The organism is Gilliamella sp. ESL0441 (assembly GCF_019469185.1).
Classification (GTDB): Bacteria; Pseudomonadota; Gammaproteobacteria; order Enterobacterales; family Orbaceae; genus Gilliamella.
Genome location: NZ_CP048264.1, coordinates 1 through 57,671 on the forward strand (window position 1 = coordinate 1; position 57,671 = coordinate 57,671).

The window sequence follows — 57,671 nt, forward strand, 5'->3', positions numbered from 1 at the left end:
GATAATTACCTTAGTTATCCACAATTAGTTTTATCTTTTAGGTTATTAATAGCCTTATCACAGCTTATTACTTTCTTTGAACACAGAGTTATCCACAAAAATATATTTTGATTGCTTATTTTTTGGTCTTTTTATTGACCGTTTTTTAATAGTTTACTGATAAAATATGCTGAGGGATTTTTGGATAACATTTTTTTATTTTTTAAAATTGTTCCTTTTTTATAAAATTCTTTTATTTTTACAAAAGCAAATTTATACTTAACTAGATTAATTTTTTAGTGTGAGGTTACTTTATTACTCTTTCACAATTACCGTTGCCTTTTTCATTACCAAACAGTGAAACTTTTGAAAGTTTTTATATAGGTGATAATCAATTACTACTTGATTCTTTGCAAACTTTATTGGTTAAGCAAGGTTTCAATGTATTTTATATGTGGTCGGCAAGCGCTGCTGGTCGTACTCACCTATTGCATGCATCAAGTCAAAACAAACTGGCTAGTTATATTCCTTTAAAACAGTATTTTCACCTTGTTCCCGAAATCTTACAAGGATTGGATAATTATGATTTAGTTTGTTTAGATGATATTGATGCTATTGCAGGCAATCGGAATTGGGAAGAAGCTATTTTTGATTTATTTAACCGTCTGACTGAAAAAAATATTAGTAAATTATTGATTACTGCCAGTGCTCCACCTAAACAGGTTTCTTTTATATTACCTGATCTGGTTTCACGACTCAGTTGGGGGCAAGTTTATCAATTAAAAGAACTGAGTGATGATGATAAGCTAAAGGCGTTACAACTACGAGCACAATTAAGTGGTTTTGAATTATCGACTGAAGTTGGATTATTTTTATTAAAGCGTGTCCATCGTGATATGCGTACCCTGTTTTCTTTGTTAGAAAAGTTTGAAGTAGCAACATTAGCGGAACAACGTAAGTTAACGATTCCTTTTATTAAAAATATTTTGGATTTGTAATATGAGTAACAAGCCTGAAGCTATCGTTTTTTTTGATTTAGATGGGACTTTATTTAATAGTCAAATAGAGGTTTTAGCAAGTTCAGTTGAGGCAATAAGAAAGCTAAAGCAAAATAATATTATTCCAATGCTTGCAACAGGTCGTACACCTTGTGAAGTGACCGATTTAATGAAAAAATTGTCGATTGATTCTATTATCGGTATGAATGGGCAAATTGTTCTATATAAAGGCGAGAAAGTTTTTACGAATAATATCGATAAAGATTTAATCGCCAGAATGTATCAGTTTTCAAAACAGCAAATGAATATTCCTTTAGCTTTTTATAATGATGAAACAATGCGTATTTCTGAGTGTACTCAAGCAGCAAAAACGTTTTATCACTATCTTAAACAACCTATTCCCCCTGTTGATGATCTGCTTTATCTAAAAGAACCGATTCAAATGATGTTATTGTTGTGCGAAGAAGGTGAATCTGTTTATCGTGATGTTTTTCCTGAATTAACATTTATACGTAACACACCTTATTGTGTTGATGTTTTTAATCATGGTGGTTCCAAAGGCAATGGTATTAATCAGTTATTGCAAAAAAAAGGATTTACTGATGTGCCTACTTACGCATTTGGTGACGGGATGAATGATTTTGAGATGTTTACGACCGTTAATCACCCGATAGCAATGGCTAATGCTGTAGACAAATTAAAAGAACAAGCTGAATTTGTCACTGATTCCAATGATAATGATGGGATTGCAAAAGCCTTAAAAAAATTTGGTTTGATTTAAATGTTATTATTGATAAATCACCCCTAAAGATACAGCTTGGTTTGCACCGGTCACTTCTGGAATATTCGACGGAATATTATTAAGTCGACAATAAGCAAGCCAAGCGAATGCTATTGCTTCCATATCATCACTGTTTATTCCTTTTTCGCTGGTAGTTAACACATCCCAATTGGGCAATAACACAGATAGCCTTTGCATAATAAGAGGGTTTTTTGCGCCTCCACCACACACTAAAAGTTCACATGGTAATTCTGTGTTGATGGATAATTTTGTTATTTCTTGCGCGATAGATAATGCAGTCAATTCAACCAGTGTTGCTTGAATATCCTCAGATTTTAATGTGATACCTGTCAATTTTTGACGTAACCAAGATAGGTTAAACAGTTCTCGTCCTGTGCTTTTAGGGGCGGGTAATTGAAAATAATCTTCATTTAATAACTTATTGAGAAGTTTGGTATCATTCTTTCCTGTTTTTGCCCATTTAGCATCGTTATCATAATTTTTACCAAGACAAGCATTTATCCAACCGTCAAGCAATACATTACCCGGTCCGGTATCGTAACCGATAACGGGTTGATGAGGAATAAGTACCGTGATATTACTTATTCCACCAATATTTAATATCACACGATTAATTGACGGATTTTCAAGTTGTGATTTATGAAAAGCAGGCACTAAAGGTGCGCCTTGTCCTCCATAAGCAATATCTTTTCGTCTAAAGTCAGCGACGGTAGTAATGCCTGTTAGGGCGGCAATGATATTGGCATCGCCAATTTGCATCGTAAAAGGGTTTGCACCAAATGGTGAATGGTAAATAGTTTGTCCATGACAACCAATTGCATTAATTTTATTACGCTCTATTTTATGGTGTGTTAAAAATTGATTCACATGATGGGCATAAAGTAAGCCTAACTGGTGATCCAGTTCACCTAAATCTTGTAATGAAGTCTGTTTGGTTTCACAAAGGGTTAGTAATTGTTGTTTAATGTCATCTGGCATAGAATAACATTCGCTGGCTATTGATTTAACTTTTCCTGCAGTAATATCAACTAATGCAATATCTACCCCATCCATGCTGGTACCTGACATAATTCCAATATATAAATTGTGCATAATACTAACCTTGTCGTATGATTTGACCCGTTTTTATATCCCTAATTTCAGAAGGTGAAGCCCTGTGTCCGGTTTCACCTTGTAATATGGGAAACTGTTCACCAAATTGTAATGCAACTTCGTTTGCGGTAAAACAAGGCGGATAATTTGAAAGATTAGCGCTTGTTGAAACTAAGGGCTTACCAAATAGGTCGCATAATGTACATACCAATGGATGATCAGTAACACGTACTGCAATTGAATCAAATTGACCGGTTAAAAACTGTGGGGTATTTTTATTTTTAGGAAAAATCCAAGTAACCGCACCTGGCCAACTTGCTAAAGCTAACTGTTTTTGTTGATAGGTCAATGCTGACTCATCGATGTAAGGGATAAGTTGATCATAATGACTGGCAATGAGAATTAAACCTTTTTCAATAGGACGGCGCTTTAAATCAAGCAGTTTCATTACTGCAGTTTGACAATCAGGATCGCAACCCAATCCAAAAACAGATTCAGTTGGATAAGCTACAACTTCGCCTTTTTCTAGTAAGTCATCGATTTCTTTTATTGATAATAAATTTACCATTTCTAGTTGGATACAGAATTATATGATATGAAAATCATATTAAACTGAGGTGTATTGAATTGCAAATTGGCTCTGTCAATTTTGAAATATTGTTGATACGGGAAGTAAAAAATCAAATTTAACAGAGTTATTAATTTATTACCAATTCATTTGAGGAAAATGTTTAGCGGTCAATTCAACCATCTGTTGCAGATTAATGATATGCAATCTTTTATCAATAAACGGATCAAGTCCACGCGCTGTAATATCATTATCTAAGATATAACAATGTTGAGTTTTTTCTAAAATAGCATTAAGAATAGGGGTATTTTGTAACGCAATAAATACGCCATTTTGCCAAAATAAGACCGCATCTTGGGCAGAGATAATCTGAGGATCGATTATTGATTGGTTATCTGTTGAAATTGTGTGTAGCATGTTTTTTCACTTATTATGTCAAGACATAATATTAAAGTTAAAATTTACTCAAAAATTGAGTTAATTTTGGTTAGTACCTCTTTAGTTGTTATTAGTATATAATAACAACTATTTATTAAGCAAAATATCCGTTATGAAACCTATTATTTTAGCCGACGAACAACAAACTATCTTCTTTGGTAAGCAATTAGCAAAGCAGTGTTTAAGTTATTTATTGAACAATAATAGTACAATAGTTATTTATTTAATTGGTGAGCTAGGGGCTGGAAAAACAACATTTAGTCGAGGTTTTTTACAACAATTAGGGCATGTTGGTAATGTAAAAAGCCCAACCTATACCTTAGTGGAATCTTATCAATTTGATGATTTTTCAGTTTATCATTTCGACTTATATAGGCTTTATGATCCAGAAGAACTTGAGTTTATGGGGATTCGTGAATATTTTGCTTCGCGATCCATTTCTTTAATAGAGTGGCCACAACAAGCCCAAGGTATTTTGCCAATTGCGGATATTGAAGTTCATTTAAGCTATTTGAAACTTGAACGTACAGCGACTTTGTTGGCAAAAACAGCAAAAGGTCAAGCTATTATTAATCAAATACACTTAGCGGATACATGATGAAAAAACTTCTTACTTTTATGATGTTATTGTTGCTTTGCAGTTCTGCTTATGCTGCTAAAGTGGTGATTGCCGTTGATGCAGGACATGGTGGCAAAGATTCAGGTGCGATAGGTAAAAATAAATTATATGAAAAGACAGTAACCCTTTCTATTGCTAAAAAACTCACTGCTTTACTCAATAACGATCCAAAATTTAAAGGTGTATTAACTCGAACCAGTGATAATTTTATTTCGGTATCCAAACGTTCAGAGATTGCGCGTAATAGTAAAGCCAATTTACTTATATCCATTCATGCCGATGCAGCTCCTAACCGTAGTGCAACTGGTGCTTCTATTTGGGTTTTATCAACTAAGCGAGCTGATACTGAACTTGGTCGTTGGATTGAGCAAGAGGAAAAACAGTCACAGTTATTAGGTGGTGCAGGCGATGCATTAAGTGATGGTCATGATGCTCATTTAAGTCAAGCGGTACTTGATTTGCAATTTTCTTATTCACAGCGTGTAGGCTATGAGCTAGCAACTCAAGTCTTAAAAGCAATGAAGGGTACGATCAAATTGCATAAAAATAAACCTGAACATGCAAGTTTAGGTGTATTGCGATCCCCAGATATTCCATCTATTTTAGTTGAAGTTGGTTTTATCTCAAATATAGGGGAAGAAAAATTAATTGGTAGTAGTGCGCATCAAGATAAAATTGCCAAAGCAATCTATCAAGGCATAAAAAATTATGTAAAACAAAATCCTAAGTTTGGAGAAAGACATTAATGGCTATTCATATTCTATCACCTCAGTTAGCAAATCAAATTGCAGCTGGTGAAGTGGTAGAGCGTCCGGCATCAGTTATTAAAGAATTAATTGAAAATAGTTTAGATGCTGGTAGTACGCAAATTGATATTGATTTAGAGCAGGGCGGATGTAAATTAATTCGTATTCGAGATAATGGCTGTGGAATTAATAAGGAAGAATTAGCTTTAGCATTAGCTCGTCATGCAACCAGCAAAATTAATACATTAGACGACTTGGAGGCGATAATAAGTCTGGGATTTAGAGGAGAAGCACTTGCTAGTATCAGCTCAGTTTCCCGATTAACGCTAACTTCTCGAACTGCGGAACAATCTGAAGCCTGGCAAGTTTATGCTGAAGGTCGAGATATGTCTCCAACTATTAAACCTGCTGCACATCCAGTAGGTTCAACGGTTGAAGTGTTAGATCTATTTTATAATACCCCCGCTAGACGTCGTTTTTTGAAAACCGAAAAAACGGAATTTATGCATATTGAAGAGTTTATCAGACGTATTGCGTTGGCGCGTCCTGATGTGACATTTAACTTGCAACATAATGGTAAATTAGTTAAACAATATCGTGCATCTGAGTTAGAAAAACGTGTTGAACTCGTATGCGGTCGTGCTTTTATGCAAAAAGCAGTAAAGTTAGATTGGCAACATGATGATTTATTGATTCAAGGATGGGTTGCAAGTAATGAAGTTAGCGATCTACAATATTTTTATGTTAACGGGCGTGTAATTAAAGATAAATTACTCAATCATGCTCTACGGCAAGCTTATATTAGCCGAACAAACGAACAACAAAGTTATGTTGTATTTTTAAAACTTGATCCAAAGCAAGTTGATGTGAATGTTCATCCAGCTAAACATGAAGTTCGTTTTCATGAGGCTAGACTTGTTCATGATTTTGTTTATCAAGCTATTGTTATGGCACTGGAGTCGTCAGTTGAATCAACATTACCTTTAGAGGATAATCAAACTAAAATATCAATTACACCGAATAGACAAGCGGCGGGTGATAATATTTTCAATCGACAAAACAACCAGACATCTTATTCTACGAATAAGCCATTTCCTCAAAAGATAATCAATAATGTAAAAGAAAATAATGCACTGTACGGACAACTAGTTAATGTTGATGCCCAGCAAAACAAACAAAATATAAATCAAAAACAACAGATTGATTTACCACAGGAACATCACATTACTGAACCACAAAAAGCGGTGATTGAAACTTTATTTCCGAAACGAACAACGCCATTACAGTCATCACTACATCATCAGTTTGATAGTTCATCGTTAGTGCAATTTGGTCGAGTTTTAACTGTTATTCAACCCGATATTGCATTACTTGAAAAATATGAAGACAGCGAGCAAAAATTAATGTTAATGAAGCTGCCAGTTGCAAAGCAAAAAGTGAATGCGATTAAATTGTTATCGCAAGAATCTGAAAAACTACTGATTCCATTAACAATTTTAATTAATCGCAAAGAAGAGCAAGTTCTTACTCACTATAAGGCACAATTAACCTTTTTAGGTTTTGAGTTTAGTTTTGAAAAAGCTAAATTACATTTGCAAAATGTTCCTAAAATGTTACGTACGACAAATTGGCAACAGTTACTACCTGCTTTAATTACTTTTTTATCTGCAGATGAAAATACAACTATCGATCCTACTCAAATTGCCAGTTGGTTAGCTATTAAATGTGAAGATAATAGTTTGGTCAGTTGGAGTGTTGCTAACGTAATTCAATTGCTAGCTCAATTAGAACAGGTAGATATTAAATTATTAGAACAAGAAACATTTTTATACCCTATTGATATTCAAACTTTTATGCAATCAATTTTATCATGAGTAAACCAAAAATTATTTCATTAATGGGGCCGACTGCATCAGGTAAGACAGCTTTTGCTATGGCGCTTTATGATCGTTATCCTATCGATATAATTAGCGTGGATTCAGCATTGATTTATCGTGGTATGGATATTGGTACGGCAAAACCTACTTTATCTGAACAACAAAAATATCCTCATAAATTGATTGATATTTGTGACCCCTCTGAAAGTTATTCTGCTGCGAACTTTCGGCATGATGCTATTTTGGAAATTGAAAAATCATTAAAAAATGGTCGAATTCCACTATTAGTAGGTGGAACAATGCTCTATTTTAAAGCTTTAATTGAGGGACTTTCACCTCTGCCAGCAGCGAATAGTGAAATACGTCAGCAAATTGAGGAAAAAGCCAATAAATATGGTTGGCAATCGATTCATGAAGAGTTAAAAAAAGTTGATCCCGTTTCGGCTAATAGAATTCATCCTAATGATCCACAGCGTCTTAATCGTGCTTTAGAAGTTTATTTAATTTCTGGAAAAAGTTTAACTGAATTGACACAACATAGTGGTGAACTATTACCTTACGATATTATGCAATTTGCTATCATGCCAAAAGATAGAGCTGAGTTGCATCAACGTATTGAACAACGTTTTTTACAGATGCTGGAGTTAGGATTTGAAGACGAAGTTAAACGATTAATGGTACGAGCAGATTTACATACTAATTTACCCTCTATACGTTGTGTCGGTTATCGTCAAATGTGGGAATATTTAAGTGGTGAAATAAGTTATGATGAAATGGTATTTAAAGGGATTTGCGCCACACGGCAATTAGCGAAAAGACAGATTACTTGGCTTAGAGGATGGAAACAACCAATCACATGGTTAAACGGTGATAATATGGATTCAATTTTTCTAAAAATATAATGATGTAAATTGTTTTAATTTTCTTTTTTTAAGCTTTTAAGTTAGAATAGAAAATTGCATTTTCTTAAAAATTTTTGGATAATTGTCAAGATTCGGTATAATTTTTGTATTTTTTAGTTTAAATACATTAAAATTTTAGTTATTTGTGCATTAATCGCTTTTCGTTAGTTTTATAGCGATGCTTTTTATGTTATTTTGATAATACAGAAGTATCTTATGTCGCATTAAATACTATTATTTTTTGCGTTTACAATTATTTTATCTTCATTATTATTTCATCTATAAAGGATAAACTCATGTCAAAAGGGCAGTCATTACAAGATCCTTATTTAAATTTGCTTCGTCGCGAGCATATTCCTGTCTCAATTTATTTAGTTAACGGGATCAAATTACAAGGTCAAATTGAATCATTCGATCAATTTGTTATTTTATTAAAGAATACGGTAAGCCAAATGGTTTACAAACATGCTATTTCAACAGTCGTACCATCAAGACCTATTTCAGGATTGGTATCTCAGCCTGAAGAGGAAACTGAAAGCTGATAATTTCAGTGGAGAGTTCGATTGTTTGAACGATATAAAGGTGGTGAATCCGCCTTATTAGTGCATGTGTTCTTTCCTAAAGAAAGCGATATTGAGGATCTTAAAGAGTTTGAAATATTAGTTTCTTCAGCTCAGATAGATATTCTCGATATCGTGACAACTTCAAGAAAAGCGCCTCAAGCCAAATATTTTATTGGTGAAGGTAAAGCTATTGAAATTGCTGAAAAAGTGAAAGAATTAGATGCCTCTGTTATTTTAGTCAATCATACCCTAACGCCTACCCAAGAACGAAATCTCGAAAAATTGTGTGAATGTCGTGTTATCGATAGAACAGGACTAATTCTTGATATATTTGCACAACGCGCAAGAACCCATGAAGGAAAATTACAAGTTGAATTAGCTCAATTACAGTATTTATCGACGCGTTTAGTTCGTGGCTGGACTCATCTTGAGCGACAAAAAGGGGGAATTGGGTTAAGAGGCCCAGGCGAAACGCAATTGGAAACCGATAGACGATTAATTCGTCATCGTATTCAATTAATCTTATCTAAACTTGCTAAAGTTGAAAAACAACGCAACCAAAATAGACAATCCCGAAATAAAGCTGATATTCCAACTGTATCTTTAGTGGGTTATACTAATGCAGGTAAATCAACGCTATTTAATGCATTAACTCATGCTGATGTTTATGCTGCAGATCAGTTATTTGCAACACTTGATCCAACTTTACGCCGAATAGTTGTTGATGATGTAGGCGAAGTCGTGCTGGCTGACACGGTTGGTTTTATACGCCATTTACCGCATGATCTTATTGCTGCATTTAAAGCAACCTTGCTTGAAACTCAAGAAGCAGCCTTATTATTACACATTGTTGATGCCGCTGATCCCAACTTTTTAGATAACATGCAAGCGGTTGATGAGGTTTTGTTGGAAATAGACGCTGATGAAATTCCAACATTAATCGTCATGAACAAAATTGATTTAATCGAAGGCAAACAACCATGTATTGATCGTGATGAAGATGGTTTGCCAATTCGTGTTTGGATTTCTGCTGAAAATGGTTTAGGATTAGATCTCTTATTTAAGGCATTAACAGAAAGACTTGCTAGGCAAATTCAAGTTTGCCAATTAAACTTACCAATTCATTTAGCAAAACTAAGAAGCCGTTTATATCAGCTAAATGCAGTTGAACATGAAGTAATTAATGGAGATGGTAGTTTCCATTTAGATGTAAGGATGCCATCAATCGAATGGAATCGCCTATGTAAACAAGAGCCAGATCTGTTATACTTAATTAATACGCAAAATAACAACTAATTGTTAAATGGAGCATATAAAATATGGCGTGGAATCAGCCCGGCAATAACGGACAAGATAACGATCCATGGGGAAATAACAACCGAAAACCTTCTGGTTCATCGGCTAGTTTATTAAATAAAATCAAAGATATCCTCAAAAATGGTCATTCGAGTAACAACAATGGTAATTCTTCAGGAAAGAAATTACCGATGAATACTTCTAAAATTATAGGTATCGTAATTGTTGTATTAATTTTTATTTGGGCGCTCAATGGTTTTTATACTATAAATCAAAGTCAACGAGGTGTGATTACACGTTTTGGTCAAGTTCAACCTGAAATTATTCAGCCAGGATTAAATTGGAGAATACCATTAGTAGACAAAGTTTATGCTGTTGATACTCAAGGTACTAAAAATTTCAATGTAAAAGGATTTATCGTCACGACAGGTGAAAACTTAGTGTTCGTTGAAATGAACGTACAATATCGTATTAGTAATCCTTTAAAATATTTATTCAATGTCACAAATGTTGAAGATAGTCTGCGACAAGCGGCTGACAGTGCACTTAGAACCGCTGTGGGTAGTTCAAATATAGACGCAATCATTTCTGATGGGCGTTCTGTGCTTGAAAGTAGTACTAAAGATGAATTAGTTAATGTGATTACGCATTATGATATGGGTATCAATATTGTAGACTTGAACTTCCAAGTAGCGCGTCCACCTGATGAAGTGCAAGATGCTTATGATGATGCTATTCGAGCTCAAGGTGACAGTGAGCGTGAAATTAAAAAGGCTGAAGCTGATAAAGTTCAGATAGTGCAGCAAGCAGAAGGTCGTTCAGCGAGAATTCTAGCCGATGCTAATGCTTACAAAGTACGTATTGAACTTGAAGCTGCGGGTGATGTTGCGCGTTTCGAAAAAATTCTACCGCAATATAAAGCAGCACCTGAAATCACCAAAGAACGTTTGTATATTGAAACTATGGAAAGGGTATTAACCAAAACCAACAAAGTTATTGTTAATGATAAAAGCGGTAACATTATGGTTTTACCATTGGAAAAGTTATTTCAAAATAAAAGAATAACAAATTCTAATCCACCAACATTATCAAATACTAACAGTGATTATAACTTTAATACGTCTTCTTCAGATGCCGTAAAAAATCAGTCTCAAGCAGCATCTGAATTACCAAAAGACCATAACAGTAGCAATAACTCAAATAGCGTAAGAAATACTACGCGGACTATGGGACGTTAAGGAGAAAAATATGCGAAAATTATTAATTCCTATAGTTTTAATATTAATCGGTGTGTATATTTCAAGCGTTTATGTTATTGAAGAAGGTACACGTGGTGTTGTTTTAAGATTCAATAAAATCATTGGATTATCTGAGCCTGGGTTACATTTTAAAATCCCTGGTATGGATACGGTCAAAGTAATTGATGCTAAAATTCAAACAACTAATAGCTCTAATAACAATAAAGAACAACGATTTTTCAATGTGCAAAAGAAAGAGTTAATTGTTGACTATTTTGTGCAATGGAAAATTATTGATTTTAATCGTTATTATGAAACAGTCGCCGGTGGTAATAATGTCGAAGACTTATTATTAGCAAGACTGAATGGTCGTTTACGTGCTGAAATTGGTAAATTAAGTAATAAAGATATTATCAATGATTCTAATGCGGATACACAATCTCGTAATTCTTTGATGAATCGCGTAAAAGATGCACTAAATGGTGGTGCTCAAGAAATAGCTGAAAATACTTCAACAGATGTACATAAAGATATCGAAGGTAATAAAACGAGTTTACGAGCGTTTGGTGTCGAAGTCATTGATGTGCGAATCAAGCAAATTAATTTTCCTGCTGAGGTTTCAGGTTCAATCTATGCCAGAATGCGAGCAGAACGTGAAGTTATTGCACGAGATAAACGTTTTGAAGGTGTAAAAAAAGCTGAAGAAACAAGAGCAAAAGCTACATTGCAAGAAACAGAAATACTTTCAGAAGCAGAACGCCAATCACGAGTAATTCGTGGTGAAGGCGATGCAATTGCTGCTAAGCTTTATGCGGATGCTTTTGGCAAAGACAAAGAATTTTTTAGTTTTATTCGAAGTTTAAAAGCTTATGAACAAAGTTTCACTGGTAGTGATATTATGGTCATTAGTCCAGATAGTGAATTTTTTCAATATATGAAATTAAAATCTAATAATTAACTGAATGAGTAAAAATCTATGAGTAATAATGTTGTTGTGTTAGGAACACAATGGGGTGATGAAGGCAAAGGTAAAGTTGTTGATTTACTCACAGAAAAAGCAAAATATGTTGTCCGTTATCAAGGTGGGCACAATGCAGGACATACATTAGTCATTAATGGTGAAAAAACGGTATTGCATCTTATTCCTTCAGGAATATTACGTAACGATGTCATTAGTATTATTGGTAATGGTGTTGTACTTTGTCCAGATGCTTTAATGAAAGAGATGAAAGAGTTAGAGGATAAAGGCATACCCGTCAAAGAAAGATTACTCATTTCTGAATCATGTCCTTTGATTTTGCCTTACCATATTGCTCTTGATCAAGCTCGTGAAAAAGCCCGCGGTAGTAAAGCGATTGGGACAACAGGTCGTGGGATTGGTCCGGCATATGAAGATAAAGTAGCTCGTCGAGGTCTTCGTGTAGGCGATTTACGTGATCGTCAAGCGTTTGCAGAAAAATTGAAAGAAGTGATGGAATATCACAACTTCCAATTAGTCAACTATTACAAAGTAGAAGCGGTTGACTATCAAAAAGTGCTAGATGACACATTAGCGATTGCTGATATTTTAATTGCGATGATAGCTGATATTCCTGCACTGTTAGAAGAAGCTCGCAAAAAAGGCGAAAGAATTATGTTTGAAGGTGCGCAAGGAACATTACTTGATATTGATCATGGTACTTACCCTTTTGTGACTTCATCAAATACTACTGCAGGTGGGGTAGCAACGGGTTCAGGCTTTGGGCCTCGTTATGTTGGTTATGTACTGGGAATTGTAAAAGCTTACTCTACTCGTGTTGGCGCAGGTCCTTTTCCAACAGAACTTTTCGATGATGTTGGCGAGTATCTTTGTAAACAAGGGAATGAATTTGGCGCAACAACCGGACGCCGTCGCCGTACAGGATGGCTTGATGCTGTCGCTGTTAGAAAAGCAGTACAACTAAACTCGGTTTCAGGATTTTGTTTAACTAAACTTGATGTTTTAGATGGATTAAAAGAAGTTAAAATCTGTGTAGGATATCAATTACCAAATGGTGATGTGATCAAAAACGCACCGGCTTCTGCTGAAGAGTGGAGCTTAGTTAAACCCGTCTATGAATCAATGCCTGGGTGGAGTGAATCAACCTTTGGTATAAAAAGCTATGATGCTTTACCACAAGCAGCAAAAACTTATATTAAAAGGATAGAGGAATTAACCGAGACGCCAATTGATATTATTTCAACGGGGCCTGATCGAAGTGAAACCATGATTTTACGTGATCCTTACCAAGCATAATAATAAATTGATTAAAATCGGGAATTATCCCGATTTTTTATTTCAGCAAATAAATAATTGTGGTTGAGGAAAGAATGTCTAGAATAGGAACACCATTATCAACAACGGCGACGAAAGTCTTAATTTGTGGTGCAGGTGAGCTGGCTAAAGAAGTTGCCATTGAGCTACAACGATTTGGTTGCGAGGTGATTGCCATTGATCGTTATGCCAACGCACCTGCAATGCAAGTTGCACATCGCTATCATATTATCGACATGTTAAACGGTCGTGAGTTAAAAAGCGTAATTGAAAGTGAACAACCAGATTATATCGTGCCTGAAATTGAAGCCATTGCAACAGATACATTAGTTGAGTTAGAAGAACAAGGTTTTACGGTTATCCCTACAGCAAAAGCGACGCAATTAACGATGAATCGCGAAGGAATTCGTCGTTTAGCCGCTGAAAAATTAAAATTACCGACTTCTCCTTATCGTTTTGCGACAAATTTTTTAGAGTTTGAAAAAGCTGTTAATGAAATTGGTTTTCCTTGTTTGGTTAAACCCGTTATGAGCTCTTCAGGTAAAGGACAATTTTTAATACATAACAATAATGATCTTGAATCAGCTTGGCGATATGCTCAAGAAGGCGGACGAGCGGGCGGTGGAAAAGTTATCATTGAAGGTTTTATCGATTTTGATTATGAAATTACCTTATTAACAGTAAGACATATTGATGGCGTATCGTATTGTGAACCGATTGGACATCGACAAGAAAATGGTGATTACCGTGAATCTTGGCAACCACAACACATGTCACCCCAAGCACTTAACTTAGCAAAAGAGATTGCATCAAAAATAACGGAAGCCTTAGGTGGTAGAGGATTATTTGGGGTTGAGTTATTTGTAAAAGGTGATCAAGTATGGTTTAGTGAAATTTCACCTCGTCCTCATGACACAGGAATGGTGACTTTGATTTCACAAAATCTATCCGAATTTTCGTTACACGTAAGAGCTATTTTAGGGTTGCCTATTCCAACGATTGAACAATATGGGGCAAGTGCATCTGCTGTATTAATGGTAGAAGGTGACTCAAATCAAGTTTCTTATATTCATTTAGCCCAAGCACTAAGCGTTGAACAAACCGATCTACGCCTATTTGGTAAACCTGAGGTTAAAGGGGCAAGAAGAATGGGGGTTGCATTAGCAAGGGCAAATAATATTAGCGAAGCGATAGAAAAAGCTAAACAGGTGGCAAATCAGATAAAATTTATACTATAACGCCTTGTTTTGAATAAAAAGCGACCACTCAACCCAAAAATAATAAAAAAACCAAAATAAGGGTTGACGACATCAAGTGAAATGAGTAACATACGCAACCCTTGAGACAGCAAACTAAATCAACAAAACTTGATAAGGTAAAAAAGCTGTCAGCTCTTTAAAAAGAAGAAACAGACAATCTGTGTGGGCACTTGCGAGACGAAAGATAAAAAGTCTACGGACTCAAAAAATTAAGTCTTGATAAGTGACACTGAAGATTCATTTGAATATGTCAGAAACAGTTATTGAGCATCAAACTTTAAATTGAAGAGTTTGATCATGGCTCAGATTGAACGCTGGCGGCAGGCTTAACACATGCAAGTCGAACGGTAACATGAGTGCTTGCACTTGATGACGAGTGGCGGACGGGTGAGTAAAGTATGGGGATCTGCCAAATGGAGGGGGACAACAGTTGGAAACGACTGCTAATACCGCATAAAGTTGAGAGACCAAAGTACGGTTCCGAAAGGACGTGCGCCATTTGATGAGCCCATATGGGATTAGCTAGTTGGTGGGGTAAAGGCTCACCAAGGCGACGATCTCTAGCTGGTCTGAGAGGATGACCAGCCACACTGGAACTGAGACACGGTCCAGACTCCTACGGGAGGCAGCAGTGGGGAATATTGCACAATGGGGGAAACCCTGATGCAGCCATGCCGCGTGTATGAAGAAGGCCTTCGGGTTGTAAAGTACTTTCGGTAGTGAGGAAGTTGTGTGTATGAAAAGTGCATGCAGTTGACGTTAGCTACAGAAGAAGCACCGGCTAACTCCGTGCCAGCAGCCGCGGTAATACGGAGGGTGCGAGCGTTAATCGGAATGACTGGGCGTAAAGGGCATGTAGGCGGATAATTAAGTTAGGTGTGAAAGCCCCGGGCTCAACCTGGGAATTGCACTTAAAACTGGTTATCTGGAGTATTGTAGAGGAAGGTAGAATTCCACGTGTAGCGGTGAAATGCGTAGAGATGTGGAGGAATACCGGTGGCGAAGGCGGCCTTCTGGACAGATACTGACGCTGAGATGCGAAAGCGTGGGGAGCAAACAGGATTAGATACCCTGGTAGTCCACGCTGTAAACGATGTCGATTTGGAGTTTGTTGCCCTGAGTGATGGGCTCCGAAGCTAACGCGATAAATCGACCGCCTGGGGAGTACGGCCGCAAGGTTAAAACTCAAATGAATTGACGGGGGCCCGCACAAGCGGTGGAGCATGTGGTTTAATTCGATGCAACGCGAAGAACCTTACCTGGTCTTGACATCCACAGAATCTGGCAGAGATGCTGGAGTGCCTTCGGGAACTGTGAGACAGGTGCTGCATGGCTGTCGTCAGCTCGTGTTGTGAAATGTTGGGTTAAGTCCCGCAACGAGCGCAACCCTTATCCTTTGTTGCCATCGATTAGGTCGGGAACTCAAAGGAGACTGCCGTTGATAAAGCGGAGGAAGGTGGGGACGACGTCAAGTCATCATGGCCCTTACGACCAGGGCTACACACGTGCTACAATGGCGTATACAAAGGGAGGCGACCTCGCGAGAGCAAGCGGACCTCAGAAAGTACGTCTAAGTCCGGATTGGAGTCTGCAACTCGACTCCATGAAGTCGGAATCGCTAGTAATCGTGAATCAGAATGTCACGGTGAATACGTTCCCGGGCCTTGTACACACCGCCCGTCACACCATGGGAGTGGGTTGCACCAGAAGTAGATAGCTTAACCTTCGGGAGGGCGTTTACCACGGTGTGATTCATGACTGGGGTGAAGTCGTAACAAGGTAACCGTAGGGGAACCTGCGGTTGGATCACCTCCTTACGAAGTGCTCGTAAGTGTTCACACAGATTGTTTGTTTAGAAAGAGTCACTTTATTGGGTCTGTAGCTCAGGTGGTTAGAGCGCACCCCTGATAAGGGTGAGGTCGGTGGTTCAAGTCCACTCAGACCCACCAATTCAACGGCATTGAGCGGAAGTTTGAGGCGTTGAAGAAGTGAAAACAATGGGGCTATAGCTCAGCTGGGAGAGCGCCTGCCTTGCACGCAGGAGGCCAGCGGTTCGATCCCGCTTAGCTCCACCATTAAAGCCGTCTCTTTTGAATTAAATTATGTTTGTATTTACTTATATGAGTAAATAGAAAGATAAAGCTCTTTAACAATTAGGAACAAGCTGAAAGAAACGAGTTCTCGTTTTTACGGAAGGCATTGATACGAAAGTATGGATGTTTGAAGTAGAAAAGAGAAAAAAGCGTAATAGAAACCAAGACAACTGTGAGTTGTAAGGTTAAGAAATTAAGCGTACACGGTGGATGCCTAGGCAATCAGAGGCGAAGAAGGACGTGTTAATCTGCGAAAAGCGACGGTGAGCTGATAAAAGGCGTTATAGCCGTCGATGTCCGAATGGGGAAACCCAGTGCAGGTGACTGCACTATCATCTGATGAATACATAGTCAGATGAGGCGAACCGGGAGAACTGAAACATCTAAGTACCCCGAGGAAAAGAAATCAACCGAGATTCCCCTAGTAGCGGCGAGCGAAAGGGGAGTAGCCCAAAGCGGGTAGCATAATGTATCAGTGGAAGCGTCTGGAAAGTCGCACGATAGAGGGTGAAAGTCCCGTACACGAAGATGGATTATGTGGAAGCTTGAAGAGTAGGGCGGGACACGTGATATCCTGTCTGAATATGGGGGGACCATCCTCCAAGGCTAAATACTCCTGATTGACCGATAGTGAACCAGTACCGTGAGGGAAAGGCGAAAAGAACCCCGGGAGGGGAGTGAAATAGACCCTGAAACCGTGTACGTACAATCAGTGGGAGCATGTACCGTTGGGTATGTGTGACTGCGTACCTTTTGTATAATGGGTCAGCGACTTATATTCTGTAGCAAGGTTAACCGAATAGGGGAGCCGAAGGGAAACCGAGTATTAACTGTGCGTTAAGTTGCAGGGTATAGACCCGAAACCCGGTGATCTAGCCATGGGCAGGTTGAAGGTTGGTTAACACTAACTGGAGGACCGAACCGACTAATGTTGAAAAATTAGCGGATGACCTGTGGCTGGGGGTGAAAGGCCAATCAAACCGGGAGATAGCTGGTTCTCCCCGAAAGCTATTTAGGTAGCGCCTCATGAGTAACTGTTGGGGGTAGAGCACTGTTTCGGCTAGGGGGCCATCCCGGCTTACCAACCCGATGCAAACTCCGAATACTGACAAGTTTAATCATGGGAGACACACGGCGGGTGCTAACGTTCGTCGTGAAGAGGGAAACAACCCAGACCGCCAGCTAAGGTCCCCAAGTCATAGTTAAGTGGGAAACGAAGTGGGAAGGCTTAGACAGCTAGGATGTTGGCTTAGAAGCAGCCATCATTTAAAGAAAGCGTAATAGCTCACTAGTCGAGTCGGCCTGCGCGGAAGATGTAACGGGGCTAAAACTATGCACCGAAGCTGCGGCAGTGCACGTAAGTGTATTGGGTAGGGGAGCGTTCTGTAAGCCGTAGAAGGTGTGTTGTGAGGCATGCTGGAGGTATCAGAAGTGCGAATGCTGACATAAGTAACGATAAAGCGGGTGAAAAGCCCGCTCGCCGGAAGACCAAGGGTTCCTGTCCAACGTTAATCGGGGCAGGGTGAGTCGACCCCTAAGGAGAGGCCGAAGGGCGTATCTGATGGGAAACGGGTTAATATTCCCGTACTGGCTATAACTGCGATGGGGGGACGAAGAAGGCTAGGTTTACCACCTATTGGATGGTGGGTTAAGCGTGTAGGGGTGTGATTAGGCAAATCCGGTCACTGAGACCCTGAGGCGTGATGACGAGCTACTAAGGTAGTGAAGTAATTGATGCCCTGCTTCCAGGAAAATCCTCTAAGCTTCAGGTTATAGTTAATCGTACCCGAAACCGACACAGGTGGTCAGGTAGAGAATACTCAGGCGCTTGAGAGAACTCGGGTGAAGGAACTAGGCAAAATGGTGCCGTAACTTCGGGAGAAGGCACGCTGATGGTAATTGAAGTCCCATGCGGATGGAGGTGAAGTCAGTCGAAGATACCAGCTGGCTGCAACTGTTTAATAAAAACACAGCACTGTGCAAACACGAAAGTGGACGTATACGGTGTGACGCCTGCCCGGTGCTGGAAGGTTAATTGATGGGGTTATGCGTAAGCAGAAGCTCTTGATCGAAGCCCCAGTAAACGGCGGCCGTAACTATAACGGTCCTAAGGTAGCGAAATTCCTTGTCGGGTAAGTTCCGACCTGCACGAATGGCGTAATGATGGCCAGGCTGTCTCCACCCGAGACTCAGTGAAATTGAAATCGCCGTGAAGATGCGGTGTACCCGTGGCAAGACGGAAAGACCCCGTGAACCTTTACTATAGCTTGACAGTGAACATTGAGCCTTAATGTGTAGGATAGGTGGGAGACTTTGAAGCATGCACGCCAGTGTGTGTGGAGTCATCCTTGAAATACCACCCTTTAATGTTTGATGTTCTAACCTATACTTCTGAATCGAGGTAAGGGACACTGTCTGGTGGGTAGTTTGACTGGGGCGGTCTCCTCCCAAAGAGTAACGGAGGAGCACGAAGGTTAGCTAATCCTGGTCGGACATCAGGAGGTTAGTGCAATGGCAAAAGCTAGCTTGACTGCGAGAGTGACGGCTCGAGCAGGTACGAAAGTAGGTCATAGTGATCCGGTGGTTCTGAATGGAAGGGCCATCGCTCAACGGATAAAAGGTACTCCGGGGATAACAGGCTGATACCGCCCAAGAGTTCATATCGACGGCGGTGTTTGGCACCTCGATGTCGGCTCATCACATCCTGGGGCTGAAGTAGGTCCCAAGGGTACGGCTGTTCGCCGTTTAAAGTGGTACGCGAGCTGGGTTTAGAACGTCGTGAGACAGTTCGGTCCCTATCTGCCATGGGCGTAGGAAAATTGAGAGGGTTTGCTTCTAGTACGAGAGGACCGAAGTGAACGCACCGCTGGTGTACGGGTTGTGATGCCAATTGCATTGCCCGGTAGCTACGTGCGGAATAGATAAGTGCTGAAAGCATCTAAGTACGAAACTAGCCTCGAGATGAGTTTTCCCTGATGAGAATCAGTAAGGTCCGTTTGAGACTAAGACGTAGATAGGTCAGGTGTGTAAGTGTAGTGATACATTGAGCTAACTGATACTAATGAACCGAGAGTCTTAACCTTACAACTCGGAGTTGTTTTGGGATTACGCGAATAGAGAGAAGAGAAAATCATCGAAAGGTGGTTGAATATTGTAGAAACAGTTTGTTCCGGATTGAGGAATTGATGTAAAGATGAGATAATGTACATCAATAGAGAAAGAGAAGACAGGATATGTCTGGCGGTAATAGCGCGGTGGTCCCACCTGACCCCATGCCGAACTCAGAAGTGAAACGCCGTAGTGCCGATGGTAGTGTGGGTATTACCCATGTGAGAGTAGGGTGCCGCCAGACTTTTAAATAAGCGTGAGAGCCCAGCAGAGATGCTGGGCTTTTTTGCTATCTATGATTTAAGAAATTAAAATCAACGTAATTGAAGAGCAGAGAGGGATATAGTCTGGAAATGAGCTCATTAATCGCTTTTAATAAACCATTCAATGTGGTTACTCAATTTTCAGCACATGAAAAATATCAAACATTAAAAGATTTTATCTCATTACCTAGATTTTATCCGGCTGGTAGATTAGATACTGATAGCGAAGGGTTACTTTTATTGACAAATGATGGTAAGTTACAGGCTAAAATAAGTTCTCCTAAATTCAAACTACCAAAGACGTATTGGGTTCAAGTTGAAGGAACCATTACTCATCAAGCAATAGACAAGTTAAAGCGTGGTATTCAATTAAAAGACTTTCACACTGCCCCAGCAATAGCCAGTATAATAGAAGAGCCAACATGCTTATGGCAAAGAGTACCGCCGATTAGAGAACGTAAAACTATTCCTACTTCATGGTTGAGCATGACAATAACCGAAGGAAAAAATCGTCAAGTACGTAGAATGTGTGCAGCCGTTGGTTTTCCATGCTTACGATTAATCAGGGTTCAAATAGGACATTATAATTTATTTGACCATAATCTACCGTTAGGAAAGTGGACAACGTTATCTTTAAATGAACTTTATCGATAATAAATGCATTTTTTTATTTAGAATTAAAGTTAAGTGTTATATCCTTTCTCCTATATTTACAAATCAAAATTTAGATCAAACTTATTTGTTCCGAATAAATTGGGCTTTATACTAAAATAAGATAAAATGATCTCTATCATGATCATGGGATAAATTATTTATGGTAGAACAGAAAAAAGAGGGCTTTTTCTCTCGGTTAAAAAAAAGTTTATTTAAGACAAAACAAAATATAGGATCGGGCTTTCTCAATTTATTTAGAGGAAAAAAGATCGACGATGCTTTATTTGAAGAACTTGAAGAACAGCTACTCATAGCGGATGTTGGTTTTGAGACTACACAAAAGATTATATCAAGTTTAACTCAACAAGCTTCAAGAAAAGAACTAAAAGATGCTGATGCTCTGCATGAACTTTTAAAACAAGAGATGAAATCTATCCTAAATAATGTTGATAAACCTTTAGATATAGAAAATCATAAACCTTTTGTGATATTAATGGTAGGCGTTAATGGTGTTGGTAAAACAACAACAATAGGTAAATTAGCAAAACAATTTCAACAGCAAGGTAAATCAGTTATGCTCGCTGCGGGTGATACTTTCCGTGCAGCAGCAGTTGAACAATTACAAGTATGGGGGGAGCGTAATCATATTCCTGTTATTGCTCAACACACAAATGCTGATTCTGCTTCAGTGATCTTTGATGCTTTACAAGCAGCCAAATCCAAAAAAATTGATGTTTTAATTGCTGATACAGCTGGACGTTTACAAAATAAATCACATTTAATGGATGAACTGAAAAAAATTGTTCGTGTGATCAAAAAACAAGACGAAACAGCACCACATGAAATCATGTTAACGATTGATGCCAGCACAGGGCAAAATGCAATAAGTCAAACAAAATTGTTTAACGAAGCGGTTGGAGTTACTGGAATGACGTTAACTAAGTTAGATGGTACGGCTAAAGGTGGTATTATCTTTAGCGTTGCTGATCAGTTTAATATACCTATCCGTTATATAGGGGTTGGTGAAAAAATTGATGATTTGAGGCCATTTATTGCTGATGATTTTATTAATGCACTATTTGATGAAGCAGAAGAATAGAGAGAAAGTATGATCCAATTTCAGCATGTTAGTAAAGTTTATTCAGGTGGAAAGCCTGCATTACAAAATATAAACTTTACCTTATCACAAGGTGAAATGGCATTTTTAACAGGACATTCTGGAGCAGGTAAAAGTACGTTAATGCGACTAATATGTGGACTGGAAAAAGCCAACGATGGTAAAGTACTTTTAAACGGTATAGATACCTCGACGCTTCGAAAACATGACATGCCTTTTTTACGTCGTAAAATAGGTATGATCTTTCAAGATCACCAATTGCTTATGGATCACACAGTTTATGATAATGTTGCTATACCATTGATTATTTTAGGTAAACCTATTGAAGAAATTCGTCGACGAGTTTCAGCCTCACTTGATAAAGTTGGATTAATAGATAAGATGAAGTTTTATCCTATCCAGCTATCAGGGGGTGAACAACAACGAGTCGGTATTGCTCGAGCAATTGTTAATCGCCCAAGTGTATTATTAGCAGATGAACCAACAGGTAATTTAGACGATAAACTTTCTAAAGATATTTTGAAATTGTTTGAAGAGTTTAATCAAACAGGCGTCACTGTACTAATGGCAACTCATAATTTAGCTCTTATTCGGCGTAAACATCATCGAATACTGCATTTAAATCAAGGGCGTTTAGAGGAATAAAATTAATGGTAAACGCTAATATAAGATCAGCCAAATCAAAAAATAAAAATAGCTTTATAGGGCGTTGGAAAAGGCAAATAGGTTATGCATGGTATAATGTTTTCAACCACTTTAAACAAAATCTTTTTGCTTCATTATTATCTATTTTGGTTATTGCTATTTCAATTACTTTGCCAACAATAGGTTATTTACTATGGAAAAATGCAAATCAAGCTGCCCATCAATGGTCACCGTCGCCTAATTTGACTGTTTACATTAATAAAACATTGGATTCTGAGCAAACTATCGGGCTACTCGACACTATTAAGTCTTTACCTGAAGTGGAAAAAGTTAATTATCTTTCACGTGATGAAGCTAAAGAAGAATTTATTTCATGGTCTGGATTCAGTAGTGCATTAGATCTCTTAGAAGAAAATCCATTGCCAGCTGTTGCAATTATTATCCCTAAACCAGAGGCAAAAAAGACAGAGATACTTCACAGGTTACAATCAGAAATCATCAAAATTGATGGTATTGATGATGTAAAACTAGATGATGGTTGGTTTACTCGTTTAATAGCTTTAACAGATATGGTTAAATCAATTGTATGGACTATTGCGATATTTATGATTATTGCAGTATCGCTAGTGATTGGAAATAGTATCCGTTTAAATATTTTTGCTCGAAAACAAACAATTATAGTTATGCAACTAATAGGTGCTACGGAGGGTTTTATTTTACGTCCTTTCCTGTATAGTGGTATGTTTATTGGATTCGTAAGCGCTTTAGTTTCTGTCGTTTTATCGGAAATATTTATTTTTCAGATAGAATCTATTATATTGAATGTTTCGGATGAATTTGGAACAATATTTAAACTTGAAGGATTATTGTGGGACGAAATCGTATTGATTGTATTACTTACCATTATTATTGGATGGTTTGCATCATTGATTACAACAAAAAAATATCTAAAAACTCATTAAGAAAATTTTTGTTTGTTCACCTTCATAGCAAGATTTCAAGCTTTATTATTGAAGCGATATTGAACTTGAATAATTGTTTGAATCATTCATATAAAAATATTTTTTGATTAAATCCCAAAATGTGAACTAAATCACATTTTAAGTGTCTAATCATATAAGATTAAGACTGTTGAAAGTTTTAGATTGTTGTATTGAAATAAATACAACAAAATTAGTTTAAATAAGGGGGAATTAAATGAGTACTGATTTAAAAATGCAAGTAGGTGCTTTAATCCCACAAGGAAATATTGAATCTTACCTTCGCATGATTAATACTTATCCTATGCTAACCGCAGAGGAGGAGAAGTCTTTAGGTGAAAAACTTTATTATCATGATGATGTTGATGCAGCAAGACAATTAATTCTATCGCACTTGCGTTTTGTTGCACACATTGCTCGTGGCTATTCTGGTTACGGTTTACCACAAGCAGATTTGATACAAGAAGGTAATATTGGTTTAATGAAAGCCGTACGCCGTTTTAATCCTGAAATGGGTGTTCGTTTAGTATCATTTGCAGTACATTGGATTAAAGCTGAAATTCATGAGTATGTGCTAAAAAACTGGCGTATTGTTAAGGTTGCAACGACTAAAGCTCAAAGAAAATTATTCTTTAATCTAAGAAAAAATAAACAACGTTTAGGCTGGTTTAATAGTGCTGAAGTCGATATGGTTGCTGATGAATTAGGGGTTAGCCGTAAAGATGTGCTTGAAATGGAATCGCGTATGTCTGCACAAGATATGTCCTTTGATGTCGACAGCGATGATGATGATAACGCAGTTGTTGCACCGGCATTATATTTAGAAGATAGTAATTCAGATTTCTCAAAATCAATTGAAAATGATAATTGGGAAAATGATGCAACGGATAAATTACATGATGCACTATCACAATTAGATGAACGTAGCCAAGATATCATTAAAGCACGATGGTTAGATGCTGATGATAGTAAATCAACGTTGCAAGTTTTAGCTGATAAATATAGTGTTTCGGCTGAACGTATTCGTCAACTTGAAAAAAATGCAATGAAAAAACTACGTGTTGCGATAGAAGCATAAATAATTTGTTATTGTTAACTTATTAAACCTTGCTATTTAACAGCAAGGTTTTTTTATATCCTAAATAATTTTATTAATATTAAAAGATAATTTATTATCGTTTTATTTTAATATTTTATTGTTCTTTTATTTCCCTTGTTTTATACTTTCTTTGGTAAATTTAACAAAAAGGAAATAAATATGAACACAGATATAGCTAAAAACCAGACACGATTAAATCAATATTGTAAGTTTATGGCGGTATTGATATTGCTCCCTATTCTATTTATGCTTATTGGAACCGTGTCGCCAATGCTGTTTTATTTTTTTCATACCAATAACATTGGACTGGAATCACAAGGATATTCATTCTTCATTTCTATGGCAATTGATGATGGTCTTGACATCACTACTTTAACCTTTTGGCAAGCTGCTTTGGCTACATTTATTGATACTACAAAAATTATTATTTTAATATATGCCTTTTATCAACTAAGATTGCTATTCGTTAATTTTGGGGAAGCAGATTATTTTTCAATTAAATCAGCAAACTACTGTTACAAATTTGGTAAATTATTGGTGATATGGGCGGTAGTAGGAGTCTTATCAGAACCGATATTAACGGCTATATTAAGTTACCATCAGCCTGAGCCTTATTTTTCGATATCCTTTGCTAGCGAAGATTTTATGACACTACTTTTAGCGGCAAGTATTATGTTTATCGGTCAAATCTTAAAGAAAGCCTGTCAGATCGCCGAAGAAAATAGACAGTTTATCTAAATATGGCATATAAATAATAACGTTAAGTACGATACAATGACGTTAACCTAGAAACCGATTTAATAGGATCTTAATGTGGCAATTATTATAAATTTAGATGTGATGCTGGCTAAACGCAAAGTTAAATCCAAAGACTTAGCGGCCGCAATCGGCATTACAGAACAAAATTTATCATTACTTAAGCAAGGTAAAGTAAAAGGATTCAGGCTAGCAACCCTCGAGGCAATCTGTAAACATTTAGATTGCCAACCGGGTGATATACTGGAATATAATGATAAAGAGTAAATGATTAACTTATTGCAAATAAGGCGGCTTCCTGGGCATGCAATAAAGCAGTATCAAAAAACGGCGTCAGACAATCTTTCTGTTGGATTAATAAACCAATTTCGGTGCAACCCAGTATAACGCCTTGTGCACCTTGCTTAACAAGTTTATCAATAATATTAAGATAAGCTTGCTTAGCGCTTGGCTTAATTATGCCATGGCAGAGTTCATCATAGATAATTTGATTGATGATCATTCTATCTTGCTCATCGGGAATAAGCACTTTTAATCCTTTATTAATCAGTTTTGATTTATAAAAGTCTTGTTCCATCGTATATTTTGTTCCAAGCAAAGCAACGGTTTGAATATTTTCTTTGATTAAGTGCTGTGCCGTAACATCAGCAATATGAAGAATGGGAATATCAATGGCTGCTTGAATCTGATCTGCGACTTTATGCATAGTATTGGTACAAATCACGATGAAATCTGCCCCAGCTAATGCTAGTCTTTTCGCTGCATCAATTAAAATAAGCGCACTTTTATCCCACTCACCATTGGCTTGGCAATGTTCAATTTCTTGAAAATCGACACTATATAAAAGTGTTTTCGCTGAATGTAATCCTCCTAATGATTGTCCTACCTTTTGATTGATAACTTGATAATAAGTCACGGTACTTTCCCAGCTCATCCCGCCGATTAAACCTATTGTTTTCATTTTATTCATCCTTAACGTACTAAATCATAATATAACTTCTTTAAGATATCTTTTAGTTTATTATTAAAAGTTTATGTATCTCTTCTCTCAAAAAATAGTACTAATGTTATAATTTATCTTATTGGAATTTAAGATAAAAAACAATTAATGTCTAAACCGTTATCAAGTTATCATCCCTTACTTTATTGGTTAAGGGTAAATCAGCGCCGCTTGTTTCGTCATTTGTTCTGGTATTGTTCTTCGCGTCGAACGTAGTCATGATTTACGTTTACCATATCGATATAAAAAACATACATCCAAATTAATACGTCGATTGGGTAACAGCGATATTCAGCTTCAATACAATAAAGTCATAAATCTAAAAATTGCAGTTGATTCGTTAAATGGAATCTTAATTAAACCAGGTGAATATTTTTCGTTTTGTCGATTAGTCGGAAAACCAACTAAAAAGCGAGGATTTGTGAATGGAATGGAACTTTCATTTGGTGTAGCTCGTTCCGGTATTGGCGGTGGTATATGTCAGATTAGTAATCTAATTCATTGGTTAGCTCTCCATTCAGAACTCCAAATAGTCGAACGAGCAAATCATAGCTTTGATCCTTTTCCTGATGATGGTCGAGTGTTGCCTTTTGGTTCGGGTGCCGCTGTTTTTTATAATTATATTGATCTTATTATTTATAATCCTACCGATAAAACGTTTCAAATTATGCTTCATGTTGGAGAGCACCAACTAGAAGGTGAGCTATTATGTGATGAAGAAAGACAATACAGCTATCATGTTTATGAAAAGCAGCATGCCTTTATTAAAAGGCAAGGTGTTATCTATAGAAAAAATGAAATCTGGAGAGACACTATGACCAAAAACAATGTCGGCGGCGCCCCGGCATGTATTTGTTCAGAAATGATGTATAAAAATAATGTAATTGTAAAATACGAAGTGAATGGAGAATTGATAACTAATGAAGAAAGCGAGTAAATATCTATTATTAATGCTAATTATGTGTTTTTCCTTTTCATGTTTTGCTGATCCCAAAGTAATTCATGTCGTTGTTGCATTATGTGATAATAAGTATCAAGGCATTGTACCCGTTCCGGCCGCAATTGGTAATGGTCAAGATCCAAAAAATAATCTTTATTGGGGCGCGGCCTATGGTTTTAAAACCTATTTTAATAAACAAAAAGAGTGGCAACAGGTAAAAATAAATAAACCAGAGAATAGTAAAATTTTGGAAGAAATAATTTATAAACATAAAACAAAAGATGTTTATCTTATAGCACAGGCTTATGATGGTAAATATATTAATGATGCTGTTAATGATTTTATAACCTATTCAGCTGGGAAGAAAGAAGCTTCTTATTCAATCAATAACACCCAAATTGTCGCAGGGGGAAAAGCCAATTTAGTTATTTATATTGGTCATGACTCTTTAATGGAGTGGTCATGGCGAAATTATTTACCCGATAATTTACGCTGGGATACTTTACCCAAAAATGTTCAAGAAAAACAAAAATCACGCTATGCAGCGGTATTTGCCTGTAAAAGTCAAAAATATTTTACTCCACCACTATCTCGTTTAGGAATTAATCCGTTGATCTTAACCTTGCACCGTATGGCGCCCGAAGCATATAGTATTCATGCTATGATTGATAGTTGGTTGGATGGTAAATCAAAAGATGAAATAAGGCTTAAAGTCGCAATGGCTTACAGCCAATATCAAAAGTTAAGCAAACCAGCCTTACATATATTTACGACAGAATATAGTCAATAATCTGTTTGTTGAAGTAGATAATTAAACTTATTAAAAAGAAGGAAGATAGATATGATGCAAATACCTAAATTTGTTATCTTAACTGGTGCCGGAATTTCGGCGGAATCTGGACTATCGACATTTCGTGCACAAAATGGATTATGGGAAGGGTATGATGTCAACGATGTTGCAACCTATGAAGGTTATAATCGAGATCCCATTGCAGTTCATTCCTTCTATAATATGCTACGAAAAAAATTACAAAGCCCTGAGGTAAAACCAAACTTAGCTCATTTTGCTTTAGCTGAGCTTGAACATAAGCTCGGCAGTGAAAATGTATTAGTGGTGACACAAAATGTAGATAATCTACATGAACTGGCAGGTTCAAAAAATATTATTCATATGCATGGCGAATTATTAAAAGTTCGTAATGAGCAAACAGGGCAGATTATCGATTGTCTTCAAGATGTCGATTATCAACAAAATAAATTTATTCGCCCTCATATAGTATGGTTTGGAGAAATCCCTTTACAAATGGATAAAATCTACGATGCACTTTCACAGGCAGACTATTTTATCTCTATTGGAACTTCTGGCAATGTTTATCCTGCCGCGGGATTTGTAAAAGTTGCTAATCAATCAGGGGCTAAAACTGTTGAGCTTAATTTAGAGCCAAGTTTGGGTGAAAGTTTATTTCAAACTAAAATTTACGGACCTGCAAGTCAAGTTGTGCCTGAATTTATTAAAGATTTCATCTTATAACATGATTATTTGAGTTTTTTTAAATAATTTCTACCACCTAAATTATTCATTTGAGTACGAATCCATTCAGACTTTTTCTGTAAATTGTCACTAGGATTAATTGGGCTCCATTTTCTTGGGTTAGGTAATGTTGCTGCAAGTAAGCTAGCTTGATGTGGTGTTAATTGATCAGCACTAACATTAAAATAGTGACGAGAGGCGGCCTCAATACCAAAAATCCCTTCACCCCATTCAACGCTATTTAAATAAATTTCAAGTGTCCGCTGCTTTGACCAAATAAGCTCAATCCACACTGTAAACCAAGATTCTAACCCCTTACGAATCCAATTACGTGACGACCATAAAAAAATATTTTTTGCGACTTGCTGAGTAATAGTACTTGCACCATGAATTTTTTTGTTATTTTTATTGTGCTTTAATGCTCGATTAATGGCTTTAAAATCAAAGCCCCAATGATTTGCGAAATTTTGATCTTCCGCTGCAATTACGGCAATTTTGATATTATCCGAAATTTCATTCCAGTCTTTCCATATTCGTTGTTGAGGCATATTCCAATGAGAAATCTTTCTTTGTAGCATTAACATTGAACCAAAAGGATCGACCCAACGCATAGCGAAAATCAATATTATTGATAAAAGTACAAATCCGATAATTAATTTATTGATAATCCTAATAAAATTTTTGAAAATTCGATTCATGTTGATAAAAGAAAAAAAGTCACCATAAAAATATAACATATTATTTACAATCAGCTTAAATTATTTTATTGATTTGATAACAAAATAATTTAATTACAGATGCATCAAATAGAAATAACCGGATTAACAATCTGAAATTAATCATTGATTAACTGGTGTTATTAGCATTGAATAATGTTTAATACTATCCTTGCTAATCATTTTTTTAATGAAAGCTATTTAAAGCTAAATAGAGATAATAAAAAGTAAAAAATTGACAGATTTAACGCTGTTTTTTTAATCTCAATGATAATTTTATTATAGACCCTACATTCACAAAGGATTACAATAACATGCGCTAAAATCGCGGATTTAAACCCGTTTTCATTTTAACAATTAAATATAGCTGAGTTATTGATGAGCAAAAAATTACATATCAAAACTTGGGGCTGCCAAATGAATGAATATGATTCAACCAAAATGGCAGATCTCCTGGAATCCACCCACGGTTTAACATTAACAGACAATGCAGAAGAAGCAGATATTTTATTATTAAATACATGCTCTATTCGGGAAAAAGCCCAAGAAAAAGTCTTTCATCAACTAGGTCGTTGGAAAAATTTAAAACAACATAATCCTGAAATTATCATTGGGGTTGGTGGATGTGTGGCTTCTCAAGAAGGTGCGCATATTCGTAAACGTGCACCTTTTGTCGATATTATTTTCGGTCCGCAGACTTTTCACCGTTTACCGGAAATGATAGAGCAAATTCGAAGTGGAAAAGGAAATCATGTTGTCGATGTAAGCTTTCCTGAAATTGAAAAGTTTGATCGTTTACCTGAACCTCGCAGTGAAGGTCCGACAGCGTTTGTCTCGATTATGGAAGGATGTAATAAATACTGTACTTATTGTGTGGTACCTTACACCCGTGGTGAAGAAGTGAGTCGACCTTGTGATGATGTAATCTATGAAATAGCTCAACTGGCAGAACAAGGTGTGCGTGAAGTGAATTTGCTTGGTCAAAATGTGAATGCTTATCGAGGACCAACCTTTGATGGCGATATTTGTTCTTTTGCGGAACTACTTCGGTTAGTCGCTGCCATTGATGGTATTGATCGTATTCGTTTTACAACTAGTCATCCAATTGAGTTCACTGATGATATTATCGATGTTTATCGTGATACGCCTGAACTAGTTAATTTTTTACATCTACCAGTGCAAAGTGGCTCAGATCGTGTTCTAAATTTAATGAAACGTACGCATACAGCACTTGAATATAAATCAATTATCCGAAAACTACGCAAAGTCCGTCCAGACATTCAAATTAGTTCTGATTTTATTGTTGGATTCCCAGGTGAAACACAAGAAGATTTTGAACAAACCATGAAATTAATTGCTGATGTCAATTTCGACTTAAGCTATAGCTTTGTCTATTCTGCACGCCCTGGTACACCAGCAGCAGAAATGGAAGATAATGTTTCAGAAGACGAGAAGAAACAAAGACTTTATATTTTACAGGAACGTATCAATCAGCAAGCGATGCAGTTTAGCCGTCGTATGCTAAATACCGTACAACGTATTTTAGTCGAAGGGCCATCCAAAAAAGATTTGATGGAATTAACCGGCAGAACTGAAAATAACCGCATTGTAAACTTTGAAGGCCATCCAAATATGATTGGTAAATTTGTTGATGTTGAAATTACCGATGTTTATCCAAATTCATTAAGAGGTAAAGTTGTGCGTACCGAGGATGAAATGGATCTGCGTGTGAGTGAATCTCCTATGTCTGTAATCTCAAGAACCCGTAAAGAAAATGAGTTAGGTGTTGGTATCTATCAGCCATAAAATAGAATAGATAATTATAAAATTCCAATCATACTGGAATGAAAGGAAATTACCATGTTTATCATATTTGGCTCTACTGGGCGGGAAATAAACGAAAAAACAGGGCAATTTAATTGCCCTAAGTGTTGTTTACAACAATACATTACAAAAGATGAAAAACAACAAAAATATACACAAATTAAAGTAGCAAATTATTTCACATTATTTTTTATACCTATTTTTAGTTACCAAACATTAGGAAGATATATAAAGTGTAATCATTGTCATTCAGAATATGATGAAAATGTTTTAAAATATGTACCACCAACGTTCGAGCAACAGATAGAAAAGGACGTTGAGCAAGAATTAAAAAGTGGTACACCAATCTCAATGATGATAAATAAACTAAAAATGCAAGGATTAGATGATCAACAAGCTACAAAACTGGTTGATCAGATAGTGTCGGGAAATATTGCTACTTGCCATCATTGTAAAATGGAATTTTTAAAAGGTGTTGAAAGATGTCCTTTATGTGAAGGATATCTTAGCAAATAACATGAATGATTAGAGGGTTTATCATTGAAAATTATTACACATCAAACCGTGCTTGAACCAGATGATAATCAAAGGTTAAATAGCCTTTGTGGTCCCCATGATGACAATGTAAAACAACTCGAACGTCGACTTGGTATTGAAATTAATCATCGAGGTAATCTATTTTTAATTACCGGTGATCAGATTTGTGTTAACGCAGCCGATCAAATTTTAATGTCACTTTATCAACAAACTAAAACCAAAAACAACATTATTGATATTGAACCCGAACACATTCATTTAGCGATAAAAGAATCCGGTGCGCTTGAAAAAATGAAAGAACATCTTCCTGCTTATACTGATCAGCATGGAAGTAAAATGGTGATGATTAAAACAAAACGTGGAGTAATCAAACCAAGAACTCCCAATCAGGCTCAATATATTGCGCATGTTTTAGATTATGATATCTCGTTTGGTATTGGGCCAGCTGGAACGGGTAAAACGTATTTAGCGGTGGCTGCTGCTGTTGATGCACTAGAAAAGCAACAGATTCGTCGGATAGTCTTGACTCGACCGGCCGTTGAAGCGGGTGAAAAACTCGGATTCTTACCGGGTGATTTAAGTCAGAAAGTCGATCCATACTTACGTCCACTTTATGATGCGCTATTTGAAATGCTTGGTTTTGAAAAAGTGGAAAAACTAATTGAAAAAAGTGTGATTGAAGTTGCGCCACTAGCGTATATGCGAGGAAGAACCTTAAATGATGCATTTATTATTCTTGATGAAAGCCAAAACACGACCATAGAGCAGATGAAAATGTTTCTTACACGGATTGGTTTTAATTCTAAAGCTGTCATTACTGGAGATATTACACAAATTGATTTACCTCGTCATCAAAAGTCAGGTTTACGTCATGCAATTGAAGTTTTAAGTCAAGTTGATGAAATTAGCTTTAACTTTTTTAACAGTGAAGATGTTGTTCGTCATCCAGTAGTTGCTAGAATTGTGAATGCTTATGAGCAATGGGAACAGCAAGAGCAAACCACAAAAAAAAGTATTTAAAGGAGTAATATCATCTCTATCGTAACTAGAAAAAAGAGAACTAATATTCGAGATCATTCCGCAGAAACTAATTTATTTCTGCGTAGAGCGCTCTTTGCGTTTGTAGGAATCATTATTCTGATTATTATTTTACTTTGTAATTTGGCGGATCTTCAAATTGCAAATTTTAGTTATTACAGTACTAAATCAAATAATAATCGTATCGAAACGATACCCATTCCCCCAAGCCGCGGCATGATATATGACCGTAATGGAACACCATTGGCTATTAATAATATTACTTATCAACTCAATATTATTCCTGATAAAACTAAAAATCTTAACGAACAATTTGAGCAATTAAAAAAAGTCGTTGATTTAACAGATGAAGATATAGAAAATTTTCAAAAAGAGAGACTAAATTACCGCTCTCACAGACCTGTTCCGCTAAAAGAAAACTTAACAAAAGAGCAAATAGCACGCTTTGTTGTCGATCAACACCGCTTTCCTTTCGTTTCAATTGTTAAAATTCAACATAGATATTATCCATATGGTGCATCACTTACACATATTCTCGGTTATATCTCAAAAATTAACGCTAACGATAAAAAGCGTTTAGAGGAACAAAACAAAACGAGTAATTATGTAGCAACACTTAATATTGGAAAAATGGGTGTTGAACGGTATTACGAAGATGTATTACATGGAACAGCAGGTTATGAAAAAGTTGAAGTTAATAGTCGGGGACGAATTGTTCGCCTATTAGAGCAACATCCACCACAAGCTGGTGAAGATATCTATTTATCGATTAATCTCAAATTACAACAATACATTGAACAATTGCTTGTTGGACGTAAAGCTGCTGTCGTTGCTATTGATCCAAATAATGGTGAAATATTAGCGATGGTATCAAGCCCAAGTTATGATTCAAATGATTTTGTTGGTGGGATATCTAGTGCTAAATACAATGAATTACTTCATGATCCCAATAAACCGTTATTTAATCGGGCTCTTCTCGGTGCCTATCCACCGGCATCGACCGTAAAACCTTTTATTTCAATTGCAGCATTAAGTGAAGGGATCATAACTCCAAAAAGTATAATTTATGATCCAGGATCATGGCAATTACCAAATTCTGAAAGACGTTACCGAGACTGGTTACGATCAGGGCATGGAAATGTTGACGTCTTAAAAGCATTAGAAGAATCAGTGGATACCTATTTTTATCAAGTTGCTTATGATTTGGGAATAGATCGCTTAAATTTATGGATGACAAAATTTGGTTACGGTCAACGTACAGGAATCGATATTTCACCAAATGAAGAGGCTCGGGCAGTTTTGCCTAGTCGTGAATGGAAGATACGGCGTCATAAAAAACCATGGCTACAGGGCGATACTATTCCGGTTGGTATAGGTCAAGGATATTGGACTACGACACCAATTCAAATGGCAAAAGCCTTGACAACACTTATTAATAACGGAAAAACTTACACTCCGCATTTTTTATTATATAAAAAAAGCGATATTCTTAATTCAAATGAAAATCACCCAGAAATTAACCCGACAAAATATGAAGAGCCAAATGGTTTAATTGATGTTAAATCAAATTATTGGGATCTTGTTAAAGAAGGTATGCACAAAGTAATGTTTGGTTCACGGGGAACAGCCCGAAAAATTTATCTTGGAACGCAATATCAGGCGGCTGGTAAATCGGGAACAGCACAAGTTTATGGTTTAAAAGAAAATGAAAGTTACAATGCGCATAAAATTCCAGAACATTTACGCGATCATGCACTATTCATTGCTTATGCACCTTATGATAAACCCAAAATAGCGTTAGCTATTGTTCTCGAAAATGGGGGGGGAGGAAGCTCTAATGGTGGTGCTGTCGCTCGCAAAATACTTGATTTTTACCTTCTGGGAGATGACTCTAAAGAATTAAATAATAGTTCTTCAAATACAGGACATGAAGATTAAGCATGAATAATATCAAAAAATCTTTTTGGCAAAAAATACATATCGATCCGCTTTTTTTGTTATTTATAACTTTGTTACTTGGTTATAGCCTTTATATCCTCTGGAGTGCAAGCGGACAAAGCTTAGACATGATGCAAAAACGTACTATTCAAATACTGCTTGGCTTTTTTGTGATGATTTTTTTTGCGCAATTCTCACCTCGAACTTATGAAAAATGGGCTCCGTATCTATACATCGTTTGTATTATTATTTTATTGCTCGTCGACATTTTTGGTTATACTAGCAAAGGTGCGCAAAGATGGTTAGATTTGGGTATTTTACGTTTTCAACCTTCAGAGATAGCTAAAATTGCCGTACCACTCATGGTTGCTAAATTTATTCATCGTGATGGCTGTCCCCCACCTTTAAAAACCACTTTACAAACCTTGGCTATTATTGGTGTGCCAACTTTACTTGTTGCAATGCAACCGGATTTAGGTACAGCGATTTTAATCGTGATGTCAGGAATTTTTATCATCTTTTTGGCTGGTATTGATTGGCGATTTATTATTGTTGCCATAATCTTAATTGCTGCTTTTCTTCCTATCATGTGGTTCTTTTTAATGCATGATTATCAAAGGGAAAGAGTTTTAACTCTGTTTAATCCAGAGCGCGATCCTAACGGCGCAGGTTATCATATTATCCAATCAAAAACTGCAATTGGCTCAGGGGGAATATGGGGTAAAGGATGGCTTGAAGGCACTCAATCTCAACTTGAGTTTTTACCAGAAAGACACACTGACTTTATTTTCTCAGTGATTGCTGAGGAGTTTGGCTTTATAGGTAACGTTATTTTATTAGTCCTATTTTTATGTTTAATTGTGCGTGGTCTTATTATTGCCGCACAAGCACAAACTACATTTGGCAGAATTCTGTCTGGTGGATTGGTATTAGTATTCTTTGTTTATGTGTTTATTAATATTGGTATGGTGAGTGGAATCTTACCTGTAGTTGGTGTACCATTACCTTTAATAAGTTATGGTGGCTCATCTTTAGTCGTTCTAATGGCAAGTTTTGGCATTATGATGTCTATTCACACACATCGATACATGTTATCTAAAAATATTTAACGGAATTCAATTAAATGAAAAAGAAATTTAAATTATCTTTTACTATTTTTATGCTCGCAATTTGTTCATCCGCATCTGCTGAGATGCCTTTTCCTATTCCAGCTATTCCCCAATTAAATGCTGAATCTTATATTTTAATGGATGCTAAATCAGGCGAAATTTTAGCGGAATATAACGCTGAACAACAACGTGACCCTGCAAGTCTTACCAAAATGATGACCAGCTATGTAGTTGGTCAAGCTTTACAAACAGGTCGCATCAAAAATGATGATATGGTTGTGGTCAGTAAAGATGCTTGGGCTATGGGAAATCCTACACTAAAAGGATCTTCATTAATGTTTTTGGAAGTGGGTAAGACTGTATCTGTGTCAGATCTTAATAAAGGAATAATTATACAATCTGGCAATGATGCTTGTATTGCAATGGCTGAACATATTGCAGGTAGCCAAGGTGCCTTTGTAAATTTAATGAATGACTATGCTAAAAAAATAGGCTTGGGACATACTCATTTCGAAACCGTACATGGACTTGATGCACCGGGACAATATACTACCGCTAAAGATATGGTGTTATTAGGTCGTGCACTGATTCGTGATTTACCTGATGAATATGCGATCTATAAAGAAAAAGAATTTACTTATAATCTTTCTAAACCACAAATGAATCGTAATGGCTTACTTTGGGATAAAACATTAAATGTCGATGGGATTAAAACTGGCCATACCAGTGCGGCTGGTTATAATTTAGTCGCTTCAGCAGTAGATGGTAATACACGTTTAATTTCGGCTGTTTTAGGTGGACGAACTTACAAAGGGCGCGAAGAAGAAAGTAAGAAATTACTGGTTTGGGGTTTCCGTTTTTTTGAAACAGCTAATCCAATAAAAGAGAATACGCCGTTAGTGACCAAATCAATTTGGTATGGAGAAGAAAATAAAATTCAATTAGGTGCCATTGACGGGGCCTATGTCACGGTTCCAAAAGGGCGCTCTGCGGATATTCAAGTTCAATATTCAATAACTAATTATATTTATGCCCCAATAGCTAAAGGAACAACTGTTGGTAAAATACAATTCATGTTAGATGGAAAAGTCATCAATGAGCAACCTTTAGTTGCATTACAAAATGTTGCAGAAACAGGATTCTTTGGTGGATTATGGGATTGGATTGAGTTGCAGGTATATAAGCTATTTAACTAATTTTTTATTGTGAAAGTTTTGCAAGCATAGCTTGCAAAACAATTCTCTTTTAATATTTTTAATCTAGCCCATCATCGCTATTCTAAAAAAAATTTTATTCCCTTCTTTCTTTTTTTAACCTCAACCTAAATAAAATCTATTTTTCAGATGTTTATAAAAAACTTGTAAAGACCGATAAAATTAGGTAACTTGTAAAACAGTTATGATTATCGTAATTGATAATTTAAAATAAAAATATTAGGTTATAAAAATCACAATATTGATCAATATTAAGAGATAGTTTATTGAAAGCTGATTAGTAATTTCTACCTGATAAAACGATTTCTAATAAAACAATATTTAAGAAAAGCATTGAAAAATATAAATAAAATGCTTAAAGTCTGAAAAATAAGGAAGGGAAAGGAGTAAAATTTGTCTAAAAAATTAACCAATCTTGCCAATAAAATTGGTACAGATTTAATAAACGGATTAACTTCTAATATAACAAGCCACAATCGTTATACTTTGACAGTCGATGAACTTGATTCGCCTATTTCGGTTTTTTCAGTGGAAGGTCAGGAGCAGTTAAGCCAGCTCTGGCACTATACCATCACATTTACCAGTATAGATAAATCATTATCTGTTGAGAGTTTTCTCAACAAATCAGCATCATTTTCATTTAATCCGATAGCAAACGATGCATTAAGTGCAGCGATACGTGCCTTAGGTGATTTTTTGCCGGAGGGTGAATCCCGAAAAATTTATGGCATTATCACCCATTTCAGTCAATTATCGGTTAATAAAGACGAAGCGCATTATCAGATTGTGTTAACGCCAAGATTAGCGAGACTGGGACTCAACCGAAATAATGCAATATTTCAAAATCAAAATGTTGTCAGTGTGATAGAAGAGGTACTCAGAAGCCATGAATTTAGTGGCGTCGATTATCGGCTGGAGCTGAAAGAGCAATACCCGTTAAGGGAGTTTATCACGCAATGGCAGGAAAGCGACCTGGAATTTATCCAAAGATTGATGGCAGATGTAGGCATCTGGTTTCGATTTGAAAGTCACAACGAGCACGATTGTGATGTGCTGATAATCAGTGATTATGAACAAGGTTTCAAACAGGTTGCAAATCTTGATTATAACTTACCGAGTAATTTGCAGGACGGAGGAATGGAGAGTGTGTGGGATATCACACTGCACAGTCAACTGGTGGAATCATCGGTTATCGTACAGGATTATAATTACCGGGAAGCGAAGGAAAATTTACTGGGAGAAGAAAACACCCAACCCAATGACATGACCACTTACGGAACGGACTATCGTTATGGAGAGCACTATAAACGACTGGATGCAGGCGTGGGGAATGGTAATACTCAGAATGAAGATACCGAAAATGACGTAGAGTCAAACGATAATGGCGGTAGCGAAAGTGACATTACAGAAAGTGGTAAATGGTATGCGCGTATCCGCCATGAGCATGCAATCAGTAAAAAAATAATCATTCGAGGAAAAACCAACAGTTATAACCTTGTTCCGGGTCAACATGTCTGTATAAATCAAAATCCGCTGGTAGATGTTGAAGAAGGCATCATCATATTAAGTGTCGAGGGACAAGGCAGTCGCTCAGAAGCGTATGAACTGAGCTTTACGGCAATTGCTTATGAGGTATTAAAACCTTACCGTCCGGCTCCGATAGCGTGGCCACAAGTCGGGGGGACATTGCCGGCACGGGTGACCAGTCCGGACAATGATACATACGGTTATATTGATGCCTATGGACGCTATCGGGTTAAATTTAATTTCGACTTGAAAGAGTGGAAAAAAGGTGAAGAGAGTTTATGGGTTAGACTGGCAAGACCGTATGCGGGAAGCAATTATGGATTTCACTTTCCATTAATTGACGGTACAGAAGTTGCGATTGCGTTTATGGACGGCAATCCGGACAGACCTTATATCGCTCATGCGATGCATGACAGCGCACATCCAGACCCGGTGAGCACGATAAATAAACATCGAAATGTAATTCGCACGCCGGCCAACAACAAATTGCGGATGGATGACAAACGGGGTCAGGAGCATATCAAGCTGGCGACTGAATACGGCAAAACCCAGTTAAATATAGGTCACTTAGTTAACCGAAATAAAGAAGGTCGGGGTGAAGGTTTTGAGCTTCGTACCGATGAATGGGGTGCTATAGCCGCAGAAAAAGGGTTATACCTGACCACACAAACAACGCCGAAAGCGCAAGGCAAACAGCTGGACATGCAAGGTGCAATAGCGCAGTTAGAAAATGCACTGTCGATAGCCAAAGCGTTACAGGATGCGGCAAGCCAATCAGAAGCCCACGGAGCCGATACGGAGAGTCAGGACAAGCTAAAAACAAATCTAACGGCATTAAGTCAGAGTGGAATTTTAGCCTATGCTCAGGAAGGGATAGCATTAACCAGTCCGGAAAATATTCAATTATCAACGGGCAACAGCTTTTCGGTAGTAGCTGAAAAGCAGACAGATATAACGGCGTTAAAAAATATCACAGTGTCTTCGGGCGAGGCGATAGGATTATTTGCCCATAAATCGGGGATGAAGCTTTTTGCCAATCAGGGAGATATTGATGTACAGGCACAGGATGCGAACCTGAATATAGCGGCTAAAGACGATATCAAAATTGACAGTGTAGATGGCGAGTTGACTGTAACGGCCAGTAAACAACTGACCTTAATCTGCGGAGGGTCATATATCAAAATTAGCAGCAAAGGGATAGAGCTGGGTACATCAGATAATATCTATCTAAAATGTAATGCGATGCAAAAAATGGGCCCGGCGAGTAATGATTTATCCGCTAAATTGACTAACAATAATAAAGAACTTGAGTTATTACTGAAAAAATTTATTACGTTTAACTCAAAAGGTTTTTCGGATTAAGGAAATAAAACAATGACAATAAAAACAATAACTAACTTTATTCTTCCTATTTGTAAAGAGCAAATCAGTCAAGATGCTTGTTATAAAGGATTATCTGAAGCAGAGAGTGGCTTTTTTCCATTTAGTGAAGATGGAATATGGCATGGTGGCATTCATATCGATGAGCCTGTATTAAATAAAATAGGTAATGATGACAAACTATGGTGTATGGCAAATGGTGAAGTTATTGCCTATCGTATTGATGATGTATATCCTAAAATTGTGTACAAAGATAATGAGGAACAAGAAGGCATTACAAAAACACAAAAAGTAGCCTATTTTTCAAGGAGTTTTACATTAGTTCGTCATTATTTACAAATGCCTAAAATTCCTGATTCAACCGAGGCTCCACCAGCAATAACTTTATACAGTTTATATATGCATCAGCTTGATTGGTATGGATATCAGCAAAAACAAAAAGAAAATAGTAATTTTGTAATCTATCCAAATTATTGGCAAGCAGCTGCAGGTAAAGTTAACGAAGAAAAAGCAGAAGTAATTAAAGGTAGTGTAATAAGAAAAAAAGGAAGCAAAACGGAAGTAGTCGGTTTATTGCTAAAAGGCAGTAAAATCCGGTTAGGCGAGCAAAAAAAAGGGCAACCGGGTTGGTATAAGATTGTATCAATCACTCAAGGTACCTTAGTGACTTCAAGCGGATTTAAAACTGAATTGGGGGATATAGAAGGTTATGTTTGGTATCAGGATATCGGTAAAACGGCATCAGATCGACCAACAGGAAAAACAGCAGATGCCAACAAAGACTATGAAATCTGTCGGGAAGATAATAAAAAGATAGGTAAACCTGAAACAGAGGTCAAAGGTATAACGGTATATGAATCGGCTAATGATAAACAAAAATTAACGTATTTACCTAAAACGGCTACGTTTGAATTTGATAGTCATGAAAATGGCTATGCCAAAATTAAAAAAATTAGTGGTTGTGTTATCCCTTCTAGCTTAAAAGTTGAAAATGGTAGCCAAGATTCAACTCATAAAGGCTATGTCAAATTATCCTCGTTGACGTTAACAGCGCTAAAACCAGAAAAATTAGATGAAGTTGTGGTATTAAAACAGCCAGTTCCGATTGAAAAGGGTGATTTTATTGGTTATATAGGTAATAACGTCAGCCAAAGCCAACGTTTTGATGAAGCGATAAAATCACCATTATCAACAATGAAACGCCCATCAGATTATGATTTACCGCCATTAGTACACATTGAATTATTCACCTGTGAAGATTTGCCCGCGTTTATTAATAAAACACAAGCCTTAGCTGACAAGTTACCCGATCGAGAAAAAACGATCATTTTAGTTGAAAAAGGGGCAAATTTAATTCAAGCTTCAAAACCCGATGGATTTTTATATAAAGGTTTGACGGTAAAGTTCATTGGTAATGCGCATTATCACTATGTAAAAGTTAAACTTGAATATACGCTAAATACGTCACCACTGACTTTTGATTCCTCTAGAGTTGTGTGGAGCAAAAAGAAATTTTCTTTCGATAATAATATTTTTAATGTTATTGAAACGATAAATAGAAATCGTTCTAAAAACGATAATGAAGTCGTAAAGTATCGTTTAAGAAGTGAAGAAAAAAAGAACTTAATAATAATTTACCAATATACCTATCCTCAATTAAAAGAAGAGGATATTCCAGATGAAGTTGAACTAATATGTGAACTCCCGCCTCCTATTAAGGATAACCCTTTTGAGCTTGAACGCTACAAGTTTTGGCCTAATATACGTTTTTGCGTTGAGGATAATCATTTTTGGATAGCATCGAAAGACGTACTCCATTTGCATGGGCAAGATGGGCAACTTAATAGTAAGATAGATTATTGGAAAGAATTCCCGATATCATCCGAAAATCTAAAATTAGCGACAATCTACAATACAGTATATTATCCGCGCACAGTATCCCTAAATGCATCCTCAGTCGATGAAAGCATGGTAGCAGTAAATGATACTGATACGGATTCAGTTTGGATGTATATTCAGGCAGGAAATGAGCAAGGCATACCGATACAAGGTTGGATTAATACTAAAAAAGATGCTCAACCACATATAAAACTCGTCACGCCATGGCATTGGGCTGGTTTTAATACCGTCGAAGAAAAAGCAACGGTAGGCAAGTTATCTAAAAAGCTAAGCAAGAATAAAGCTGCAACACTGGATTTAGCCGACTATACTCCATTAATGTCAGAATTACATCGAGTTATCACTGAATCCTCGCTATATTCAGTGCAAGGAAAAAAATCATTACCACCATTGACCAAAGAGTATCTAAAAGCTGCATTACGGACAAGTTGGACAGCAGAACAGATTGGGCACCTGTTAGTAAAATATGAAAGTGAATGGTATGCGGATGAAGCGCTAACCAAATGGAATGAAATAGATGACCAGTTTGAAGGAGAAAAAGAAGAAAAGAAAGCGCTTATATCCAAATCGTTAGATGTATTAGGTATAACCAAAGCGCATGAGCGAAAATTTGCTTTTGAAAAATTAGAAGAAGAGTACAAGCTTATTAAAACAAACTGGCAAATTGAAAAAGAACAACGCATAAAGCCATCGTTATGGTGGAAAGAAGTCGCCAAAGCACAAGCATCCCAAACCGAAAGTGGTAGCCAAACGGATACCAACACCCCAAAACCAACCAACCTATCAACAGACGGCAAAGCTTGGTTTATTCACCCAGTAGCAATGGTGGATTATTTTGTAGGAAACGATGTTCTTTTTAGAAAAGGCAATAAAGATGAAATAATTCGAGAAATCAATATCCGTCTTGCCGGTTTTGGTGGCAATGTTCCGACTGATGAGTTTACAGAAAGAACAGAAAACATGATCAAACAGTTTCAACGTGATTATATGAAAGTTGAAGAAACGGGTGTTGTTGATATGGAAGTAATTGAAGCGATTGATAAGTTTCAAGAGGAATATCCAATAGAAACATATTTTGCTCAAGCTAAGTGTAAATGTTCAACATACGATTTAAAAAAAGTTGAGATTAAAGCATGTGGAGGATTTGGGCTTGGGAGGTATTCTGAGCAAAAACAGAAGGAAGATCCTAAAGAAAAGAAAAGAAAATATGAATATCCCGGATTACATAGAACGTTATTTTGGGTATTAAGAGCCTGGAAATTTTATTTAGCACACTTTGATCAACGAAATATGGAAATTGAAAAAGTTGAATCCGGATACCGCTGTTGGAGGGATAATAAATTTCATAATGACAGACAAACCACGAATCATATGGGAAAAGCGCTAGATATTCATATGGTTTACAATAATTCAAAAATCACAACAGCTAATTTATGTGATGATGCAAGAGAAGTGATGATTAAGTATTGCGATGCTCATTACAGATGGGCTACCCCAAATTTTGTTTCTTTAGAGCCAGGAAATCGAGTAAAAATATCTACAGATAAAGCTGTAGCACCAACATGGGTACATTTTGATGTCAGAAGTTTTGAATTAGTTTATTTGAAAGATGAATACTTTGCTCAAAGCGTTGAACAAGTCAATGGCATATCAATGCAAACATTAATCACTAATAAAGGTTAACAATATGCAACAAAGTAATTACTATTTTGTATTATTTTCTCTATTATTAAATTTAATCGTATCATCAGCGATAGCTGATGAAAAAAAAGCGCCAGATAATTGGGGAATTATTTATGATATTAGTGATTCATTAGTAAATGAAACAACGATTGATTTTGATATAAAATTACGTGGTAATAAATTTTATTTCAATAATCAGTCGTTTTTGATTAAACGTAATACGATGCCTGCAGAAGATTTTTTTGTAAGCAATAATATAGAAAAAACATATTTTGCTTTAAAAAAACAGCAAGCATTATTAGAATATAATTATAATATTAAATTAAAAGATAATATTACTTATCTTCAATTTGATAAAAATATTGATAATAGCCTATTAAAACAGTATGTAACACAAAATCGGCAGGCCTTATTATTGGATGATATGTTGCTTCTGTTTGGAAAAAACGGTAAACCAGTATTTTATTCAAAACCTTATTTTGAAAAAGAATTTATTCAACAAATCCCTGAGTTACCCACAATCAATGTTCCGTTTAATGCAAACGATGCTTTTGTGCTATATCGAGATGATGTATTAAAACCGTTATCCATTCATTTTAAAAATTTTTTAGATATTCCTTGGTTTGCAACAGATATATCCGGAGCAAAGTATCCTTCTATTTCACCTACTATAAATCCAATATTTATTGATGTAGGTTGGGATAGTGGTGAGACGGATTCATATTTATATCTGTTTTCTAATGATTATAAGGTTCTAGATAAACTGGTGTTATTTGATTATCGGACTACAACTCGAGGCGGTCCAGGTGGTGATGGACAACCTGTTGGTTATCGTTATTTTACCATAGACAAAAACTATTTTATTGAGCGTCGCCAACGTTTTGAAGATGAAACAATAGAAGTACAACATTTTCAAGTGACAAAAGAAGGGAAGTTTCAAGAATTACCTGTCACTTCAAATTGCTACAGTGAATTAGCGGTTAAAGATAACAAAACACATTCAACAAAAAGCCTTTTACTAACTAATAAACAAGCAAATAATTATATGCGCTTTAAGAAAATTACATTCGATGAACTTGATGATATCACACTAACCTTAAATCCTGCTGATAAAAAGGTTTGTGTTAATTATCAACAAGCCTATTCATTCACCTTTGGTAAAGCGAAGTCAAAACAGTTATTTGGTAATGAAAAACTTTATCAACAGCAAGTCGAGAATTTTAAAGAATTTAATATAGATATTAGTGACGAGTTGGAATATATCGTATTTGACAATATCGACAAATCACCATTAGCTAAATTTCTACTAAATGGAAATAAAGCGATTTATATGAACGAAATGCTCTTTATTGTGGGTGAAGATTATCTCGCAGCCTACAGGCAGCCTACAGAAACTGAATTAACCTATCAAGAAATGAATTAGGATTAAGGTTAACAATATGCAACAAAGTAATTACTATTTTGTATTATTTTCTCTATTATTAAATTTAATCGTATCATCAGCGATAGCTGATGAAAAAAAAGCGCCAGATAATTGGGGAATTATTTATGGTATTAGTGATACATTGGTAGATGAAACAACGATTGATTTTGATATAAAATTACGTGGTAATAAATTTTATTTTAATAATCAGTCGTTTTTGATTAAACGTAATACGATGCCTGCAGAAGATTTTTTTGTAAGCAATAATATAGAAAAAACATATTTTTCTTTAAAAGAGCGGCAAGCATTATTAGAGTATAATTATAATATTAAATTAAAAGATAATATTACTTATCTTCAATTTGATAAAAATATTGATAATAGCCTATTAAAACAGTATGTAACACAAAATCGGCAGGCCTTATTATTGGATGATATGCTGGTTTTGTTTGGAAAAAATGGTAAGCCGGTATTTTATTCAAGACCTTATTTTGAAAAAGAATTTATTAAACAAGTTCCTCCGTTAGCCACAATCAATGTTCCGTTTAATGCAAACGATGCTTTTGTGCTATATCGAGACCACGTATTAAAACCGTTATCCATTCATTTTAAAAATTTTTTAGATCTTCCTTGGTTTGCAACAGATATATCCGGAGCAAAGTATCCTTCTATTTCACCGATTATAAATCCAATATTAATTGATGTAGGTTGGGATAGTGGTGATATTGATTCCTATTTATATCTGTTTTCTAATGATTATAAGGTTCTAGATAAACTGGTGTTATTTGGTTATCGGACTACAACTCGAGGCGGTCCAGGCGGTAGCGGTTACACGGTTGGTTATCATTATTTTACCATTGACAAAAACTATTTTATTGAGCGTCGCCAACGTTTTGAAGATGAAACAATAGAAGTACAACATTTTCAAGTGACAAAAGAAGGGAAGTTTCAAGAGTTACCTGTCACGTCAAATTGCTACAGTGAATTAGCGGTTAAAGATAACAAAACACATTCAACAAAAAGCCTTTTACTAACCGATAAACAAGCAAATAATTATATGCGCTTTGAAAGTAACAAATTCATTGAACTTTATGATATCACACTAACCTTAAATCCTGCTGATAAAAAGCTTTGTGTTAATTATCAACAAGCCTATTCATTCACCTTTGGTAAAGCGAAATCAAAACAGTTATTTGGTAACGAAAAAATTTATCAACAACAAGTCGAAAATTTTAAAAAATTTAATATAGATATTAGTAACGAGTTGGAATATATCACATTTGACAATATCGACAAATCACCATTAGCTAAATATCTACTAAATGGAAATAAAGCGATTTATATGAACGAAATGCTCTTTATTGTGGGTGAAAATTATCTCGCAGCCTACAGGCAACCTACAGAAACTGAATTAACCTATCAAGAAATGGTGGATGATGATTAAAGTAATAAATATTTACCTATTAAAAGGTAAAAACAAGTCAAAAAGAGTTAATTAAACAATAAAAGAAGATGCGATTAATTAAGTGTTAAGCTAAATAAAATGTGGAAGAAAGGCAACATAAATGGAATGAGCGAAGAAAATTTTGAAGAAAAAAGGCGACAGCAAAAAATTTTCATAACAAAAGAATTGGATGAACTATGTATAGCCAAAGAAAACAAGCTTGTTAAAACAAACTGGCAAGTAGAAAAAGAACAACGCATAAAGCCATCGTTATGGTGGAAAGAAGTCGCCAAAGCTCAAGCATCCCAAACCGAAAGTGGTAGCCAAACGGATACCAACACCCCAAAACCAACCAACCTATCAACAGACGGCAAAGCTTGGTTTATTCACCCAGTAGCAATGGTGGATTATTTTGTAGGAAACGATGTTCTTTTTAGAAAAGGCGATAAAGATGAAATAATTCGAGAAATCAATATTCGTCTTGCCGGTTTTGGTGGCAATGTTCCGACTGATGAGTTTACGGAAAGAACAGAAAACATGATTAAACAGTTTCAACGTGATTATATGAAAGTTGAAGAAACGGGAGTTGTTGATATTCCAGTAATTGAAGCGATTGATAAGTTTCAAGAGGAATATGCTATTAGTGCAAATGTATGGTCACAACTGAAATGTAAATGTAGTCCTAATAAATGTAGTGGATTTGGAAATGGGTTAGGAAAAAATACTTCGCCAGAAAGGTCTAATACTTATGAATATCCAGGTATACATAGATCATTGTTATTTGGATTGTGTGGATTAAGTTTTTATTTAGGTAGACAAGATGTTTATAAATTTAGATTAATTTCATCAGGTTATCGTTGTAGCCAGCATTCAGAAGGGAAAATAACTACAAATCATAGAGGAAAAGCGATAGATATTCAATTTTACAAAGAAAATTGGGCTATTGCTGGTAAAAATAAAAAAAATATTGAGCCCTTAATATATATTCGTGATAACTTTTTTAAAACTTATCTTAATTCACAAGACGATTGGAAAGATAAAAATCTTTTTACGACAGAGCCAATAGGTTTGGATTCTAAAGGCAACTCTATATCTGGATTTACCTATAGTTGGATTCATATGGATGTTAGATCATTTGAAAAACAATACTTATTAGATGAATACTTTTGTACTAATGCGACCATTTTGAATGGAGAAAAATTAATCACAATTATAAAGAAAGAAGTTAAATGATATAAATTATAGGGGAGAATAATGCGAAAAATATTAAACAGTTTTGTCGTTTTATGTTTTGGATGCTTTTTTTCGTTAGTGGTAGGTGCTAGTCAAATAAAAAACAATCAAAATATTTCAGCAGAATCAAATAGTATAGAATGGCAATTAGTCAATATTGATTATATGTCTGATCATACAATTCAAATTGAAAAATTATTAAAATCAATGAATAAATCAAAAGAAATATTTCTTAAAAGCTCCAATAATAAATTAATTATAAATGAAAGTAATGTAATTGGAATACAAAGAACAACTAATGATTTATCACCAATAGCCCAGAGATTACTACTAGGAGAATTAAATCGTCTAAAATTAACAAATAACCTTTCAGAAAGCCAATATTTTACGTTATTAACTTTGCCTAAGCTATATAATTTGAACAAATCATTAGTAATTATTTCAGGTTATCTGTTTTTATTTAGTAATGATGAGTTTATTATGACTTTTAAGGATAAACAACAGATTAATAAAGAGTTTACAAAATTATATAACAAATTAAATACAGCTAAACTACCTTTAGCCAATCGTTATTGGCCTCCTGAAGAAAATGATGGTTTTTTACCTATACCTGATGAGTTAAATTATTTTTTCAAAGGAGTAATTAATGATGAAGATCTTCAGGCAATTAAACTGACAGAATACAAAAATATCAGATTAATATTGTTATTTTCAAGTAATAGAGCAGGGTCTCCCAAATTGTCCATAATAAGCCTTACTGATAGTTTAGATATAATTGATAGATTAGAATTAGGTGAAGAGAGTGAATTAGAAGATGGTGTAGTATGGATTGAATATGAAATAGATAAAGACTTTCTTATAACAATTTCTGAAACAGAGCATGTTTATAATAAACCCTCTAAATTAATTCATAAGACTAACTATAAAATTAATGATCAAGGAACCTTTGTTAAGGTTAAATAAATTCAATGATAAGTCAATGATTGTTGCTGAATATGAAAACCTAAATAATAAATATTGAAGAGTGTTGGTTAAAAATTAGAGGAACTAATAATATGCATGGGTTTTATCTTTCTTTAATTAAAAAAAATATAATGTTAATAAGAATCATATGGTTATTATGTGTTTTCTTTAATTTTTCTAATGTTCATGCTAAAGATATTGAGCAACCTTACTGGATTTTAGATGAATATGTTGAAAATTATAACCAAATGAACAAAAATAATTATAACTTTGATTATTTAAACAATTTTAGAGTTAAATTAGTTAATAACATCATTTATATTAATGATGATCAATATAATGTTAGTGTACGTCAGACATCGGATATATCCCAATTACTGACAAAAGACCTAATAGAAAAACCAATCATCAACGAATTTATTTTACCAACAGGGGAGATAAATTATTTACAATTTGAGGATGTTTTAGACAGTAATTTAGCTAAATTATTATTACCAAAAGGCAGATTGATTTTAGGCAAAGAACAGTTGTTAATTATAAATGAATCTTTAGTTGCGTCTTTTTTAAAACCTAAAGACAAAAATTCATTTCTAACATTAGCTAATAAATTTCCCGCATTAGATTTACCAATTAATTCTCAAAGCTCAACAGATTTTATTAAGGATGGGAATTATCACAATTATCCTCAAAATATATCAAGAAGTTATCTACACTATTTAAAATTATTTGATGACAATAGTTTATATGAACAGTTAAATAATTACTTAACTAATTTGAATGGAATAAAATTACCAACAATAAATAATGTAATAAATCCTATTTTAATCAGTGGTACACAAGAGAATGAAGAGAAAATAGTTTATCTTCACCTTTTCTCTAAACAATTTAATTTTTTAGATAAAATTATATTATCTTCTCGAATCGGTATGACAAGAGAAAATTCTGCAACAGGTGATTTGCCAATCGGATTTATTTATTACAATATTGATAAAAACTATTTTATTGAGCGTCGCCAACGTTTTGAAGATGAAACAATAGAAGTACAACATTTTCAAGTGACAAAAGAAGGGAAGTTTCAAGAGTTACCTGTTACGTCAAATTGCTACAGTGAATTAGCGGTTAAAGATAACAAAACACATTCAACAAAAAGCCTTTTACTAACTAGTCAACAAGCAAATAATTATATGCGATTTAAGCAAATTACATTCGATGAACTTGATGATGTCACACTAACCTTAAATCCTGCTGATAAAAAGCTTTGTGTTAATTATCAACAAGCTTATTCATTCACCATTGGTAAAGCGAAGTCAAAACAGTTATTTGGTAATGAAAAACTTTATCAACAGCAAGTCGAGAATTTTAAAGAATTTAATATAGATATTAGTGACGAGTTGGAATATATCACATTTAACAATATCGACAAATCGCCATTAGCTAAATATCTACTCAATGGAAATAAAGCGATTTATATGAACGAAATACTCTTTATTGTGGGTGAAAATTATTTCGCAGCCTACAGACAGCCTACAGAAAGTGAATTAACCTATCAAGAAATGAATTAGGATTAATGTAATAAAGATTTTCTTATTAAAAGTTTATGCGGTTTTGTCATATTAAAAGGTAAAAACAAGTCAAAAAGAGTTAATTAAACAATAAAAGAAGATACGATTAACTAAATGTTAAGCTAAATAAAATGTGGAAGAAAGGCAATATAAATGGAATGAGCGAAGAAATGTTAGAAGAAAAAAGGCAACAGCAAAAAATTTTCATAACAAAAGAATTGGATGAACTATGTGTAGCCAAAGAAAACAAGCATGTAAAAACATACTGGCAAATTGAAAAAGAACAACGCATAAAGCCATCGTTATGGTGGAAAGAAGTTTTCAAAGCTCAAGCATCCCAAACCGAAAGTGAATTAACCTATCGAGAAATAAATTATGATTAAAGTAATAAAATAAGATGCGATTAACTAAGTGTTAGGCTAAATAAAATGTGGAAGAAAGGCAACATAAATGGAATGAGCGAAGAAATGTTAGAAGAAAAAAGGCAACAGCAAAAAATTTTCATAACAAAAGAATTGGAAGAACTATGTGTAGCTAAAGAAAACAAGCTTGTTAAAACAAACTGGCAAATTGAAAAAGAACAACGCATAAAGACGTTGTTATGGTGGAAAGAAGTCGCCAAAGCTCAGGCATCCCAGATCGAAAGTGGCAGCCAAACGGATACCACCTCCCCAAAAGTATTATTAGTAATTAATGGGGAGTAAACTTATGAAAAAGAAATATTTTTTTATTTATTTGTTATTTTCAATAATTTCTTTTTTTACTTATGCGCAAGAACCGTATATAGAAAAAGATTCAAATAAAATTTTCCGTCACAATAACAAAAATGTTTGTTTTGTAAAAAGTGAAGATCGTTTACCATTAAATAAAAGTCATAGAAATTCAAAGTATAAGCAAACAAATATGGAAAGTTGTCAAGTTGAAGATTTGGAATTATGGAATTGTGAAATAGATTTTCGTTATATACCTTTACCATCAAAAAATAATATAGATATGTTATTGGTACCAATGGATTGTGGCGATTTCCCGTATAGGTTATATTTAATAACAATAAAAGATCATCAAATCCGCTCAGAATTATATGTTGAAGGAGAGTGGTATGAACCAGGATACAATGAAGATATGATTGAGAAAACGCATTTTAGCATCTCAAAAGATTTTATCATTACCGTTACAACAGAATATGATAATAAGTTAACAATTAAGCATTACTATTTAAACGATAATGGATACATTGAAGAAAAAAACAATAATAATTAAATAAACAATAAAACAAACCTCAAAAAAAGCTCAAGATAATAATAAATGTGTTTCTGGGGGTAAGTAAAGTTAAAGTAAATTGTATTTTTTTCTTTACTCAAAATCAGGAAAACAGGAATTAGATCAATAAAGAAGAGAAAATAAGCATTCTCCTGCTGATTATAAAGATGCACTTGAAAAGAATTTATCACCGAAACAACTTTAGAAAGTTAATTAACGCTTAACTACCTAAGTTAGTATGAAAGCAACAAATCTAATTTTTTAACGAGTAAGATCATAATATTAATAAAGCCAATGTTTTTATTTCTTGATGGAAAAAATACTTAAAAACCTCATAAAATTTGCCCAATTTTTTACATTTTTAATGTGATTTTTTTAAAGTACAACATTATTCTTTCCATATTATAAAAAATAACGCTAGTAAATTTTATCTAAATATGGTATAAAACGCGCGCTACTTTTCACATTCATTTTTCAAAAAAATCGTTGTGAAAGTCAGCACAAATTTTAAACTTTAATTAACGTTATAACACACACATATCATTACTCTTTTCCGGGGTGCCTTTTGTTTTATGCAATAAGGTCGGTTAAAGCGGATATGTGGAGGCATAACCCCAACGTCAAAATGAGGAAATCATGACTACAGTATCAATGCGCGATATGTTACAAGCAGGTGTACACTTTGGACACCAAACCCGTTATTGGAACCCAAAAATGAAACCATTTATTTTTGGTGCGCGTAACAAAGTTCACATTATCAACCTTGAAAAAACAGTACCAATGTTTAACGAAGCGTTAGCTGAATTAAACAAAGTGGCTGCACGTAAAGGTAAAATTTTATTTGTTGGTACAAAACGAGCAGCAAGCGAAGCGATTAAACAAGCCGCTGAAAGCTGTGGACAATACTATGTTAATCACCGTTGGTTAGGTGGTATGTTGACTAACTGGAAAACAGTACGTCAATCAATCAAACGTCTTAAAGATTTAGAAACACAAGCTAGTGATGGTACATTTGACAAATTAACCAAAAAAGAAGCACTAATGCGTGCTCGTGAAATGGCTAAATTAGAAAATAGCTTGGGTGGAATTAAAAATATGGGTGGCTTACCCGATGTGATTTTTGTTATTGGCGCAGACCATGAACATATCGCTATCAAAGAAGCTAACAATTTAGGTATTCCAGTCGTTGCTGTTGTTGATACCAACTCAGATCCAGATGGTATTGATTACATCGTTCCAGGTAATGATGACGCAATTCGTGCAATTCAATTATATGCAAATGCAGTTGCGGAAGCCGTTCGTGCTGGTCGTGAACAAAATCAATCTCCAGTATCTGAAGAAAGCTTTGTTGAAGAAGCTCCAGCAGCAGAGTAATAAACTCAAATATTTTCAGGGTCGATAATATAAATAATCGACCCATTCTAATGAAAATCATCACAATGGTTAAATAGAGGATTTAAAAATGGCTGAAGTTACCGCTTCTATGGTAAAAGAACTGCGTGAAAGAACTGGCGCAGGTATGATGGAATGTAAAAAAGCATTAGTTGAAGCAAATGGTGATATCGAAGTTGCTATCGACAATATGCGTAAATCAGGTCAAGCAAAAGCGGCTAAAAAAGCAGGTCGTGTAGCGGCTGAAGGTGTAATTATTTCTAAGATTTCTGCGGATAAAAAATCGGGTGTAATTTTAGAAATCAACTGCGAAACAGACTTTGTTGCTAAAGATGCAGGTTTCTTAGAGTTTAGCGAAAAAGTTGCTACTGCAGCATTGAACGATAGCATTACTGATCTTGCTGCGTTACAAGCAAAATTTGAAGAAGAACGTACAGCACTAGTTGCAAAAATCGGTGAAAACATCGGTATTCGTCGTATTCAACAAATTTCAGGTGATGTAGTTGGTAGTTACCAACATGGTGCACGTATCGGTGTATTAGTTGCTGCAAACAGTGGTTGTGATGAAGAATTAGTTAAACATATTGCAATGCACATTGCTGCAAGCAAACCAGAATATGTTAGCCCAAGCGATGTTCCAGCTGATGTTGTTGAACATGAGCGCAATATTCAAATCGAAATTGCAATGCAATCAGGTAAACCACGTGAAATCGCTGAAAAAATGGTTGAAGGCCGTATGCGTAAATTTACTGGTGAAGTTTCACTTACTGGTCAACCATTTGTTATGGATCCAAGTAAGACTGTTGGTGATTTACTGGCTGAGAAAAAAGCGACTGTTGCTTCTTTCATCCGTTTTGAAGTGGGTGAAGGCATTGAAAAAGTGGAAGTTGATTTTGCAGCCGAAGTTGCTGCGATGTCGAAACAATCTTAATTGTTTCGTAAAAAACCGCCGTCAAGGCGGTTTTGTTTATCTACAAATTTTTTTAAATTATTGCTAGCTAGCCATTTTTAGCTTGTCAGGTAATTAAATAACGAAATAGTGAGACTTCATATGGTAACCCCTTTCTATAAACGTATTCTTCTTAAACTCAGTGGTGAAGCACTACAAGGCGATGAAGGTTTTGGTATTGATCCCACCGTTCTTGACCGCATGGCGCAAGAAATTAAAGAACTTATTGAAATGAATGTTCAAGTTGCTGTTGTTATTGGGGGCGGTAATCTATTTCGTGGAGCTGGTCTTGCAAAAGCCGGTATGAATCGTGTTGTTGGCGATCATATGGGGATGCTAGCAACAGTAATGAATGGTCTTGCAATGCGTGATGCGTTGCATCGAATTGAGGTTAATGCGCGTTTAATGTCAGCTATTCCACTTAATGGAGTATGTGACGATTACCGCTGGACAGAAGCAATTAGCTTGCTTCGTCATGGTAAAGTGGTTATTCTTTCAGCAGGAACAGGTAATCCTTTTTTTACAACTGACTCAGCAGCGTGTTTACGTGGTATCGAAATTGAAGCAGATGTGGTGTTAAAAGCAACAAAAGTTGATGGTGTTTATTCGGCTGATCCTGTTAAAGATCCAAATGCAACACTTTATAAAACATTAAATTATGAAAAAGTGCTTGATGATGAATTAAAAGTAATGGATTTAGCTGCGTTTACGTTAGCACGTGATCATAACCTGCCGATTTGTGTCTTTAACATGAATAAACCAGGTGCATTACGTCGAGTGATTTTAGGTGAACCCGAAGGGACATTAATTAATAATCAGGCAACAGTAAGCTGTTAGTCTTATTTATTCAATATAAGGTTTTTATTATGCTAAATGAGATTCAAAAAGAAGCGCAAGTGCGCATGGAAAAAAGTATAGATGCGTTTCAAACTCATATTTCTAAGATTAGAACAGGACGGGCATCGCCAAACTTATTAGACGGTATTATGGTTGAATATTATGGTAGCCCAACGCCGCTTCGTCAATTAGCAAATGTGGTGGCTGAAGATGCAAGAACATTGGCTATCACCGTATTTGATAAATCATTAACACCAATGATTGAAAAAGCAATTTTATCTTCTGATTTAGGGCTCAATCCAGCGTCGGCAGGTACGGTTATTCGAGTACCATTGCCACCACTAACAGAAGAACGTCGTCGTGATTTAACGAAAATTGTTCGTAACGAAGCAGAACAAGGTCGTGTGTCAATTCGTAATATTCGTCGTGATGCGAATGATCAAGTCAAAGCATTATTAAAAGATAAGCAAATATCAGAAGATGATGAACGTAAATCACAAGATTTTATTCAAAAAGCAACTGACGCAGCCATTAAAAAATTAGATGCTGTACTTGTTGATAAAGAAAAAGAGTTAATGGAATTTTAATTCTTTGTTTGAAAAGCCTAGTTGATTTAACTAGGCTTTTTTTATTTTATTTATATCATTAGCTTTTAAAGTTTTGATTTGCATTTAGTGAATAATGCTTAAATATTCTAAATCCATGGGTAATGTTAGAGTGCGCATTACTTACCCAATTTCTTACCTATCCTATCAACTTATTAAAAATTAGTGTTACTACGCCTGTTAAATTTTTTAGGCAATAAAATTGAATTAATTGTATTAGACGGCAATCGGGCAGTATCCAGATTTGTATTATGAGCAATTTGTTAATTATTTTTCTGGTCAGTTTGAAAACAAAGTAATTACTGCTGATGAACTTTACTTTAAGATTATTAACCTGTTGGAAACTACTGAAGTGTTAACCAAGTATTTTTATTGCTAACAAAATATTGAAATGCATTTGAAAAATACCTGTCAATAATGATATGGAGAAATCACGATTCATTAAAGCTGGGTCTTTATTAAATAATTTTTCTGTTTAAATTGTCTGTAGTTAGCATAGAGTTTTGTTTTTAATTATCATAATTTAAGTATATAATGTTAGGATAATAACATCTATAGTCATATAATGTTATTATCCTAACATTACTAACAATATTTACTAGATATCATTAACAATAATTAAAGGACATTTTATGGGTTATGCAAAGTATATTGATCATACTTTACTCGCAATGAATGCGACTGAAGATCAAATACGTAAATTATGCGAAGAAGCTAAGCAGTACCATTTTTATTCTGTATGTGTTAATTCAGGTTATGTTCCTTTAGTCGCTAGCTTATTAAAAGGTAGTGATGTAAAGGTTTGTTCGGTTGTTGGTTTTCCGCTTGGTGCGATGTTAACATCGGCTAAAGCATTTGAAACCGAAATGGCTGTCAAATCAGGTGCTGAAGAAATCGATATGGTTATCAATGTCGGTTGGCTAAAAAGCAATGATTGGGAAGCAGTGAAAAAGGATATTGAAGCTGTTTTTAAAGCATGCGGTGCAGTTCCGTTAAAAGTCATTTTAGAAACTTGCTTGTTAACTAAAGAAGAAATTGTGAAAGTTTGTGCTATTTGCAAGGAAATTGGTGTTGCTTTTGTAAAAACATCGACTGGTTTTAGTGTATCTGGTGCGACGGTTGAAGATGTAAAATTGATGCGTGAAACAGTCGGTGATAAAATGGGTGTTAAAGCATCAGGTGGCATTAGAGATCGTCAAACGGCTGAAAAAATGGTTTATGCTGGTGCAAATCGATTAGGCGCTAGCGCGGGTATTGCGATTGTATCAGGCGATAAAACTTCCTCTAGCGGTTATTAATTCATCCTTCATAAGCTACTGATACAGTAGCTTATGGCTATAGATGGAATAGCAATGGAAACACAACCCAAAAAAAGAGTCAATGCACTTATTGAACATTTAAAAATAATCGATAAAATTCATTTAAAACAAGCAGCACAAATGCTTGGTGTTTCTGAAATGACAATTCGTCGTGATCTTAATAATCACTCCTCAGGTTTGGCTGTTTTAGGCGGTTATGTGGTTAATCAGGCACGTCATACCATATCGCAATATTTTGTGTCTGATCAGCAAGATAAGCAAGTAATTGAAAAACGTTATATTGGTAAGTTGGTTAGTCAATTTGTTGATGAAAACGATACAATTTTTTTTGATTGTGGTACGACTATGCAATTTATCATTGATGAAATTAGTGATGATATTTCTTTCACTGCCATCTGCTACTCGCTCAATTCCTTTCTGGCATTACAAAAAAAACCAAAGTGTAAAATCATTTTATGTGGTGGGCATTATCAACTTAATAATGCAATTTTCACCAGTATTTGTTCAAATAATCAGCTCGATGTTATTTGTCCAAATAAAGCCTTTATTTCGGCAGCGGGTATCGATCTAACTCAAGGTACCACTTGTTACCATTTTGATGAGTTAAATATGAAACATAAAGCCATGAAAAAATCTAATCAAAATATATTAATTGTCGATCACACTAAGTTTAACCAAGTTAAGCCAGCTTTTATTTGTAACCTTGATGAATTTAATTTGGTAATGACAGACAAAGTACCTGATTTAGAATATGTTTCATATTTTAAAGAAAATAACATTGGTTTAATTTATTAATTATGAAAAACATCGCAATTTTAGGTTCAACAGGATCAATAGGCTGTAGCACTTTGGCGGTCATTCGGCAAAATCCAACATTATTTAGCGCTTATGTGCTAGTGGGTGGCAGTAATGTAAAAAAAATGACTGAACAATGCCAAGAATTTAAACCCCATTATGTGGCAA

47 protein-coding genes, 2 tRNA genes, 3 rRNA genes and 3 pseudogenes (1 of these 55 running past the window's edge) are annotated in these 57,671 nt (G+C 35.5%); 50 read left to right on the plus strand and 5 right to left on the minus strand.

All coding sequences use genetic code 11. From position 1 onward, the window contains the following. Positions 1 to 293: 293 nt before the first annotated feature. Together hda and GYM75_RS00010 are read left to right on the plus strand one after the other, a co-directional pair. Positions 294 to 977, plus strand: a complete 684-nt coding sequence (hda, locus tag GYM75_RS00005) for a DnaA inactivator Hda (RefSeq protein ID WP_220217257.1) — start codon at positions 294 to 296, stop codon at positions 975 to 977. 1 nt (position 978) lies between these two features. Beyond that, complete coding sequence (locus tag GYM75_RS00010; protein ID WP_220216198.1) at positions 979 to 1,758, plus strand: Cof-type HAD-IIB family hydrolase; 780 nt, start codon at positions 979 to 981, stop codon at positions 1,756 to 1,758. Between the two features lie 6 nt (positions 1,759 to 1,764). Here the strand turns inward: GYM75_RS00010 and GYM75_RS00015 are convergent, their stop codons facing one another. From GYM75_RS00015 to tusB, 3 genes are all read right to left on the minus strand, one after another. Continuing rightward, a complete protein-coding gene (locus tag GYM75_RS00015) occupies positions 1,765 to 2,871 on the minus strand; it encodes an anhydro-N-acetylmuramic acid kinase (protein ID WP_220216199.1) in 1,107 nt (368 codons plus the stop codon). 4 nt (positions 2,872 to 2,875) lie between these two features. Continuing rightward, positions 2,876 to 3,439, minus strand: a complete 564-nt coding sequence (locus GYM75_RS00020; RefSeq protein ID WP_220216200.1) for a Sua5/YciO/YrdC/YwlC family protein — start codon at positions 3,437 to 3,439, stop codon at positions 2,876 to 2,878. A gap of 138 nt (positions 3,440 to 3,577) precedes the next feature. After that, on the minus strand, positions 3,578 to 3,856 hold the full coding sequence (gene tusB / locus GYM75_RS00025; RefSeq protein WP_220216201.1) for a sulfurtransferase complex subunit TusB: 279 nt from the start codon (positions 3,854 to 3,856) through the stop codon (positions 3,578 to 3,580). A 133-nt stretch (positions 3,857 to 3,989) separates the two neighbouring features. Between tusB and tsaE the strand changes: the two genes are divergently transcribed. From tsaE to GYM75_RS00135, 22 genes and pseudogenes are all read left to right on the plus strand, one after another. Next, positions 3,990 to 4,475 carry a tRNA (adenosine(37)-N6)-threonylcarbamoyltransferase complex ATPase subunit type 1 TsaE gene (gene tsaE, locus GYM75_RS00030; RefSeq protein ID WP_220216202.1) on the plus strand — a complete coding sequence of 162 codons (486 nt, stop codon included), beginning with the start codon at positions 3,990 to 3,992 and terminating at the stop codon, positions 4,473 to 4,475. Positions 4,476 to 4,516: 41 nt separating this feature from the next. Next, positions 4,517 to 5,221 (plus strand): annotated as a pseudogene (locus tag GYM75_RS00035) (N-acetylmuramoyl-L-alanine amidase); the annotation flags it as partial. A gap of 20 nt (positions 5,222 to 5,241) precedes the next feature. Continuing rightward, positions 5,242 to 7,116 (plus strand): DNA mismatch repair endonuclease MutL, encoded by a 1,875-nt coding sequence (mutL, locus tag GYM75_RS00040; RefSeq protein ID WP_220216204.1) that lies wholly within the window; start codon positions 5,242 to 5,244, stop codon positions 7,114 to 7,116. Beyond that, positions 7,113 to 8,021, plus strand: coding sequence for a tRNA (adenosine(37)-N6)-dimethylallyltransferase MiaA (gene miaA, locus GYM75_RS00045; RefSeq protein WP_220216205.1), 909 nt, complete (start codon positions 7,113 to 7,115; stop codon positions 8,019 to 8,021). Before mutL ends, miaA begins: the two co-directional genes overlap by 4 nt. 296 nt (positions 8,022 to 8,317) lie before the next feature. After that, on the plus strand, positions 8,318 to 8,563 hold the full coding sequence (hfq, locus tag GYM75_RS00050) for an RNA chaperone Hfq (RefSeq protein ID WP_220216206.1): 246 nt from the start codon (positions 8,318 to 8,320) through the stop codon (positions 8,561 to 8,563). 21 nt (positions 8,564 to 8,584) lie between these two features. After that, entirely contained in the window at positions 8,585 to 9,880 is a 1,296-nt protein-coding gene (hflX, locus tag GYM75_RS00055) for a ribosome rescue GTPase HflX (protein WP_220216207.1), read from the plus strand. Positions 9,881 to 9,903: 23 nt separating this feature from the next. Then, the gene (gene hflK / locus GYM75_RS00060) at positions 9,904 to 11,118 is read left to right on the plus strand and encodes an FtsH protease activity modulator HflK (RefSeq protein WP_220216208.1); all 1,215 of its coding nucleotides are present in this window, start codon (positions 9,904 to 9,906) and stop codon (positions 11,116 to 11,118) included. A gap of 10 nt (positions 11,119 to 11,128) precedes the next feature. After that, the gene (gene hflC / locus GYM75_RS00065; protein ID WP_220216209.1) at positions 11,129 to 12,076 is read left to right on the plus strand and encodes a protease modulator HflC; all 948 of its coding nucleotides are present in this window, start codon (positions 11,129 to 11,131) and stop codon (positions 12,074 to 12,076) included. 18 nt (positions 12,077 to 12,094) lie between these two features. Beyond that, positions 12,095 to 13,393 carry an adenylosuccinate synthase gene (locus GYM75_RS00070; RefSeq protein WP_220216210.1) on the plus strand — a complete coding sequence of 433 codons (1,299 nt, stop codon included), beginning with the start codon at positions 12,095 to 12,097 and terminating at the stop codon, positions 13,391 to 13,393. A gap of 74 nt (positions 13,394 to 13,467) precedes the next feature. Beyond that, the gene (purT, locus tag GYM75_RS00075; protein WP_220216211.1) at positions 13,468 to 14,649 is read left to right on the plus strand and encodes a formate-dependent phosphoribosylglycinamide formyltransferase; all 1,182 of its coding nucleotides are present in this window, start codon (positions 13,468 to 13,470) and stop codon (positions 14,647 to 14,649) included. Between the two features lie 300 nt (positions 14,650 to 14,949). After that, positions 14,950 to 16,487 (plus strand): 16S ribosomal RNA (locus GYM75_RS00080). 55 nt (positions 16,488 to 16,542) lie between these two features. Further along, a tRNA-Ile gene (locus GYM75_RS00085) sits at positions 16,543 to 16,619 on the plus strand. Positions 16,620 to 16,669: 50 nt separating this feature from the next. Then, positions 16,670 to 16,745, plus strand: a tRNA-Ala gene (locus GYM75_RS00090). 201 nt (positions 16,746 to 16,946) lie between these two features. Beyond that, a 23S ribosomal RNA gene (locus GYM75_RS00095) occupies positions 16,947 to 19,846 on the plus strand. 153 nt (positions 19,847 to 19,999) lie between these two features. Further along, positions 20,000 to 20,115 (plus strand): 5S ribosomal RNA (gene rrf, locus GYM75_RS00100). Together the 16S, 23S and 5S rRNA genes with 2 tRNA genes alongside form the textbook arrangement of a ribosomal RNA operon. A gap of 109 nt (positions 20,116 to 20,224) precedes the next feature. Beyond that, on the plus strand, positions 20,225 to 20,788 hold the full coding sequence (locus GYM75_RS00105; RefSeq protein ID WP_220216212.1) for a pseudouridine synthase: 564 nt from the start codon (positions 20,225 to 20,227) through the stop codon (positions 20,786 to 20,788). Between the two features lie 175 nt (positions 20,789 to 20,963). Beyond that, positions 20,964 to 21,887 (plus strand): annotated as a pseudogene (ftsY, locus tag GYM75_RS00110) (signal recognition particle-docking protein FtsY); the annotation flags it as partial. Positions 21,888 to 21,896: 9 nt separating this feature from the next. Continuing rightward, positions 21,897 to 22,550, plus strand: a complete 654-nt coding sequence (ftsE, locus tag GYM75_RS00115) for a cell division ATP-binding protein FtsE (protein ID WP_220216214.1) — start codon at positions 21,897 to 21,899, stop codon at positions 22,548 to 22,550. 5 nt (positions 22,551 to 22,555) lie between these two features. After that, positions 22,556 to 23,512, plus strand: coding sequence for a permease-like cell division protein FtsX (gene ftsX, locus GYM75_RS00120; RefSeq protein ID WP_220216215.1), 957 nt, complete (start codon positions 22,556 to 22,558; stop codon positions 23,510 to 23,512). Between the two features lie 235 nt (positions 23,513 to 23,747). Continuing rightward, the gene (gene rpoH, locus GYM75_RS00125; RefSeq protein WP_220216216.1) at positions 23,748 to 24,608 is read left to right on the plus strand and encodes an RNA polymerase sigma factor RpoH; all 861 of its coding nucleotides are present in this window, start codon (positions 23,748 to 23,750) and stop codon (positions 24,606 to 24,608) included. Positions 24,609 to 24,788: 180 nt separating this feature from the next. Next, the gene (locus GYM75_RS00130; RefSeq protein WP_220216217.1) at positions 24,789 to 25,367 is read left to right on the plus strand and encodes a DUF2975 domain-containing protein; all 579 of its coding nucleotides are present in this window, start codon (positions 24,789 to 24,791) and stop codon (positions 25,365 to 25,367) included. 75 nt (positions 25,368 to 25,442) lie between these two features. Further along, positions 25,443 to 25,652, plus strand: coding sequence for a helix-turn-helix transcriptional regulator (locus GYM75_RS00135; RefSeq protein WP_220216218.1), 210 nt, complete (start codon positions 25,443 to 25,445; stop codon positions 25,650 to 25,652). A 4-nt stretch (positions 25,653 to 25,656) separates the two neighbouring features. Here GYM75_RS00135 and GYM75_RS00140 read toward each other — a convergent pair whose 3' ends face one another. Then, positions 25,657 to 26,346 carry an aspartate/glutamate racemase family protein gene (locus GYM75_RS00140; RefSeq protein ID WP_220216219.1) on the minus strand — a complete coding sequence of 230 codons (690 nt, stop codon included), beginning with the start codon at positions 26,344 to 26,346 and terminating at the stop codon, positions 25,657 to 25,659. Between the two features lie 147 nt (positions 26,347 to 26,493). On the opposite strand from GYM75_RS00140, the pseudogene GYM75_RS00145 reads away from it, so the two are divergent. The 3 genes and pseudogenes from GYM75_RS00145 to cobB all read left to right on the plus strand — a co-directional run bounded on the left by GYM75_RS00145 (position 26,494) and on the right by cobB (position 28,856). Continuing rightward, a pseudogene (locus tag GYM75_RS00145) lies at positions 26,494 to 27,322 on the plus strand (VanW family protein). Next, the gene (locus tag GYM75_RS00150) at positions 27,306 to 28,115 is read left to right on the plus strand and encodes a hypothetical protein (protein ID WP_220216221.1); all 810 of its coding nucleotides are present in this window, start codon (positions 27,306 to 27,308) and stop codon (positions 28,113 to 28,115) included. The pseudogene GYM75_RS00145 and the gene GYM75_RS00150 overlap by 17 nt, the downstream one beginning before the upstream one ends. A 54-nt stretch (positions 28,116 to 28,169) precedes the next feature. Beyond that, entirely contained in the window at positions 28,170 to 28,856 is a 687-nt protein-coding gene (gene cobB / locus GYM75_RS00155) for a Sir2 family NAD+-dependent deacetylase (protein WP_370632144.1), read from the plus strand. A gap of 5 nt (positions 28,857 to 28,861) precedes the next feature. Here the strand turns inward: cobB and mtgA are convergent, their stop codons facing one another. Beyond that, entirely contained in the window at positions 28,862 to 29,545 is a 684-nt protein-coding gene (mtgA, locus tag GYM75_RS00160; RefSeq protein ID WP_370632145.1) for a monofunctional biosynthetic peptidoglycan transglycosylase, read from the minus strand. A gap of 405 nt (positions 29,546 to 29,950) precedes the next feature. On the opposite strand from mtgA, the gene miaB reads away from it, so the two are divergent. The 23 genes from miaB to ispC all read left to right on the plus strand — a co-directional run. Then, entirely contained in the window at positions 29,951 to 31,378 is a 1,428-nt protein-coding gene (miaB, locus tag GYM75_RS00165) for a tRNA (N6-isopentenyl adenosine(37)-C2)-methylthiotransferase MiaB (RefSeq protein WP_220216224.1), read from the plus strand. A gap of 54 nt (positions 31,379 to 31,432) precedes the next feature. Continuing rightward, entirely contained in the window at positions 31,433 to 31,912 is a 480-nt protein-coding gene (locus GYM75_RS00170; protein WP_220216225.1) for a zinc-ribbon domain-containing protein, read from the plus strand. Between the two features lie 24 nt (positions 31,913 to 31,936). Beyond that, positions 31,937 to 32,953: a PhoH family protein gene (locus GYM75_RS00175; protein ID WP_220216226.1), complete on the plus strand. Its 1,017-nt coding sequence runs from the start codon at positions 31,937 to 31,939 to the stop codon at positions 32,951 to 32,953. Between the two features lie 18 nt (positions 32,954 to 32,971). Further along, positions 32,972 to 34,909 carry a penicillin-binding protein 2 gene (gene mrdA / locus GYM75_RS00180; protein ID WP_370632146.1) on the plus strand — a complete coding sequence of 646 codons (1,938 nt, stop codon included), beginning with the start codon at positions 32,972 to 32,974 and terminating at the stop codon, positions 34,907 to 34,909. Positions 34,910 to 34,911: 2 nt separating this feature from the next. Further along, positions 34,912 to 36,018, plus strand: coding sequence for a peptidoglycan glycosyltransferase MrdB (mrdB, locus tag GYM75_RS00185; protein WP_220216227.1), 1,107 nt, complete (start codon positions 34,912 to 34,914; stop codon positions 36,016 to 36,018). A 14-nt stretch (positions 36,019 to 36,032) separates the two neighbouring features. After that, positions 36,033 to 37,214: a serine hydrolase gene (locus GYM75_RS00190; protein ID WP_220216228.1), complete on the plus strand. Its 1,182-nt coding sequence runs from the start codon at positions 36,033 to 36,035 to the stop codon at positions 37,212 to 37,214. Positions 37,215 to 37,625: 411 nt separating this feature from the next. After that, positions 37,626 to 40,121, plus strand: coding sequence for a type VI secretion system Vgr family protein (locus tag GYM75_RS00195; RefSeq protein WP_220216229.1), 2,496 nt, complete (start codon positions 37,626 to 37,628; stop codon positions 40,119 to 40,121). A gap of 12 nt (positions 40,122 to 40,133) precedes the next feature. Then, positions 40,134 to 43,721, plus strand: a complete 3,588-nt coding sequence (locus GYM75_RS00200) for a peptidoglycan-binding protein (RefSeq protein WP_220216230.1) — start codon at positions 40,134 to 40,136, stop codon at positions 43,719 to 43,721. 4 nt (positions 43,722 to 43,725) lie between these two features. Then, a complete protein-coding gene (locus GYM75_RS00205) occupies positions 43,726 to 45,144 on the plus strand; it encodes a hypothetical protein (RefSeq protein ID WP_220216231.1) in 1,419 nt (472 codons plus the stop codon). A 16-nt stretch (positions 45,145 to 45,160) separates the two neighbouring features. Further along, positions 45,161 to 46,588, plus strand: a complete 1,428-nt coding sequence (locus GYM75_RS00210) for a hypothetical protein (protein WP_220216232.1) — start codon at positions 45,161 to 45,163, stop codon at positions 46,586 to 46,588. A 99-nt stretch (positions 46,589 to 46,687) separates the two neighbouring features. Then, positions 46,688 to 47,821 (plus strand): peptidoglycan-binding protein, encoded by a 1,134-nt coding sequence (locus GYM75_RS00215; protein WP_220216233.1) that lies wholly within the window; start codon positions 46,688 to 46,690, stop codon positions 47,819 to 47,821. Positions 47,822 to 47,842: 21 nt separating this feature from the next. Further along, on the plus strand, positions 47,843 to 48,784 hold the full coding sequence (locus GYM75_RS00220) for a hypothetical protein (protein WP_220216234.1): 942 nt from the start codon (positions 47,843 to 47,845) through the stop codon (positions 48,782 to 48,784). A 92-nt stretch (positions 48,785 to 48,876) separates the two neighbouring features. After that, entirely contained in the window at positions 48,877 to 50,346 is a 1,470-nt protein-coding gene (locus GYM75_RS00225; RefSeq protein WP_220216235.1) for a hypothetical protein, read from the plus strand. Between the two features lie 131 nt (positions 50,347 to 50,477). Further along, positions 50,478 to 50,729, plus strand: a complete 252-nt coding sequence (locus tag GYM75_RS00230; protein WP_220216236.1) for a hypothetical protein — start codon at positions 50,478 to 50,480, stop codon at positions 50,727 to 50,729. Between the two features lie 45 nt (positions 50,730 to 50,774). After that, positions 50,775 to 51,050 (plus strand): hypothetical protein, encoded by a 276-nt coding sequence (locus tag GYM75_RS00235; RefSeq protein WP_220216237.1) that lies wholly within the window; start codon positions 50,775 to 50,777, stop codon positions 51,048 to 51,050. 4 nt (positions 51,051 to 51,054) lie between these two features. Further along, on the plus strand, positions 51,055 to 51,606 hold the full coding sequence (locus tag GYM75_RS00240) for a hypothetical protein (RefSeq protein ID WP_220216238.1): 552 nt from the start codon (positions 51,055 to 51,057) through the stop codon (positions 51,604 to 51,606). A gap of 636 nt (positions 51,607 to 52,242) precedes the next feature. Further along, positions 52,243 to 52,980 carry a 30S ribosomal protein S2 gene (gene rpsB, locus GYM75_RS00245; RefSeq protein WP_065558472.1) on the plus strand — a complete coding sequence of 246 codons (738 nt, stop codon included), beginning with the start codon at positions 52,243 to 52,245 and terminating at the stop codon, positions 52,978 to 52,980. A gap of 88 nt (positions 52,981 to 53,068) precedes the next feature. Then, positions 53,069 to 53,929, plus strand: coding sequence for a translation elongation factor Ts (tsf, locus tag GYM75_RS00250; RefSeq protein WP_220216239.1), 861 nt, complete (start codon positions 53,069 to 53,071; stop codon positions 53,927 to 53,929). A gap of 120 nt (positions 53,930 to 54,049) precedes the next feature. Continuing rightward, on the plus strand, positions 54,050 to 54,784 hold the full coding sequence (gene pyrH, locus GYM75_RS00255) for a UMP kinase (protein ID WP_065633747.1): 735 nt from the start codon (positions 54,050 to 54,052) through the stop codon (positions 54,782 to 54,784). A 29-nt stretch (positions 54,785 to 54,813) separates the two neighbouring features. Then, positions 54,814 to 55,371, plus strand: a complete 558-nt coding sequence (gene frr / locus GYM75_RS00260) for a ribosome recycling factor (RefSeq protein ID WP_065558475.1) — start codon at positions 54,814 to 54,816, stop codon at positions 55,369 to 55,371. A 650-nt stretch (positions 55,372 to 56,021) separates the two neighbouring features. Then, the gene (deoC, locus tag GYM75_RS00265; protein WP_220216240.1) at positions 56,022 to 56,687 is read left to right on the plus strand and encodes a deoxyribose-phosphate aldolase; all 666 of its coding nucleotides are present in this window, start codon (positions 56,022 to 56,024) and stop codon (positions 56,685 to 56,687) included. Between the two features lie 54 nt (positions 56,688 to 56,741). Beyond that, complete coding sequence (gene deoR, locus GYM75_RS00270; RefSeq protein ID WP_220216241.1) at positions 56,742 to 57,503, plus strand: DNA-binding transcriptional repressor DeoR; 762 nt, start codon at positions 56,742 to 56,744, stop codon at positions 57,501 to 57,503. 2 nt (positions 57,504 to 57,505) lie between these two features. Continuing rightward, positions 57,506 to 57,671 carry the 5' end (the start) of a 1-deoxy-D-xylulose-5-phosphate reductoisomerase gene (gene ispC, locus GYM75_RS00275; protein WP_220216242.1) on the plus strand. It continues 1,016 nt past the right edge of the window, so the window shows 166 of its 1,182 coding nt (coding positions 1-166); it begins with the start codon at positions 57,506 to 57,508; its stop codon lies off the right edge, out of view.

What these genes read in the sequence shown, in the direction of transcription:
- GYM75_RS00010 (WP_220216198.1), top strand. Translation starts at nt 979, where the DNA reads ATGAGTAACAAGCCTGAAGCTATCGTTTTTTTTGATTTAGATGGGACT.
- GYM75_RS00015 (WP_220216199.1), bottom strand. Translation starts at nt 2,871, where the DNA reads ATGCACAATTTATATATTGGAATTATGTCAGGTACCAGCATGGATGGG.
- GYM75_RS00020 (WP_220216200.1), bottom strand. Translation starts at nt 3,439, where the DNA reads ATGGTAAATTTATTATCAATAAAAGAAATCGATGACTTACTAGAAAAA.
- tusB (WP_220216201.1), bottom strand. Translation starts at nt 3,856, where the DNA reads ATGCTACACACAATTTCAACAGATAACCAATCAATAATCGATCCTCAG.
- tsaE (WP_220216202.1), top strand. Translation starts at nt 3,990, where the DNA reads ATGAAACCTATTATTTTAGCCGACGAACAACAAACTATCTTCTTTGGT.
- mutL (WP_220216204.1), top strand. Translation starts at nt 5,242, where the DNA reads ATGGCTATTCATATTCTATCACCTCAGTTAGCAAATCAAATTGCAGCT.
- miaA (WP_220216205.1), top strand. Translation starts at nt 7,113, where the DNA reads ATGAGTAAACCAAAAATTATTTCATTAATGGGGCCGACTGCATCAGGT.
- hfq (WP_220216206.1), top strand. Translation starts at nt 8,318, where the DNA reads ATGTCAAAAGGGCAGTCATTACAAGATCCTTATTTAAATTTGCTTCGT.
- hflK (WP_220216208.1), top strand. Translation starts at nt 9,904, where the DNA reads ATGGCGTGGAATCAGCCCGGCAATAACGGACAAGATAACGATCCATGG.
- hflC (WP_220216209.1), top strand. Translation starts at nt 11,129, where the DNA reads ATGCGAAAATTATTAATTCCTATAGTTTTAATATTAATCGGTGTGTAT.
- GYM75_RS00070 (WP_220216210.1), top strand. Translation starts at nt 12,095, where the DNA reads ATGAGTAATAATGTTGTTGTGTTAGGAACACAATGGGGTGATGAAGGC.
- purT (WP_220216211.1), top strand. Translation starts at nt 13,468, where the DNA reads ATGTCTAGAATAGGAACACCATTATCAACAACGGCGACGAAAGTCTTA.
- GYM75_RS00105 (WP_220216212.1), top strand. Translation starts at nt 20,225, where the DNA reads ATGAGCTCATTAATCGCTTTTAATAAACCATTCAATGTGGTTACTCAA.
- ftsE (WP_220216214.1), top strand. Translation starts at nt 21,897, where the DNA reads ATGATCCAATTTCAGCATGTTAGTAAAGTTTATTCAGGTGGAAAGCCT.
- ftsX (WP_220216215.1), top strand. Translation starts at nt 22,556, where the DNA reads ATGGTAAACGCTAATATAAGATCAGCCAAATCAAAAAATAAAAATAGC.
- rpoH (WP_220216216.1), top strand. Translation starts at nt 23,748, where the DNA reads ATGAGTACTGATTTAAAAATGCAAGTAGGTGCTTTAATCCCACAAGGA.
- GYM75_RS00130 (WP_220216217.1), top strand. Translation starts at nt 24,789, where the DNA reads ATGAACACAGATATAGCTAAAAACCAGACACGATTAAATCAATATTGT.
- GYM75_RS00140 (WP_220216219.1), bottom strand. Translation starts at nt 26,346, where the DNA reads ATGAAAACAATAGGTTTAATCGGCGGGATGAGCTGGGAAAGTACCGTG.
- GYM75_RS00150 (WP_220216221.1), top strand. Translation starts at nt 27,306, where the DNA reads ATGAAGAAAGCGAGTAAATATCTATTATTAATGCTAATTATGTGTTTT.
- cobB (WP_370632144.1), top strand. Translation starts at nt 28,170, where the DNA reads ATGCAAATACCTAAATTTGTTATCTTAACTGGTGCCGGAATTTCGGCG.
- miaB (WP_220216224.1), top strand. Translation starts at nt 29,951, where the DNA reads ATGAGCAAAAAATTACATATCAAAACTTGGGGCTGCCAAATGAATGAA.
- GYM75_RS00170 (WP_220216225.1), top strand. Translation starts at nt 31,433, where the DNA reads ATGTTTATCATATTTGGCTCTACTGGGCGGGAAATAAACGAAAAAACA.
- mrdB (WP_220216227.1), top strand. Translation starts at nt 34,912, where the DNA reads ATGAATAATATCAAAAAATCTTTTTGGCAAAAAATACATATCGATCCG.
- GYM75_RS00190 (WP_220216228.1), top strand. Translation starts at nt 36,033, where the DNA reads ATGAAAAAGAAATTTAAATTATCTTTTACTATTTTTATGCTCGCAATT.
- GYM75_RS00200 (WP_220216230.1), top strand. Translation starts at nt 40,134, where the DNA reads ATGACAATAAAAACAATAACTAACTTTATTCTTCCTATTTGTAAAGAG.
- GYM75_RS00205 (WP_220216231.1), top strand. Translation starts at nt 43,726, where the DNA reads ATGCAACAAAGTAATTACTATTTTGTATTATTTTCTCTATTATTAAAT.
- GYM75_RS00210 (WP_220216232.1), top strand. Translation starts at nt 45,161, where the DNA reads ATGCAACAAAGTAATTACTATTTTGTATTATTTTCTCTATTATTAAAT.
- GYM75_RS00215 (WP_220216233.1), top strand. Translation starts at nt 46,688, where the DNA reads ATGTGGAAGAAAGGCAACATAAATGGAATGAGCGAAGAAAATTTTGAA.
- GYM75_RS00220 (WP_220216234.1), top strand. Translation starts at nt 47,843, where the DNA reads ATGCGAAAAATATTAAACAGTTTTGTCGTTTTATGTTTTGGATGCTTT.
- GYM75_RS00225 (WP_220216235.1), top strand. Translation starts at nt 48,877, where the DNA reads ATGCATGGGTTTTATCTTTCTTTAATTAAAAAAAATATAATGTTAATA.
- GYM75_RS00230 (WP_220216236.1), top strand. Translation starts at nt 50,478, where the DNA reads ATGTGGAAGAAAGGCAATATAAATGGAATGAGCGAAGAAATGTTAGAA.
- GYM75_RS00235 (WP_220216237.1), top strand. Translation starts at nt 50,775, where the DNA reads ATGTGGAAGAAAGGCAACATAAATGGAATGAGCGAAGAAATGTTAGAA.
- GYM75_RS00240 (WP_220216238.1), top strand. Translation starts at nt 51,055, where the DNA reads ATGAAAAAGAAATATTTTTTTATTTATTTGTTATTTTCAATAATTTCT.
- rpsB (WP_065558472.1), top strand. Translation starts at nt 52,243, where the DNA reads ATGACTACAGTATCAATGCGCGATATGTTACAAGCAGGTGTACACTTT.
- tsf (WP_220216239.1), top strand. Translation starts at nt 53,069, where the DNA reads ATGGCTGAAGTTACCGCTTCTATGGTAAAAGAACTGCGTGAAAGAACT.
- pyrH (WP_065633747.1), top strand. Translation starts at nt 54,050, where the DNA reads ATGGTAACCCCTTTCTATAAACGTATTCTTCTTAAACTCAGTGGTGAA.
- frr (WP_065558475.1), top strand. Translation starts at nt 54,814, where the DNA reads ATGCTAAATGAGATTCAAAAAGAAGCGCAAGTGCGCATGGAAAAAAGT.
- deoC (WP_220216240.1), top strand. Translation starts at nt 56,022, where the DNA reads ATGGGTTATGCAAAGTATATTGATCATACTTTACTCGCAATGAATGCG.
- deoR (WP_220216241.1), top strand. Translation starts at nt 56,742, where the DNA reads ATGGAAACACAACCCAAAAAAAGAGTCAATGCACTTATTGAACATTTA.